48 protein-coding genes, 3 rRNA genes and 1 riboswitch (2 of these 52 cut by a window edge) are annotated in these 57,671 nt (G+C 52.4%); of the genes, 35 read left to right on the top strand and 16 right to left on the bottom strand.

Annotated features, from left to right (window positions below):
- The 3 genes from N24_RS00305 to N24_RS00315 all read left to right on the top strand — a co-directional run.
- Positions 1-1,515 carry the 3' portion of an MMPL family transporter gene (locus N24_RS00305; protein WP_096453318.1) on the top strand. It extends 579 nt beyond the left edge of the window, so the window shows 1,515 of its 2,094 coding nt (coding positions 580-2,094); its start codon lies beyond the left edge, outside the window; the stop codon is at positions 1,513-1,515.
- Positions 1,516-1,832: 317 nt separating this feature from the next.
- Positions 1,833-2,249: a riboflavin kinase gene (locus tag N24_RS00310; RefSeq protein ID WP_096453320.1), complete on the top strand. Its 417-nt coding sequence runs from the start codon at positions 1,833-1,835 to the stop codon at positions 2,247-2,249.
- 230 nt (positions 2,250-2,479) lie between these two features.
- The gene (locus tag N24_RS00315; protein ID WP_096453322.1) at positions 2,480-3,445 is read left to right on the top strand and encodes a zinc-dependent alcohol dehydrogenase family protein; all 966 of its coding nucleotides are present in this window, start codon (positions 2,480-2,482) and stop codon (positions 3,443-3,445) included.
- Between the two features lie 37 nt (positions 3,446-3,482).
- Here the strand turns inward: N24_RS00315 and N24_RS00320 are convergent, their stop codons facing one another.
- Positions 3,483-4,124: a GNAT family N-acetyltransferase gene (locus tag N24_RS00320; protein ID WP_096453324.1), complete on the bottom strand. Its 642-nt coding sequence runs from the start codon at positions 4,122-4,124 to the stop codon at positions 3,483-3,485.
- Between the two features lie 290 nt (positions 4,125-4,414).
- On the opposite strand from N24_RS00320, the gene N24_RS00325 reads away from it, so the two are divergent.
- The 3 genes from N24_RS00325 to N24_RS00335 are packed head-to-tail and all read left to right on the top strand — an operon-like array spanning position 4,415 to position 7,272.
- Positions 4,415-5,458, top strand: coding sequence for an amino acid ABC transporter permease (locus N24_RS00325; protein WP_096453326.1), 1,044 nt, complete (start codon positions 4,415-4,417; stop codon positions 5,456-5,458).
- Positions 5,455-6,237: an amino acid ABC transporter ATP-binding protein gene (locus N24_RS00330; protein WP_096453328.1), complete on the top strand. Its 783-nt coding sequence runs from the start codon at positions 5,455-5,457 to the stop codon at positions 6,235-6,237. Before N24_RS00325 ends, N24_RS00330 begins: the two co-directional genes overlap by 4 nt.
- 33 nt (positions 6,238-6,270) lie before the next feature.
- A complete protein-coding gene (locus N24_RS00335; RefSeq protein ID WP_096453330.1) occupies positions 6,271-7,272 on the top strand; it encodes an ABC transporter substrate-binding protein in 1,002 nt (333 codons plus the stop codon).
- Positions 7,273-7,632: 360 nt separating this feature from the next.
- On the opposite strand, the gene N24_RS00340 is transcribed toward N24_RS00335, so the two are convergent.
- Positions 7,633-8,409, bottom strand: coding sequence for a DUF1684 domain-containing protein (locus tag N24_RS00340; protein ID WP_096453332.1), 777 nt, complete (start codon positions 8,407-8,409; stop codon positions 7,633-7,635).
- A gap of 320 nt (positions 8,410-8,729) precedes the next feature.
- Here N24_RS00340 and N24_RS16495 point away from each other — a divergent pair, with 320 nt between their 5' ends.
- The 8 genes from N24_RS16495 (at position 8,730) to N24_RS00380 (ending at position 19,217) form a co-directional block, all read left to right on the top strand.
- Positions 8,730-9,767 carry an LLM class flavin-dependent oxidoreductase gene (locus N24_RS16495; protein WP_096453334.1) on the top strand — a complete coding sequence of 346 codons (1,038 nt, stop codon included), beginning with the start codon at positions 8,730-8,732 and terminating at the stop codon, positions 9,765-9,767.
- The gene (locus N24_RS00350) at positions 9,760-10,788 is read left to right on the top strand and encodes an ABC transporter permease (protein ID WP_231910767.1); all 1,029 of its coding nucleotides are present in this window, start codon (positions 9,760-9,762) and stop codon (positions 10,786-10,788) included. The genes N24_RS16495 and N24_RS00350 overlap by 8 nt, the downstream gene beginning before the upstream one ends.
- Complete coding sequence (locus N24_RS00355) at positions 10,763-11,659, top strand: ABC transporter permease (RefSeq protein ID WP_096453338.1); 897 nt, start codon at positions 10,763-10,765, stop codon at positions 11,657-11,659. The genes N24_RS00350 and N24_RS00355 overlap by 26 nt, the downstream gene beginning before the upstream one ends.
- On the top strand, positions 11,656-13,323 hold the full coding sequence (locus tag N24_RS00360; RefSeq protein ID WP_096453340.1) for a dipeptide ABC transporter ATP-binding protein: 1,668 nt from the start codon (positions 11,656-11,658) through the stop codon (positions 13,321-13,323). Before N24_RS00355 ends, N24_RS00360 begins: the two co-directional genes overlap by 4 nt.
- Before the next feature lie 15 nt (positions 13,324-13,338).
- Positions 13,339-14,946, top strand: coding sequence for an ABC transporter substrate-binding protein (locus N24_RS00365; RefSeq protein ID WP_096453342.1), 1,608 nt, complete (start codon positions 13,339-13,341; stop codon positions 14,944-14,946).
- Positions 14,947-15,066: 120 nt separating this feature from the next.
- Positions 15,067-16,407: an NtaA/DmoA family FMN-dependent monooxygenase gene (locus N24_RS00370; RefSeq protein ID WP_096453344.1), complete on the top strand. Its 1,341-nt coding sequence runs from the start codon at positions 15,067-15,069 to the stop codon at positions 16,405-16,407.
- Between the two features lie 3 nt (positions 16,408-16,410).
- Entirely contained in the window at positions 16,411-17,346 is a 936-nt protein-coding gene (locus tag N24_RS00375) for an LLM class flavin-dependent oxidoreductase (RefSeq protein ID WP_096453346.1), read from the top strand.
- On the top strand, positions 17,343-19,217 hold the full coding sequence (locus N24_RS00380; RefSeq protein WP_231910768.1) for an FAD/NAD(P)-binding protein: 1,875 nt from the start codon (positions 17,343-17,345) through the stop codon (positions 19,215-19,217). The genes N24_RS00375 and N24_RS00380 overlap by 4 nt, the downstream gene beginning before the upstream one ends.
- A 372-nt stretch (positions 19,218-19,589) precedes the next feature.
- On the opposite strand, the gene N24_RS00385 is transcribed toward N24_RS00380, so the two are convergent.
- The 4 genes from N24_RS00385 to N24_RS00400 form a co-directional block, all read right to left on the bottom strand.
- On the bottom strand, positions 19,590-20,717 hold the full coding sequence (locus tag N24_RS00385) for a hypothetical protein (protein ID WP_096453348.1): 1,128 nt from the start codon (positions 20,715-20,717) through the stop codon (positions 19,590-19,592).
- 16 nt (positions 20,718-20,733) lie between these two features.
- The gene (locus N24_RS00390; RefSeq protein ID WP_096453350.1) at positions 20,734-21,321 is read right to left on the bottom strand and encodes a PIN domain-containing protein; all 588 of its coding nucleotides are present in this window, start codon (positions 21,319-21,321) and stop codon (positions 20,734-20,736) included.
- A gap of 40 nt (positions 21,322-21,361) precedes the next feature.
- Positions 21,362-21,793: a helix-turn-helix domain-containing protein gene (locus N24_RS00395; protein ID WP_096453352.1), complete on the bottom strand. Its 432-nt coding sequence runs from the start codon at positions 21,791-21,793 to the stop codon at positions 21,362-21,364.
- 286 nt (positions 21,794-22,079) lie between these two features.
- Positions 22,080-23,552: an NAD-dependent succinate-semialdehyde dehydrogenase gene (locus N24_RS00400; RefSeq protein ID WP_096453354.1), complete on the bottom strand. Its 1,473-nt coding sequence runs from the start codon at positions 23,550-23,552 to the stop codon at positions 22,080-22,082.
- Positions 23,553-23,873: 321 nt separating this feature from the next.
- Between N24_RS00400 and N24_RS00405 the strand changes: the two genes are divergently transcribed.
- The 4 genes from N24_RS00405 (at position 23,874) to N24_RS00420 (ending at position 28,079) form a co-directional block, all read left to right on the top strand.
- Positions 23,874-24,740: a hypothetical protein gene (locus N24_RS00405; RefSeq protein ID WP_096453356.1), complete on the top strand. Its 867-nt coding sequence runs from the start codon at positions 23,874-23,876 to the stop codon at positions 24,738-24,740.
- A 158-nt stretch (positions 24,741-24,898) separates the two neighbouring features.
- Positions 24,899-25,729 (top strand): polyphosphate polymerase domain-containing protein, encoded by an 831-nt coding sequence (locus N24_RS00410; protein WP_231910770.1) that lies wholly within the window; start codon positions 24,899-24,901, stop codon positions 25,727-25,729.
- Positions 25,730-25,766: 37 nt separating this feature from the next.
- A complete protein-coding gene (locus tag N24_RS00415) occupies positions 25,767-26,480 on the top strand; it encodes a DUF4956 domain-containing protein (RefSeq protein WP_096453360.1) in 714 nt (237 codons plus the stop codon).
- Positions 26,481-26,513: 33 nt separating this feature from the next.
- A complete protein-coding gene (locus N24_RS00420; protein ID WP_167382154.1) occupies positions 26,514-28,079 on the top strand; it encodes a CotH kinase family protein in 1,566 nt (521 codons plus the stop codon).
- Between the two features lie 311 nt (positions 28,080-28,390).
- Here the strand turns inward: N24_RS00420 and N24_RS00425 are convergent, their stop codons facing one another.
- Both N24_RS00425 and N24_RS00430 read right to left on the bottom strand, forming a co-directional pair.
- Positions 28,391-29,512 carry a magnesium and cobalt transport protein CorA gene (locus tag N24_RS00425; protein ID WP_096453364.1) on the bottom strand — a complete coding sequence of 374 codons (1,122 nt, stop codon included), beginning with the start codon at positions 29,510-29,512 and terminating at the stop codon, positions 28,391-28,393.
- Between the two features lie 88 nt (positions 29,513-29,600).
- The gene (locus N24_RS00430) at positions 29,601-30,044 is read right to left on the bottom strand and encodes a tautomerase family protein (RefSeq protein WP_096453366.1); all 444 of its coding nucleotides are present in this window, start codon (positions 30,042-30,044) and stop codon (positions 29,601-29,603) included.
- A 247-nt stretch (positions 30,045-30,291) separates the two neighbouring features.
- Here N24_RS00430 and N24_RS00435 point away from each other — a divergent pair, with 247 nt between their 5' ends.
- Positions 30,292-31,590, top strand: a complete 1,299-nt coding sequence (locus N24_RS00435; RefSeq protein WP_096459511.1) for a chloride channel protein — start codon at positions 30,292-30,294, stop codon at positions 31,588-31,590.
- Here the strand turns inward: N24_RS00435 and pnuC are convergent.
- Positions 31,583-32,290: a nicotinamide riboside transporter PnuC gene (gene pnuC / locus N24_RS00440; RefSeq protein ID WP_096453368.1), complete on the bottom strand. Its 708-nt coding sequence runs from the start codon at positions 32,288-32,290 to the stop codon at positions 31,583-31,585. The two genes, N24_RS00435 and pnuC, sit on opposite strands and share 8 nt — an antisense overlap.
- Before the next feature lie 78 nt (positions 32,291-32,368).
- Positions 32,369-32,522, bottom strand: a riboswitch (FMN riboswitch).
- A gap of 166 nt (positions 32,523-32,688) precedes the next feature.
- On the opposite strand from pnuC, the gene N24_RS00445 reads away from it, so the two are divergent.
- Positions 32,689-34,065 (top strand): PhoH family protein, encoded by a 1,377-nt coding sequence (locus N24_RS00445; protein WP_096453370.1) that lies wholly within the window; start codon positions 32,689-32,691, stop codon positions 34,063-34,065.
- An 80-nt stretch (positions 34,066-34,145) separates the two neighbouring features.
- On the opposite strand, the gene N24_RS00450 is transcribed toward N24_RS00445, so the two are convergent.
- Together N24_RS00450 and N24_RS00455 are read right to left on the bottom strand one after the other, a co-directional pair.
- The gene (locus N24_RS00450) at positions 34,146-34,583 is read right to left on the bottom strand and encodes a transporter (protein ID WP_096453372.1); all 438 of its coding nucleotides are present in this window, start codon (positions 34,581-34,583) and stop codon (positions 34,146-34,148) included.
- A 77-nt stretch (positions 34,584-34,660) separates the two neighbouring features.
- Positions 34,661-36,268, bottom strand: a complete 1,608-nt coding sequence (locus tag N24_RS00455; protein WP_096453374.1) for a CitMHS family transporter — start codon at positions 36,266-36,268, stop codon at positions 34,661-34,663.
- A gap of 247 nt (positions 36,269-36,515) precedes the next feature.
- Here N24_RS00455 and N24_RS00460 point away from each other — a divergent pair, with 247 nt between their 5' ends.
- Together N24_RS00460 and N24_RS00465 are read left to right on the top strand one after the other, a co-directional pair.
- Entirely contained in the window at positions 36,516-38,132 is a 1,617-nt protein-coding gene (locus tag N24_RS00460; protein WP_167381976.1) for a sensor histidine kinase, read from the top strand.
- A 7-nt stretch (positions 38,133-38,139) separates the two neighbouring features.
- Entirely contained in the window at positions 38,140-38,796 is a 657-nt protein-coding gene (locus N24_RS00465; RefSeq protein ID WP_003855418.1) for a response regulator, read from the top strand.
- Here N24_RS00465 and N24_RS00470 read toward each other — a convergent pair.
- The gene (locus N24_RS00470) at positions 38,793-39,707 is read right to left on the bottom strand and encodes a D-isomer specific 2-hydroxyacid dehydrogenase family protein (RefSeq protein ID WP_096459514.1); all 915 of its coding nucleotides are present in this window, start codon (positions 39,705-39,707) and stop codon (positions 38,793-38,795) included. The genes N24_RS00465 and N24_RS00470 overlap by 4 nt on opposite strands.
- A gap of 115 nt (positions 39,708-39,822) precedes the next feature.
- On the opposite strand from N24_RS00470, the gene N24_RS00475 reads away from it, so the two are divergent.
- From N24_RS00475 to rrf, 7 genes are all read left to right on the top strand, one after another.
- Complete coding sequence (locus N24_RS00475; protein WP_096453378.1) at positions 39,823-40,254, top strand: hypothetical protein; 432 nt, start codon at positions 39,823-39,825, stop codon at positions 40,252-40,254.
- Between the two features lie 208 nt (positions 40,255-40,462).
- Entirely contained in the window at positions 40,463-41,467 is a 1,005-nt protein-coding gene (bioB, locus tag N24_RS00480) for a biotin synthase BioB (RefSeq protein ID WP_096453380.1), read from the top strand.
- A 10-nt stretch (positions 41,468-41,477) separates the two neighbouring features.
- Positions 41,478-41,717: a biotin synthase auxiliary protein BsaP gene (bsaP, locus tag N24_RS00485; RefSeq protein ID WP_096453382.1), complete on the top strand. Its 240-nt coding sequence runs from the start codon at positions 41,478-41,480 to the stop codon at positions 41,715-41,717.
- Positions 41,717-42,010 carry a CHY zinc finger protein gene (locus tag N24_RS00490; RefSeq protein WP_331713107.1) on the top strand — a complete coding sequence of 98 codons (294 nt, stop codon included), beginning with the start codon at positions 41,717-41,719 and terminating at the stop codon, positions 42,008-42,010. Before bsaP ends, N24_RS00490 begins: the two co-directional genes overlap by 1 nt.
- Before the next feature lie 574 nt (positions 42,011-42,584).
- Positions 42,585-44,109 (top strand): 16S ribosomal RNA (locus tag N24_RS00505).
- A 423-nt stretch (positions 44,110-44,532) separates the two neighbouring features.
- Positions 44,533-47,624, top strand: a 23S ribosomal RNA gene (locus tag N24_RS00510).
- A 124-nt stretch (positions 47,625-47,748) separates the two neighbouring features.
- A 5S ribosomal RNA gene (gene rrf, locus N24_RS00515) occupies positions 47,749-47,865 on the top strand.
- The 16S, 23S and 5S rRNA genes sit together here, the layout of an rRNA operon.
- 152 nt (positions 47,866-48,017) lie before the next feature.
- On the opposite strand, the gene N24_RS00520 is transcribed toward rrf, so the two are convergent.
- The 4 genes from N24_RS00520 to N24_RS00535 form a co-directional block, all read right to left on the bottom strand.
- The gene (locus N24_RS00520; RefSeq protein ID WP_096453388.1) at positions 48,018-49,454 is read right to left on the bottom strand and encodes an MFS transporter; all 1,437 of its coding nucleotides are present in this window, start codon (positions 49,452-49,454) and stop codon (positions 48,018-48,020) included.
- A 117-nt stretch (positions 49,455-49,571) separates the two neighbouring features.
- Positions 49,572-50,819, bottom strand: coding sequence for an amidohydrolase family protein (locus N24_RS00525; protein ID WP_096453390.1), 1,248 nt, complete (start codon positions 50,817-50,819; stop codon positions 49,572-49,574).
- A gap of 95 nt (positions 50,820-50,914) precedes the next feature.
- A complete protein-coding gene (locus N24_RS00530; RefSeq protein WP_096453392.1) occupies positions 50,915-51,472 on the bottom strand; it encodes a hypothetical protein in 558 nt (185 codons plus the stop codon).
- 92 nt (positions 51,473-51,564) lie between these two features.
- On the bottom strand, positions 51,565-52,122 hold the full coding sequence (locus N24_RS00535) for a hypothetical protein (protein ID WP_096453394.1): 558 nt from the start codon (positions 52,120-52,122) through the stop codon (positions 51,565-51,567).
- Between the two features lie 96 nt (positions 52,123-52,218).
- On the opposite strand from N24_RS00535, the gene N24_RS00540 reads away from it, so the two are divergent.
- The 6 genes from N24_RS00540 to N24_RS00565 form a co-directional block, all read left to right on the top strand.
- Positions 52,219-53,145, top strand: a complete 927-nt coding sequence (locus N24_RS00540) for a Sir2 family NAD-dependent protein deacetylase (protein WP_096453396.1) — start codon at positions 52,219-52,221, stop codon at positions 53,143-53,145.
- Positions 53,146-53,522: 377 nt separating this feature from the next.
- Positions 53,523-54,836 carry an MFS transporter gene (locus N24_RS00545; RefSeq protein ID WP_096453398.1) on the top strand — a complete coding sequence of 438 codons (1,314 nt, stop codon included), beginning with the start codon at positions 53,523-53,525 and terminating at the stop codon, positions 54,834-54,836.
- Positions 54,833-55,639 carry an SDR family NAD(P)-dependent oxidoreductase gene (locus tag N24_RS00550; RefSeq protein WP_096453400.1) on the top strand — a complete coding sequence of 269 codons (807 nt, stop codon included), beginning with the start codon at positions 54,833-54,835 and terminating at the stop codon, positions 55,637-55,639. Before N24_RS00545 ends, N24_RS00550 begins: the two co-directional genes overlap by 4 nt.
- Before the next feature lie 10 nt (positions 55,640-55,649).
- Entirely contained in the window at positions 55,650-56,045 is a 396-nt protein-coding gene (locus tag N24_RS00555) for a nuclear transport factor 2 family protein (protein ID WP_096453402.1), read from the top strand.
- Positions 56,046-56,089: 44 nt separating this feature from the next.
- A complete protein-coding gene (locus tag N24_RS00560; protein ID WP_096453404.1) occupies positions 56,090-56,905 on the top strand; it encodes an SDR family NAD(P)-dependent oxidoreductase in 816 nt (271 codons plus the stop codon).
- A protein-coding gene (locus tag N24_RS00565) for an FAD-dependent oxidoreductase (RefSeq protein ID WP_096453406.1) crosses the window boundary here: on the top strand, positions 56,898-57,671 show its 5' portion. 666 nt of this gene lie beyond the right edge of the window; only the first 774 of its 1,440 coding nucleotides appear in the window; the start codon lies at positions 56,898-56,900; its stop codon lies beyond the right edge, outside the window. The genes N24_RS00560 and N24_RS00565 overlap by 8 nt, the downstream gene beginning before the upstream one ends.

The raw sequence follows: 57,671 nt of genomic DNA on the forward strand, positions 1-57,671 counted from the left end.
ATTCTCATTGTTGTTTACAGATCTTTCCTACTTCCCATTGCCGTACTTTCAACTAGTCTGTTTGCTCTAACAGTTGCCTTGTTAACAGTGTGGTGGCTGGCTAAATGGGATATCTTGCTGCTCAGTGGCCAAACCCAAGGCATCTTATTCATCTTGGTCATTGGCGCAGCAACTGATTATTCCTTGCTTTATGTGGCCAGGTACCGGGAAGAATTGCGTGTGCACCGGGATAAGTGGGTGGCCACCCTCAATGCATTGAAAGCTTCTGTGGAACCAATTGTTGCATCGGGATCTACAGTGATTGCAGGTCTGCTGTGTTTGTTGTTTAGTGATCTGAAATCAAACAGCACTCTGGGTCCAGTTGCTGCGATCGGCATTGTTTTTGCCATGCTTGCTGCGCTGACATTGTTGCCTGCGATCTTGTTTGCATTTGGGCGAGTGGCTTTTTGGCCTAAACGACCCAAATATGAACCAGAGGTTGTCGCTCAAGAAGATGGCATGCCAAGCAGTGGTGTCTGGGCAAAAGTGGGCGCATTGGTGCAAAAATACCCACGCCGGATTTGGGTAGGAACACTGATTGTATTGATGCTAGGAGTGGTGGCTGTTCCACAGCTGAAAGCAGATGGAGTCGCACAATCAGAGTTGGTGTTGGGCACATCGGCAGCAAGGGATGGACAAGACGCACTGGGTGAACATTTCCCCGGAGGTTCCGGAAGCCCGGTATATGTTGTCGCAGATCAGGGCGATGTTTCCCAAGTGATGGAGGTGTTAGAAGGGAATGAATTCCTGGAGGGAGGGGAGGCGTCGACAAGCGTTGTTGATGGGCAGGTGCTTGTGCAGGCGACGCTGACCGTCGCACAGGACTCCGAGGCCGCGCAGGAAGCGGTGCGCGGGCTGCGCGCTGACCTTGCTGAGCAGGCAATTGATGCGCAGGTCGGTGGTGTAACCGCGACTGCGATTGATACCAATGATGCATCCACGCATGATCGAAATCTGATTATTCCAGTCGTGCTCATTGTGATTTTGTTGATTTTGATGGCGCTGCTGCGCTCCATTGTGGCGCCGGTGCTGCTGATTTTAAGCACCGTGGTGTCGTTTGGAACGGCGATGGGAGTGTCCGCGCTGGTGTTTAATCACCTCTTTGATTTCCCCGGTGCAGACCCTGCGGTGCCACTATTTGGATTCGTGTTTTTGGTGGCGTTGGGGATTGATTACAACATTTTCCTAGCCACCCGAATCAGGGAAGAATCCAAAGCTTACGGCACCCGCGAGGGCATTATTCGCGGGCTGGTTGCCACAGGTGGTGTGATTACTTCCGCCGGATTGGTGCTGGCAGCGACATTCGCGGCATTGTCTGTGATTCCGATTTTGTTCCTCGCGCAGCTGGCGTTCATCGTTGCGTTCGGCGTGCTGCTGGATACCTTCCTGGTGCGTGCATTCCTTGTGCCGGCGCTGTTCTATGACATTGGAAAGAAGATTTGGTGGCCATCCAAGCTTGGTTCGCAAGATAATTAAGGGATATTGAACAGCATGACACCTGGACAAACTGTTTGGGGTCGTGCTGTTTTGAACGAATAACCACCCCCAGGGGTGGTTATTTTTATGCGGTAGAAGCGTTTCCTATTGACGAAGTGTCGTGCATCACTTTAAATTCTATCCATACAGTAAACGCAGTGTTCATTTAATGAACTCAAGGAGGGTTTTGGTTGTGGAACTCATAACTTCAACTGCTTTTGAAGCTCTCCGCTGAGTATTTCGTCAAGCCACCCTCTGAGGTTTGAAAACAATCCAGATTTCTCAAATAAGACCCCGAACAAAACAAGGAGAAGAATATGCACACTTTGACTGGCTACGTCGAACACGGAGATGCCCGCGCACGGGAATTCGGTTTCCCAACGGCCAATATTGCCCTCGAGGGGGAAGACTCCCTGGATGGCGTGTGGGTCGGATTTGTGCGATGCCCTGAGGGATACACCTACCTTTCCACTGTTTCTGTTGGTCGTCGCGTGACGTTTTACGGTGAAGTGGGACGCCTCGTTTTGGAAGCTCACTTGCTGGATTTCACTGGTGATTTGTACGGAAAGCTTCTTGAAGTGGAACTTGTGCACTTCCTTAGGCCACAATTGAAATTTGATTCCGCTGAAGCACTAACCGCGCAGATTCACCAGGATGTCAGAGATACCGTCGCGTGGACTGCAGGGCATACACAATTTGCATCGCCCATGGTCGGAGCGGTTGGGGCGAAGTAGAACCCCGTTTCTTTAAGATCGTCATTAAAAGCGAGTGATCCTTTTAATGACGATCTTGCAGTCTTTTTGGCAAGCGATCATTCCAGCTTTTTAACCGATGAAATCGTCGTGCTAGACGGTGGTCGCATGGCCAAATTATCTGCACCTTGAATAACCGCATGCCTAAACAATGGTGAACAATAGCAAGGAGGTTTCTTCGTCTACACAACGCATTGAAAGGTATCCGCATTATGCCAAGCCAAAATAGGGGAGTGGTTGCGCATCAATTCGGTCAACCGTTGGATGTTTTGCAGATAGAAGATATCGCCACTGTGGATCTTGAACCGAACGCCGCCACAATTCGGATGATTGCTTCGCCGATTAATCCCTCTGATCTCATTCCTGTGACTGGTGCTTATCGGTCGAGGACGGCGCTACCTTTCGTTCCAGGATTTGAAGGCGTCGGTGTTATTGAGGCTGTTCATGCAGAAAGTGATCAATCGCTTCTAGGGAAGCGTGTGATTCCGATTGGTTCTGCCGGGGGATGGCAAAAATTGAAAACCACCTCACTTCGATGGTGCATTCCAGTGCCCGATGACATCAGTGATCTTAAAGCTACCACTGCGTATATCAATCCCTTAACTGCGGTGCGCATGGTTGAAGCACATACTGAAGATTCAAAGATACGTACTGCGGTGGTCAACGCTGCAGGTTCTGCGATTGCTCGCACTTTGGCGCAACTGCTGCGTAACAAGGGGATCCGAACTGTTGGTGTCTTTCGAAAGCCGAAGGCTGAACATGTAAACAGCCAGTGGGATGAGGTGGTGTACACCTCTGAAGGAACGTGGGTTGAACAGCTTAGGGGAGCTGACCTCGCCTTTGATTGTGTTGGAGGAACAGATGGCACCAAGCTAGCGGAATCGTTGAGATACGGTGGCCGGTTTATTCATTATGGTTTGTTGACCGGCCAACCTTTAACACCACAGCTGTGGGAAAATCGACCGGATCTGACAATCGATTTGTTCCGATTGCGAGATTGGGTTCATGTAGCCCACACCCATGAGCTACAAAGTGCCTTTGACCAGGTCTTTGATCTTATTCGCAGCGGCGTGGTGGATACGCACATTCAGGAAGAACTACCTCTTGAAGATGCATTGAGGGGAATTGAACTATCGGTAACTCACGCCTCTGAAGGAAAGATTATTTTAAGGCCTTAAGGTAAGGGAGTGGGAGGGGGCGTCGAAAAGCAATTTTTTAGGCGTGGTGTGGCACCTCCGATAAGGCATGCAATCGGACGGCGGGGGCGGGGTGCCAGCGGGCAGTTTTGGTCTTGGCGCGACGCTGCGCGAGACCGCGCAGTTGATTACGCAAACCAGTGATGTGGGGTCCTGGATTGTCGGGGGCAATGACTTTCTCAAACGGTAGGCTGCCGAGGATTTCAGGATCGGTATTGAGATCAAAAAGGGGTGTGTAACCAAGCTTCAAGTATAGATTTTTGGCTTCTGGCTGGCGGGGTCCGGTGGTGAGATAAATCTGCCGATAGCCACGCTCAGCTGCTGCTTCTTCGAGAGCGCCCATGATGCGCCGCGATAGTCCCTGGCGGCGATGCGCACTCGAGGTCCATACGCGTTTAATCTCGGCGGTTTGTCGGTCAAGATACATGAACGCGCCACCTGCAATAGTTTCCTCGCCGCGTTTGATCAGGAGGAACTCGCCGTAAGGGGCGGTGAAAACAAGCGGTGGGTAAAGATCAATCTCCTTGGGCGCGTCGGCGGGTTTGTTGAAACCCTCGTAGTCCTCATACCTGGTGGTGTACTCAAAATCGAGTTCTTCCAGCATGGGGCGAGCATCGTCGGAATCGATGCGGCTTCTGATGATTCGATCCGTTGGGGTCATGGGTGCTCCTGAAGATTTGTCATATGCTGAGGTGATTTTTGGTCTCAATTTATGGTGCACGAACACTTCTGACAAGCATTCTTTCCATCCAGAATGAAATGATCTGTCTACGTTTGCTAGACAGAGAAGTCTACATATAGTCATGTGGGTCGGTAGTGAAAGAAAACATCGTCCGACCAAAATCTGTAACGCCAAATCCCGCACTAAATGCGCTGGTGACATGCACGAAAACACCTGTAGGGAAACACAAAGAGAACCAAGTTAGATTCAAGAATCAAGGAGCAACCCCCATGACCGTCAAAGTGAAAAATGAGCACCGGGTGTCAGGAGAGGAGAGACAAGAATTAGATGCCAGAGTAAGCCTTCATGAAACTGCCACCATTTCTAAGGTTGTTCCTTTGCGCAACTGGGGACTCTACGTGGTTTCCGCTGTTGTTATCTTCATTTTGGCGCAGTTGGTGTGGTCAGTGATCACCGTAGAGAACTACCGCTGGGATGTTTTTGCCGAGTACTTCTTTAATGATGCGATCCTTCGTGGGCTTCGTTTGACGCTGACACTGACCGTCGTATCAATCGTTGGCGGTTTCGTTATTGGTGCGGTGCTCGCACTATTTAGATTGTCATCATCTGTCATTCTGAATTCCGCAGCTTATGGGTATGTGTGGTTCTTCCGTTCTGTGCCATTGTTGGTGCAGATTCTGGTGTGGTACAACCTGGGATATCTGTATCCAACTATTGGTTTGGGCACGCCTTTTACCACTAATCACTGGTTGTACGAGGTGGATACCACCTCGCTAATCTCTGCTTTCTTTGCAGCTACTTTGGGGTTGACTCTGCACCAGGCAGCGTATTCTTCAGAAATTATCCGTGGCGGAATCCTTGCTGTGGATAGCGGTCAAACTGAAGCTGCTGCAGCCTTGGGCATCCCTGCAACCAGGCGTTTTTTCAGAATTATCCTTCCGCAAGCTGCACGCTCCATTGTTCCCAACGCATTCAATGAGATCATCGGCCAGGTTAAGGGCACATCGGTGGTGTTTGTGGTTGCGCTACCGGAACTTTTCTACACAGTTCAGGTGATTTACAACCGCTCATCCACCCCAATTCCAATGCTCATTGTGGCCGTGGCTTGGTACGCGCTGATCACCACCGCATTGTCCATTGTTCAATACTACGTGGAGCGCCACTATTCCAAGGGCACAGAACGCCAACTTCCACCGACGCCGTTACAACGAGTGCGCACCTGGACAGTTAAAACTTGGCGGTCGCTGGATGATCAAAACTCAAGCGGCACCAGCGACCTGAGAACTTCTGACAAGAAAGTGCAACGACGATGAGCCAGTTAACCCAAACTCGCCAAGGTCTGGTGGAAATCACGAACGTCCATAAATTTTATGGTGAACACGAAGTCCTCAAAGATATCTCATTGACCATCAACCCCGGCGAAGTTGTTGCCCTGATCGGCCCTTCCGGCTCCGGAAAATCCACACTTTTAAGATCCATTAACCATCTTGAAACCATTGATTCCGGATCCATCACCGTGGACGGCGAATACATCGGATACCGCCGAAAAGACGATATCTTGTACGAGCTTCCACAGCGCGAAGTCCTTCGGCGCAGGACACGTGTGGGCATTGTATTCCAAAACTTCAACCTATTTCCGCACCTCACAGCCTTAGACAACATCACAGAAGCGCCAATTGCGCTCAAGCGTCTCAACAAATCGGAAGCCCGCGTCAAAGCCCAAGAGCTTCTGGAATCCGTTGGGCTTGGTGATAAAGGCGACCATTATCCCCGCCAACTCTCGGGCGGCCAGCAGCAGCGCGTCGCCATCGCCCGCGCTCTAGCGCTCGAGCCGGATGTTATGCTTTTCGACGAACCGACCAGCGCCCTTGATCCTGAACTTGTCGGCGAGGTTTTAAGTGTCATCCGTTCCCTGGCGGACAGTGGCAAAACACTGATCATTGTCACCCACGAAATTTCATTTGCCAGGGAAGTCGCCGATCGCATCATTTTCTTATCCGATGGCTCTCTCGTGGAGCAGGGATCTCCCGAAGAGGTTCTAGACCATCCACAACATGAGCGCACCCAAGCATTTATTAACAGCATCCTTTAACAAACCGTTCCAACAAAAAGAGGTAAAACAACCATGTCACTAAGCAAGAAACAAACCGGAGTCGCAATCGGAGCAGCTGCACTGGCAGTCGTTATAGCAGGTGGAATCACTGCAGCCATCGTGAGTGGTGGAGGTGAATCAAATGCGGTAGCGGCAGAAACAACAGCAGCCGATGGATTTGATCTCACCTCCCAAAATGCTGCAGAACGGCCTCGCTTAGACAAGGTAGATGAAGCAGTCCAAGCCCTGGAGGAGAGCGGTTTCCAACCCATTGAAGAAGGAAAGCTCACTGTCGCGACGACCGGTGGTGCCGCACCACTGAGTATTTTCGCATCGGATGACAACTCCACTTTGATCGGAAGCGAAGTTGATTTTGCCCAACTAATCGCAGATGGATTGGGCTTGGAGTTCAATCCGGTCGCCGTGAGCTGGGCAGATTGGCCTCTGGGTGTGTCTTCTGGAAAATATGACATCGTGGCTTCAAATGTCACGGTGACGGAAGAACGCCTCGATATTTTTGATATTGCCAGCTACCGGGTAGACCTGTTGGGATTCTATGTGGCTAAAGACAGTGACATTGAGAAAATCGAGTCCGCGGAAGACATTGAGGGACTAAAGATTGTTGTGGGATCTGGAACTAACCAAGAAGAAGTCCTGCTGCGTTGGAATGACGAACTAGAAGCGGAAGGTAAGCAACCTGCAGAATTGGCATACTACGATGACCAAGCCGCAGCACAGTTGGCACTGCAATCTGGCCGAGTGGATGCTACGTTCGGACCGAACGCGATGGGAGCTTTCGGTGCAGTGAACACCGGCGAAACCAAGCTTGCAGGCCTTGTTCCAGGTGGATGGCCACAGACAGCCAACATCGGTGCGACTACCAAGAAAGACAATGGGTTAATTGAACCTATCGCCATTGTTCTGGAACATGCACTTGAAAGCGGTGCTTATGATGAAGTGCTGCAACGTTGGGCGTTGGAGGATGAAGCGGTAGACACCATTGAAATTAACCCTCCGGGACTGCCTCGTCAGTAGATGCTTTAAGAGGTTCCCAATATGAACCGGGAAACTCTTAAAGGCCTGGAGGGACGATTTTAGCGAGGCCACTTCTTCAGCTCTTTACTTTATTTCACCTGGCGACCAAGAAGATCTCTGGAAAAGGCAAGCTTGGTCAGATATGGCGTTTTCCAGCCCGTCAAAATTGCGGTGGCGACCAAGAATCTTTGGTGTACTCATGGATTTGGTCGTATATGCCGGTCTTGGAAACTACCTCGTCCAGACCGATATTTTAAGGACTGACTTTTGGAGAAAAAGAAACTGGTCATCCTTAAACTTTTGAAAAAACCTTAAAGCCCCAACCTGCTCAGATTCAGATTGGGGCTTTAAGAAGTAGAGCTAGTTATGCTCCACCCATTTTTCGCCGGCTTCAATTGCAATGCCAAGAACATTGGCTTTGGTGGGAGTGGGGCAAAGGAAATGCTCGCTGAAGGCAAAGGGTGGAAGCCAGGTGCGGTTGAAGTCGATGAAGGTGTCGCCCTGCGCATCTGGGTAGCCCAAGCTGATGTTGCGGAATCTGTGCACGCCGTTGGCGGTTGATGCGTCGGTGAATACGGCACTAAATGAAGATCCGTTGTCGGTGACTTGAAGTTTGTATGTAGAGCCATTGATGGGGAAGTGAATCCATCCGGCGGTTGTGGTTGGGATGATGCGGCCGTCGGCGGAAAGAACATCGACAAGCTTGGTGTCGGCTTCAAATGTTGCTGGCACAATCCACTTTTGGGAAGGTTCAAATGTGGCGATGCCTTGGAAGGTTTGGCGGGATAGGGCGTTGCGGTTAAAAGCACGAATTGCGAGGTTGCCTTGGCGTTCAATGGCGGTGAGGAGGACTTCGCCGTCATCAATTTTGTCGCCTGGCTGCAGCTGAATAGTGCCGGTGGTGGAGTACGGCTGGGGTAGTCCCTCACCAGTTAGTCCGTTAGCGGAGTTGAACCATTTTCCGGGAATTCCAGGAAACTCCTCGGCACCATCGTGGGTGGAAGCAGTCACCCAGAATGTGCCAATTAGCGCTGTGGGGCCAGTTGCTTCAACAGCTTTTGCTTCGCGTTCTTTGTGCCAGAGTTCCCATGCTTGTGTGTTGAGTTCTGGAACTGTTTGGGTGAGTGGTTTGTTCATGTGGGGCTCCTTGAGATGGGTGTGCAGGCTGCGCTAAAAGTTGGCCAAAATTCACTGGACTATTATGTTCAAAAATTATAGACCAAGCGGTCTATATACTAACTAAAAATACCAATAACCACGCTCCTCTAAAAGTGAAAAATGACACCATGTCTTTTTGTGTCAATTCACAAAAACTCACTCTACCTGCATTTACTAAAAATAATTGACAGGATAAGTCTCTTATATCCACCATGAATATTAGTATTGATCTATTTAGACTGAGCGGTCTAGGGTCTTGTGGGTAAGGAACAATAGACTCACAAAATTAGAAGGCCATCATGACAACCATTGACCGCGCCGGGATTATTTCTCCGGGCAGTTTCTCCGCTGAAGATCCGCACAGTGGACTTGATCAAACACTTGAACTTTTTAACTATGCGGAAGAGCTTGGTTTCCAAACCGCGGGTATTAGGCAGCGCCATTTAGAGCGTGGATCTTCGTCGGCTTTGACGTTTTTAGCGGCTGCTACGCAAAGAACTAATCGCATTACGTTGGAAACCAATGTGGTTCCGTTGGGCTATGAGGTGCCTTTCCGTTTAGCTGAGGATTTCTCCACGGTGGCGGCGTTGTCCAATGGTCGTCTTGCGGTGGGTATTAGTACTTCGGCTCCTCATAATGAGCTGTTGAGTTCGCTTAATCGCACGGACGCATCAGAATCTACTGATGCTTATGAACTTATTGAACGTTTCCTTGAGGCACTTCGTGGCCAGGAACTTTCAGAGGAAATACTGCCCACTCCTTATGGGGCATTGCATAAGCCTTCGTTGCATCCGCATCTTCCAGAGTTGATCGATAACGTGTGGTTGGGTGCAGGTTCGGATCGTTCTGCGGTGTGGGCTGCTCAGCATGGTTTGGCTATTTCTTTAGGAAATCTCACCAATGCTGTTGGCGATAAGGGCTTTGAGGAGTCGCAGCGGGCGAGGATCGATCAGTACCTCGACAATTTCAACGGAAAAAACGGACCCCGCGTCGCCGTAGAGCGCGTCATTCTTCCACTTGATTCAGCAACTTCAGAGCAAGTGGCACATTATCGCGCTTTCGCAGAATCTCGTTTAGAGCGGACTCGTGCACCGCAGGGTGAGCGCCGGACTGTGATTCAGCCGGATTTGATTGGTTCTGCAGAAGAGATCATTGATCTGCTGGCTAATGATCCATCATTTGATGGCCACACTGAGCTGCGCGTCTCCTTGCCATATGCGTTTGACCAGCAAGAATACCGCCAGATTATTGGTGATATCGCAGAGCTGGTCCTGCCAAAGCTCGCATGGAACCCAAGCAAGAACCCTTCTAAAACAGTCGAGTACGCCCGTGGCTAGGTTCGTTGCACTACGCATCGGGCAGGCAGTCCTGGTGACGTGGGTGGCGTATACCGCAGCATTCTTCCTGCTCTACGCGTTGCCCAGTGATCCGATTTCTTTGCTGCTTGGTCCGGATGCTGTTGATGTTTCCCCAGAAGAACGTGCTGCGTTGGCTGCGCAATATGGTTTTGATCAGCCACTGATCCAGCAGTACTTCCACGCACTTTTCAATCTGTTTAGAGGCGATCTTGGGTACTCCGTGCAGATGGGTGGGGCAGTGTCTGCGATTTTGGGCGAGGCTTTAGGTTCCACCATCCAGCTCGCAGCGTTGGGGTTGGTGTTCGCGGTGGTCTTCGGTTTGGGCATTGCGGTGGCGGCGACGTATTTCCAGAATCCGTGGCTGCGTCAAACTTTGCTGTCGCTGCCGTCTTTGTCGGTGTCTATCCCAGCGTTTTGGTTCGGTTTGCTGCTGATTCAGGTGTTTTCTTTCCGCCTGCAGTGGTTCCCGGCGTTTTCTGCTACTGGGTTTGAATCAATGATTCTGCCGGCCATTACTCTCGCGTTGCCGACGAGTGCGATGATCGCGCAGGTGTTTGCGCGCAGCTTGAACACGGCGCTGCATGAGCCATATTCGGCAACTGCTTTTGCCAAAGGCGCACCCAGAATTCGTGTGGTTCTACACCACGCCAGCAGAAATGCGCTGCTCCCGATGCTGACCATCACTGGTTTGGTGGTCGGCCAGCTGCTCAGCGGAACCGTGGTCACAGAGACTGTGTTCTCCCGACCTGGACTTGGCCGCGTTATTGCCACGGCGGTTTCTGGCCAAGATATCCCTGTTGTGTTGGGCGCGGTGTTGGTGGGTGCGGTGCTGTATTCGGGCACCAACCTCATTGTTGATCTGTTGTATCCAGTTTTCGATCCGCGCCAGCGCGCACGCTTGGGCGAGCGCGGTGGAGGGAAGCGTCGACAAGCAATTCCTGCTCCGGTGTTTAAGCGCAGAAAGGACAAGGCGCATGACTTCAGTGATTACTCGGTCTAAGCCTGCTGTGAAGCAGGAGGAAAAGCCGCAATTTACCAGCTCAAGCAGATGGGATCGGATCAGTTCTTCTAGTTTTGCCAAGCCCACGGTGATACTGGCGCTGCTGTGGCTGGCGATTATTGCGGTGTGGGCGCTTGCGCCGGTCCTGGTGACTTCGGGCGATCCGATTAGCGGAAATGTTGCCGAAAAGCTGCTGCCGCCAAGCGGTGAGCATTGGTTTGGCACCGATCAGCTGGGCCGCGATATTTTCACCCGCGTGGTGTACGGAACTGGCCTGACCGTAAAGGCAGTGCTGGTCGCGGTGGGTCTCGGATTCGCTGTCGGCGGCGTGCTGGGTGCGGTCGCTGGGTTTGTGGGCGGCTGGGTGGATGCGCTGTTCATGCGTATCGCGGATGTCCTACTGTCCATTCCAAGCCTGCTGCTATCGCTTGCGGTGATTGTTGCGCTGGGTTTCGGCACGGTGAACGTGGCGATCGCGGTGGGTATTGGCGCGGTGGCCTCAATTGCCCGCGTCATGCGCGCTGAAGTGCTGAAAGTGCGTAACAACCTCTACGTGGAGGCGGCTTATGCGGCGGGCGCGACGAAGTGGCGGGTGCTGTGGCGCCATGTGCTGCCGAACTCGCTGGGGCCGGTGATTGTGCTGGTCGTGCTCGAATTCGGCTCTGCGGTGCTGGCTATTTCCTCACTCAGCTTCCTGGGCTACGGCGCCCCGCCACCACAACCCGAATGGGGCGCGCTGGTCGCCCAAGGCCGCGACTACCTTGCAGCTCAAGGCTGGATTTCCACTATCCCCGGCCTCGTCATCACCCTCACCGTCCTATCCGTCAACCGACTATCCAACGCCCTAAACAAGAATGGAGGAGCGCGATGAGCGAGCCACTGCTGAGCGTCAAAGATCTAAGCCTCAGCTACCGCACCAGGCATGGGCTTATCGACGCCGTCCGCCACGTTTCCTTCACCCTTTCGCGCGGCGAACGCCTAGCCCTAGTCGGCGAAAGCGGTTCCGGTAAATCCACTATCGCCTCCACGATCGTCGGGTTGCAGTCGAATAATTTGGTGATCAACGGTGGTAGCATTCGCTTCGGCGAGACTGAGCTGTTGGGGGCAAAACCCAGGCTGCTCAACAACTTCCGCGGACGCCACATCGGCTTTGTTCCCCAAGATCCCAGTGTGTCCTTAAACCCAGTGCACCGCATCGGTGATCAGGTTGCTGAGGTGCTGAAACTCCACGGCTTGGCCGGAAAACACGATGCCGCGCAAGCTGCCGTGGAAGCCCTCGCCGCTGCTGGCATTGACCGACCTGAATACCGCGCCCGCCAATACCCACATGAACTTTCCGGCGGAATGCGCCAACGAGTCCTCATCGCGATCGGTGTGGTGGCGGAACCTTCACTACTGATTGCCGATGAACCCACCAGCGCCCTCGACGTGACGGTGCAACACAAAATCCTCAACAACATTGATCAACTCACATCAGAGAAGAACCTGGCCACACTACTGATCACCCATGATTTGGGAGTTGCTGCAGAACGTTCAGATCGCATCATCGTGTTGTCTAAAGGCCACATTGTTGAAGATGGAACACCAGCCCAGATCCTGGAAGCACCTGAACATCCTTATACCCGACAGTTGATCAGCGATGCTCCGAGTCTGCATGCGGCAAGGAGAGTGGAGGTGGCGCCACGCTCTGAGAAGCCTGGCTTTGAGCGACCTGGCTTTGAGGCGGCGCATCCTCAGGCAGCTCTGGAACTCGTCGGAATTTCCAAACAGTTCTCCCTTCCTCGCGGCACAGGCCAATCCGGTGAGGTCATCAACGCACTCACGGATGTGTCTGTCACCATCAACAAATCCACCACCTATGGCCTGGTGGGGGAGAGCGGTTCCGGAAAAACCACCCTCGGCAGAATCGCGTTGCGGCTTGAGGATCCCACCGCAGGTCATGTCATTTTGGGTGGCGAGGACATTACCGAAGCGCGCGGAAAAACACTTCGGGAACTGCGCCGACGAATCCAAGTGGTGCAACAGAACCCTTATGCATCCCTTAATCCGCGCATGACCATTGCACAAAATATTTATGAGCCACTGTCCGCATTCGGTGAAGGCAACCGAAAAACTAAGCATGCGCGAGCACTGGAATTACTTGACCAGGTGATGCTCCCCAGCAACGTCGCCGAACGAACCCCCGAGGGGTTAAGTGGAGGTCAACGCCAGCGCGTAGCCATTGCTAGAGCCTTGGCGTTGAGCCCAGAGGTGTTGATTCTGGATGAGCCGGTCTCTGCACTAGATGTCACCGTCCAGGCTCAAATCTTGGATCTGCTCGTTGACTTACAAAAAGAACACGATCTGGCATACCTCTTTATCTCCCATGACCTTGCTGTGGTGCGCGATATCGCCCATGAAGTGGGCGTGATCCGGTTTGGCGAACTAGTTGAAGAAGCGGATGCCATCTCAGTTTTTGAACGACCGCAGCATGAATACACCCAGGAATTACTCGGTGCGATCCCGATGCTTCCTCACCCATCAACCGTTATTTAAAGGACAACTTTTAACATGAAACTCTTTTCTCCCCGTACTGCATTAGCCGCAACAGCTTTGGTTTCAGCTCTTGCGTTAAGCGCGTGCTCCAATTCTTCGGCGCAATCTGGCGAACCATTAGAAGGTGGCACGCTGACCTTCGCCTTGGGTAATGATCCGTTATCGTTTAGTCCTGCATCAGGTGGAAACGGCAACGATACCTGGTATGTAAACAGACAAATTTATGATTCCCTGGTGTATCTCAATCCCGATACCACTGAGGTAGAACCGTGGCTTGCTACCTCCTGGGAGGTCAACGATGATGCCACTGAGTTCACCTTCCATCTGCGCGATGATGTGACATTTTCTGATGGTTCCGCACTGACTGCCCAAACAGTGGTGGCTAACTTGGATGACCTCAAAGCAGCAGGGGCCAACAGCAATGCCGTTGCAGATCTACGCACCTATGCAGGCGCCGAAGCAACCGACGAGCACACCGTTGTTGTTCGTTTCGATGAACCCAACGCAGCCTTTCTCACCACCGCTTCTTCGGTGACCTTCGGAATTGTCTCTGAAGCGACCTTGGATATCCCGTTCACCGAACGTAACTCAGGTGAAAATGTCTCCGGTTCCGGCCCATTCACGTTGGCTAGCTACACCAAGGATTCCCAGGTCACATTAGATAAACGCGAGGGCTATTCCTGGGCTCCGGAAAGCTTTGACAACCGCGGCGAAGCTCACCTAGACAGCATTGAATTTAAGATCGTCCCAGAGTCCGGCAACCGCACCGGTGGTTTGAGCAGCGGCCAGATCGATGTTGCTGGCGGTATTTCCCCCAATGACATCGCCACTGTTGAAGCCACTAATTCCATTGTGTCCCGCGCCAACCCCGGTGACGTGTTTGGACTGTACTTCAATTTCCAGCAACCAGAATTTGAAGATCAGCGCGTCCGCGAAGCTGTTGCCTTAGCGGTTGATGCGCAGGAAATCCGCGATGGTGCGCTCAGCGAGCAGTTCAACGTGGCCACCAGCCCGCTGTCGTCCACCACCAAGGATTACATCGACGTCTCCGCCGACATCCCAGCGCATGACGTCGACAAGGCAAAATCGCTTCTCGACGACGCCGGCTGGATCGAAGGGCCCGACGGCACCAGGGAGAAAGATGGCGAGAAACTCGAGTTCCGAATCACCTACATCAACAACTTTGGCCCCAACGCCGACAGCATCGCGTTACTCCAGGAACAACTCCGCGCGGTAGGTATCGCCAGTACGCAGCTGACCGGTACCGTCCCAGAATTCCAATCGAGTATCGCCACCCGTGAATATGAAATCGCATGGCGCAACCTTTCCCGTGTGGATGGCGATGTCCTCCGCGCCGACTTCGGCGATGTGGGATCAGAAACCAACTACCCACTCAACGATCCCGATCTGCTGTCCCGCCTGGATGCCCAGGTGAAAATCGGCAACGAAGCCGAACGCACCGCAGCGCTACACAGCATTCAACGTGACTTGGTGGCCGGTTCCTACTTCGTCCCAGTCCATGAACTCACCACAGTGCTGGGTGTTTCCGACGACATCAACGGCGTTACCTTAGGTGCAGATTCCCGCCTTGACCTGCTCGTTGATGCACAGAAAACGGAGTAACGCCATGAATGCAACAGACACTAAAGCGTTCCGATTCTTAGGCAGTATCTGCGGATTAAGCGCTACAAGTTATGTCCAAGCAGTCGAGAACAACACCAACAATGATCAGGAGAAGCACCAATGAGCACTAATCAACCACGTCAGGTTCACCTTGCCGCCCACTTCCCAGGGGTAAATAGCACCACCATCTGGTCTCATCCAGATTCCAAGAGCCACATTGAATTCTCCTCTTTTGAACACCTTGCGCGCACCTCTGAGCGTGGACTGTTTGATTTCTTCTTCCTCGCCGAAGGTCTGCGTCTTCGTGAGCACAAGGGCAAGATCTTTGATCTCGATGTTGCTGGCCGACCCAACACGTTGGCAGTGCTGGCAGCATTAGCTGGTGTTACCTCCCATATCGGACTGGCCGGCACGTTGAGCACCACCTACAACGAGCCTTTTGACCTGGCAAAACAACTAGCCACCCTGGATCACCTTTCACGTGGACGTGCCGCCTGGAATGTGGTGACCTCCCCGGATGCCTTCACCGGTGAAAACTTCCGACGCGGCGGCTACCTAGACTATGAAGATCGCTATCATCGTTCCCGCGATTTCATCAATGTGGCGCGCACCCTGTGGGATGCGGACCCAGCAGAAGCAGTGCGGTACGCATCCAAATTCTTTGACATTGATGCCACATTCCCAACCCCACCAAGTCCGCAGGGACACCCCGTGGTGTTCCAAGCTGGCGATTCTGATGCGGGACGTGAATTCGCTGCCGATTCCGCTGATGTGGTGTTCACCCGCCACGCCGCATTAGAAGATGGCAAGGCGTTTTACAAAGATGTAAAGAGCCGCCTGGCCACCTATGGCCGTAAAGAAGACGATCTGAAGATTTTCCCAGGCGTGACCGTTGTGTTGGGTGATTCTGAAGCCGATGCCATTGAACGTTCCCGCCACAGCCACCGCCAACAAATCACCGGTGCCGGTGCGATTGCATTCCTGGAGCAGGTGTGGGGCCGTGACCTCACCGACTACGACCCGGAAGGTCCACTGCCCACGGTCGAACCAGATGTAGAAAATATTTCCATCACCCGTGGCCGTGTGCGTCACGCCAAGGATCCGTTGGCTGTAGCTGCAGCATGGCGTGCCCGCGCAGAACAAGACAACCTCTCCATCCGCGAGCTTGTCATTGAGGTCGCTGCACGCACCAGTTTCGTGGGTACCTACAAATCAGTGGCTGAGCAGATCAACGAGTTCATCCAGCAGCGCGCCGCCGATGGATTCATCCTCGTTCCTTCCATCACCCCAAGTGGCCTGGATGAATTTGTAGATCTCGTGGTGCCAGAACTACAAGATCGTGGGGTGTACCGCACCGAGTATCCAGGCACCACCCTGCGTGAAAACCTGGGCATCTCCTCATCCCGCCTGGCTTCCGAATGGGCACAGTACCGCGACAACGCACTGAAAGTGAGCGTCTAGAAAATGAGTAACAATAAACAGTTCATTGTTGGTGTCGCACTTGATGCCACCGCTGATATCACTGCAGAAAACATCCTAAACACCCAACTTGCAACCGCACGTCTGCTGGATGAGCACAGCTTTGATTTCCTCACCCTCAACGATTCCTTTGAGACGGGTTTCGATGCCCTCCTCACCGCATCGTTTATTAGCACCCAAACCCACCAAATCGGCCTGATTCCCACCGTGACCACCACGCACACTGAGCCCTTCCACATCGCTACGGCCACAGCCACATTGGATTACACCGGCCGTGCTCGAGGTGGTTGGCAGGCTGTTCCTTCACTTACGCAAGCTGATGCCAAAGCGATCGGCCGCCGCGATGTGGCGGAACCTGGCCCTGCGTGGAACGAAACCGAGCAAGTTATCGACGTTGTTCGCAAGCTTTGGGACTCGTGGGAACCCGATGCCGAAATCCGAGATGCCCGCACCGGACGTTTCCTAGACCGCAACAAACTCCACTACATTGACGCCACTTTAACCGACAGCGTGGGCGAACCCTACACCGTGAAGGGGCCATCAATCGTGCCGCACCCACCACAGGGCAACCCGCCAGTATTTGTGGTCGCTGCTGATGAACAATCTCGCGCCGTCGCATTACACACCGCCGATGTCATCCTCGTTCCCGCCGACGATGCCGACTCCGCAGTGGCGTTGGTTACAGAATTAGAATCCCACACCAACCGCGATGTGCTGGTGATTCCGAGTATCCCGCTGGAGGTAGAACAACTGCGCAGCAGCGTCGAAAAGCTTCTCGACGCCGGCCTCCGCGGCCTGCATCTACGCCCGCAGCGGCTGGCGGAAGACGTCGACAAGCTTGTTTCTCATGCGCGCGAATTTGGCGAATACCGCCAAGGAACCAGCCTGCGCAACCGACTAGGCTTGCCGGCCGTGCCATGAGCACGCTTGTTTTCATCGGCGGAGGACCCCGCACCACCGGAATATTATTGCGCCTAGCTGCAAACATTCCCGCCGAAGGCGCGCACATTACCGATATCCACGTGATCGATCCCTATCCGGCAGGCAGCGGTCGGATCTGGCGGACCAAACAATCCGGTCTGCTGTGGATGAACTCGATGGCGCAGGACGTAACCATCTTTGCCGACGATTCCGTAGAGATGAAAGGCCCTGTTATTCCTGGTCCAAGCCTTGCCGAGTGGGTGCTTGGCATTGGCCGCGAACAGGTAAAAGCCGCGGGACTGGGCGAAGAATTGGAACATTTTAGTGGCCGTTCGTTCGCATCCAGGAGGCTTCAATCGCTTTATTTGGATTGGGCTTTTCAGGAAGCTGTGGCCAGATTAGGCCAGGTCACCGTGCATGAAGCGCTGGCCATTGGGCTCGATGATTCCCAAACCGTCCATCTGGACAACGGCTTAAAAATCCAAGCCGACACCGTGGTGCTCACCCAAGGGCATTTAGATATGGTGAAATCCCCAGAGTCCGCAGCGCTGGCCTCCATCGCTGCGACCGAAGGACTAGTGTACGTACCGCCCGGATTCACCGCTGACCAGGACTTATCTGTCCTCCCCTCCGGCAAACCGGTGCTGGTTCGTGGCTTTGGTCTGGCATTTATCGATGCCATGGTGCTGCTCATGGAAGGCCGCGGCGGTACCTTTGTCACCGTCGATGACCAACTCGAATACATTGCCAGCGGCGCGGAACCTGAACTGTGGGTCGGCTCGCGCCGGGGCGTGCCCTACCTGCCGAAACTCGGATACTCGGTGTCTCTCCACACCGACGCGCCACTATATTTCGACGATGACTCCCTATCCGCATTCGGATTTACCCTTGACTACCGCGAACACATTTTTCCCCTGCTGACTTGGAATTTGCAGTACGCCCACTATGGTCAACTGCTTGCCACCGACCCATCGCGGGCCACCGTGTCTTGGGAGGAATTATCTGCGGAACTACATCGCACGTTGCCACCGGAACTGGGTGGTTCTGACCACGACATTTCAGCATTCCTTGAAGAGGCTATTCCCGATCCCGCCGACCGCTTCGATTTCCTTAAACTAGACAAACCCCTTTCTGAACTGCACTTTAGTAACCATTTCGGCCTCTCAGAGCATATTGCCAACTACATCTCCGACCGCATCAACCGTGCCAGCGACCCCCGCTACTCCATGGACCAAGCAGTATTTTTCACCCTGCTCAAAATCTACTTCCGCGTCCACGAACTCGCCGAAGCAGGCCGCTTCACCCTGAACGATCTCCGCGAAAACATCGACCGCTCCCTCCACAACCTCTTCTCCTACATTGCCAGCGGCCCACCACCCATCCGACTTGAACAACTCTTAGCCCTCAACCGCGCGGGCCTTGTCCACTTCCTCGGACCTGACATCCGCATCGGCATCGACGACACCCACTTCACCGCCAGCTCCGCAGCCACAGAAGGGGAAATAAAAGCAACAGCGCTTATCGACGCCTACCTCGCTTCCGATTCCGCCTCCGCCGTAGACGACACCCTCCTCCAAAACCTCCTCCAAGCAGGCGAAGTAACCGTAGAATCAATCGACGGTTCCATCTGGGGAAAATTCCTCGTCGACGGCATCGGCCGCCCCATCCGCCACGACGGCACCACCCACCCCTCCCGTTTCCTCCTGGGGCCCCTTGTCTCTGGTGGGGGAAGCGAAGCCCCATTTTCCAGACCAGGCACCAACGCTCGAGGATTCCAACGTGCCGACCGCCTTGCCCGAAAACTCCTCGACCTCGACGAAGACCTCGACAGTGACACCCAATTAGCGACCGCGAGCAGACATCCGGACTAAAAACGGGGCCTTGATCGCCACTTTATGGACGCACACCAAACCACACTGCCCACGAAACCCGGAAATGAGTTTCGTGGGCAGCCTGGTTTGGTTTATCGATGTTTGGTTTATCGACCTCGAAACCGGTCACACATGCCCACCGATCGCGATTTCGGAGGACATAGGCACGCCTGTCTGGTTTCCTCTGGGTTGGTTAAAATCCGACACCCGACCTCAAAAACCATGAGCCCTCAGAATCGCTTCTAAGGGCCTTTAGTAGCCAGATACGAGAGCTCATTCCAAAAAACTCGAGGTCTTAAATCGGCGCTGAGTGAATCTACACATTAGTTTTTCAAAAAGGAAAAAGAAAGCAGACACTGAAATTGGAGATAGCTACCTCCAGCGTTTTCGGTTTGGTTGCTTTTTAGTGGACCCCTCATCTAAGTATGAGCGAAAACGTGAGGTGGTTTCGTCTGGGTCAAACTCAATCCATTCTGGTGGAGTATACCCAAATGAAAATAGCAACCAGCCAGTACTTTTTCGAAATACGAAAGTTAATAGTTCAACTTTGATGGGTACTCCATCATCTTCAGACATTTTCTCAGGAAGAGTGCTGGGGTCAATTAAACGAACGTATGCGACTCGAGGAGTTCTGTACCAAACGTGAGCAGGTACAGAGTACTCACGCAACGAAACTACGAGTTCCCGTAACCTTTCATCTGATACGTTGTTCCATCCAGACGCATTTGGGTCAAGCAATTTCTTAAAGGTTCCGATATCTGGGGAAGTTGATCCAGCGACACTGAGCAGCAGTAATGTCACACTCATTGGATTAATGAACGAAGAAACTCCTATCTGTTCCGGCATTTCTTTTGAGAAAGCCTGCGATGTGTCGACAAGTTTTCCGGAATCTTGAGAAAGAACGCCAGAGTAGTTGCGATGCCATCGGATCCCGCGAGGATCCGTGAAACTTATTCGTGCTTGAGGTTCATTTAGATGGATATTTTTCCCATCATTGCCTGAATCGTGCGCGAGAAGGCCTGATGAAATATCAAATTTGCGTTCTCTACGTGGAGGGAGGGTTGGAACTGGAACTGGAACTGAAAGTGGCCCAATTTGTCTAAAAGGGTTTTCCAGCGCAACGTCCACAGATACATCGAAAACAGGTTCGTCGCTTTCATTAGAGATAAAGAGGTGTGAAATTTTGTCATACCTTTTGCCACTTGGTGCAGGTTCGTATGTAGTTTCCACCCAGGCGGAGACAAGGCCGGCCGTTTTATTTTTTGCTTCTGCCTCCAGCGCTCTTCGTTCCCTAGTATTTTGAAAGAAGTCAACTACTGCAATACCTAGTGCTACGGCAACTGCTCCCACAGTGCCAAGGGCTTGAAATGTGTCTGTCCAAGGTACACCGAAGATTTGCATGATCAATCCGTAACAATCGAGAACAAAGTTGATGAGAATTAAAAAGCCATCTTTGATGGGCTGTCTTATGGTTTCCAGAGCAGTTGCATTCAACGGCATCCAAACTGAATTAGGATTAAGCAATTTCTTGAAGGCGGACTCTGATATATTCTGCGAATTCAAAACAGCCCGCATCGTGAAGTGATTTCACCAGATTGAAAGGCTTTTGCTGTTTTAGCCTGTATGAATATTGTTGCATGAGAACTTGATCTATGGCGTGGGGTGCGGATTCAGCCGCTAGCATTAGCCATTCGTCTGCGGTGAGAAGATCGTATGGACAATCATCAGGATCGTTGTAAATGCCTTCAAAGTCTTTAATATTGTCTGTCACGATAATCGCTATGTTGGCGTGCACTGCAGCGGAATGGACATGAGAATCTATTTCGTCCTTGTACGTCACGGTGTCATCATGGGGAAAATTCGAGATTCGATTGTCGGGAAAGTGTTTTACGATTCGGTCCCGCAGACTTTCCATTTGAGTACTCGAAGATCGAGGAAATCGCTTTCTTCTAGCTTTTACAGCTTCAGCCATAATATCTTCCGTCCAAAAAATGGACCAAGAGCCCATTGTTTCTACCGCAATGAGTGCAAACCAACTATGCAGGGTAGAAGAAGCCCAGATGTTTGCGTCGGGGAGGACGGAAGACTGACGTAAAGATGCCACCTGGCTAGCCTATCAATAGAATGGCGCCAGTTCTGATTAGTTATTGATCAGATTCTTCTAGCTGCTGTTCAAAATCAAGGAGTTCAAAAACAGCGTCTCGTTTCTGCTGCTTCAACTCCTCTCGGAACTCAAGCACTTCATTCGAGAACAGTCTGTGGTGGCTTCCAACTTTGTGGGCATTAATTCGACCTTCACGAACATGCTTCATGAGAGTTGGACGAGTAATCCCAAGGAGCGATGCGGCGGTCGTTGTAGTGACCTCTTTGGGCATGGTCGAAATTGAAATGGGAAGGTCCGATTCAATGGCGTGAAGCACTTTTTGGAATATCTCGTTGAGTTTGTTTGGCAGCGTTGACCCGCTTGTAGTTTGAAAATCGACTGAGCTACCACCCAGGGAAGAAATGTACTTGGCAACGGACTCTTGTTCGGAGGGGGTTAGCAGTACGGTTTGATCTACAGGCGTATTTCCCATGGCAGTAGCTCCCTTCAAGCTTGATCGACCAGTTTTTGTACGGAACTCCACCTTATATATTTTCACTTACAACTGCAAGGGCCTATGATGTTATGATCACAATTTCAATTCATCACCTTTGAGTGCGCTGGTTGATAACCGACATCGCCGTCGGGTTTTCCACTGAAAAGTTGAGTACGGGAAGTCGCACTTTAAACGGTCTTAACCCACAACCGCAGGGCCTAGAAATACAAAAATCCACCACAAAACATTCCAGTGCTTGTGGTGGATCGTTTAGAACAGCTACTTAGTCTGCGTAAGGATCCCGGATGCCGATGTATTGCACAGAGGTGTACTCTTCAATTCCTTCGAGGCCACCTTCACGGCCCATTCCAGATTGTTTAACGCCACCGAAAGGTGCAGCTGCGTTAGAGATGACACCAGAGTTGACGCCGACTAGGCCGAACTCGAGACCATCGGAGACGCGGAAAATACGTGAGGTGTCCTGGGTGAACACATAGGATGCCAGTCCATATTCGGTGGAGTTGGCTAGGCGCAGTGCTTCTTCCTCGGTTTGGAAGGTGACGATGGGTGCGACAGGGCCGAAGATCTCTTCGCTGAGGATGGCCGCGTCTGTTGAAACTCCCGTCAGTACCGTTGGTTCATAGAAGTAACCTGGTCCTGTGCCGGATTTGCCTCCGGTGAGGGCGGTGGCGCCTTCGGAGATGGCGGCGTCGACAAGCGAAGCAACGCTATCTCGTGCCTTTGCCTCAACCAAGGGGCCGACGGTAACACCTTCATCGAGGCCGTTTCCTAAGACTTGCTCCTCAAGGCGGGCAGCGAAGCGGCGGCCGAATTCCTCGGCAACGGATTCGTGGACGAGGAAACGGTTAGCGGCGGTGCAGGCTTCGCCGATATTGCGCATTTTTGCACCCATGGCACCTTCAATCGCGAGGTCCAGGTCGGCGTCCTCGAAGACGATGAAAGGTGCGTTGCCGCCGAGTTCCATGGAGGTGCGCAGCACTTTGTCGGCGGCTTTTTTCAGGAGCTGCTGGCCAACTGGGGTGGAGCCGGTGAAGGAGACTTTGCGGAGGCGATCGTCTTCCATAATCGGGTTGGAAATTGCAGAGGCGGAAGTACCGGAGACCACATTGAGTACACCTGCTGGAAGACCGGCATCAAGCATGGTTTGGGCAAAGTACTGGGAGGTCAGGGGGGTGAGACGAGCTGGCTTAAGCACCATGACACAACCTGCGGCGATTGCGGGTGCGACCTTGCGGGTAGCCATGGCCAAGGGGAAATTCCATGGGGTGATCAGAAGACACGGGCCAACTGGCTTGCGGGTGGTTAGCATGCGCAAGTTGCCTTCTGGGGTGGCACCGTAACGGCCATACAGACGAACCGCTTCCTCAGAGAACCAGCGAAGGAACTCATTGCCGTAGGTGACTTCGCCACGAGCTTCAGCCAAAGGCTTGCCCATTTCCAAGGTCATCAGGGTTGCGAATTCTTCTGAACGTTCTGCTACGAGTTCAAAACCGCGTCGCAAAATATTGGAACGCTCACGCGCAGGCGTCCTGGCCCACTCGGCCTGAACAGCGCAGGCAGCATCAAGAGCAGCCAGCGCATCCTCGGAAGTAGCAGATGCTAGCGTTGCGATGATTTCACCCGTCGCAGGGTTTTCTACATCGAAAGTACCGCCGTCGGAGGCTTCCACCCAGGAATCACCAATCAGTAAACCCGTGGGGACTTTAGCGAGTAGCTCGGAGACATTAATAGTCATGGTTATTCTGTTCCTTATATTTAAGGGAGTTGAGTGTCTAAGTAGTTGAACCGCTTGAAAGTAGTCCAATTACCGTAGTTTTCTTTGATACCCACCGGTTTACCAGCACTAGGTAGCAACCTTCCACCACCTGAGACCATATTGCGTGGTCAGGGCATAAACGATGGATGGTTTGTGTGGATAAAGATAAGTGCCTAGTGCTGGAAAGCTGTCTTGGTCTTGGAAGACGCTGTTGAAGGGTCGGACTGTTGGTAATCGCCAGAACCAAAACCAGGAACCCCCGAGTTAACCCCCGCAAACTGCACTGATACCTTTGCACTAATGAGAACGGTTTTTCAATTGGTGCAGGATTTCCACAAGGAAGCTCGGGGAGAGGGATTTCCAATCAAGTGGGGTCCTGCGCGTGGGGATTATGGTGTTTTGGAGTTTCCGGCCGATGTGGATCCTGAAGGCATTAAACATATAGCGCAGACCAAGATCCAGGCAGAGGATACTTCGGTGGATGATATTCGTCGGGCGATCACTTTGCTGCGTGATCAGGCGGAACGAGCGGGGGATTCTTTCAATCCTGGTTTCATTCTCGCGCAGGTTGGGCCAACCATTGTGGAAACCTATGGTGGAATACCTGCGCAGTGGATGGATGCAGTGGAGCTGTTGATTAGTCCTGATGTGGAGTGGATTGGGGTTCACGGCTCTAGGAAGCTGGATATCAATGTGCACGGTAACTTGTCTGGGGTAATTTCTGCTGGCGATAAGTTGGGTGAGCTGCTTGGTGAAGACTGGACAATCAACATTGTTCAAGGTGAGCACAAGATTCAGTTGGAAGACGTTCGCCCGAGTGTTGCTTTCTTTGCGGAGGCAGCTGAACTGATTACTCAGGCAAATGCTGCGATCGCTCCTTTTCATGTGCGGATGCTCAGTAACTCAAAGATCGTGATGTCTGGCTTTAGTGATTACTCACTGGCGGGTGATTCGATTTCTTCGGCGGGAAAACTGGCTGAGTTGGCGAGGCCGTTTGCGCACTGGAAAGAAAACGTCATTCCTACGATAGAAATAGCCATGGACTATGAACCCGCGCCGATGGCAGATCTTTGGCAGGCGGATTCTTCGGATTCTTCCGAAACGCCTGAACCATTCGATGATTTTGAACGCTTATTGCGGGAAGAAGTGCTCGTTCCTGAGTTTTAGCTGGTTATAGGCCTGCTGTTTTACTGGAAACGTGAACGGCAGGTAAACAGGCATTTAAATTAATGCGATGAAAGTGTGTGTTTGTTGGGGTGATCATTCCTATTTTTTCACAGGAAACGCTCTGAATTCTTTCAAAGAAATGTTTCATGCTTATTGGCGTGAACAATCAAACACTTAAACAAGCAGTGCCGTCAGGGGTGAAAGTATCCCCGCACAGGTTCAACCGTTTTGAAATCAAATACCTGATTCCAGAGCAAGACGTACCTGCACTCCGCGAGCAGCTGGAAACGAGGATGAGCACGGATCCGCTCTCACCACCCGGTGGTTACCGCGTCGAATCCCTCTACTTCGATTCACCCGATCTGCGGTGCTACACCGAGAAGATTGAGGGTTTAAAGTTTCGCCGCAAGTTGCGGATCCGAACCTACGGTGAAGGGGAATTAACCCCAGATTCCATCGTGTCGGTGGAAATTAAGCAGCGGGTAAACAAAGTCACCCAAAAACGTCGTTTAGATTTGCCCTTTATATATGCGCTCGCCCTGGGCGATAGCACGGGCGCTGCGGTAGGTGAGCAGGTGGACGTCGAAAAGCTTATGGAAATTTCTCCGGAAAATCAGCACGCCCTGATCCATGAGATGGCTTCATTTGCCAAAAATTATCGACTGCGCCCGATTGCCACCACAAAATACAACCGTGAAGCATTCGTCGGCACTGATGCAGAGGCCAGCTCACGAGTCACCATCGACCACGGTGTATCCGGCCGCGACCGCGATTTCTTACTTGGCCAAAACCTTGACGATCGCCCCACTGTGGCCCAAGGCCTGGCAGTTGTGGAAATCAAATGCGATGAACGCGTGCCCTTTTGGCTCACCGACATGACCGCATCGCTGGAAATGTCCGTGATCCGAATGTCCAAATACTGCCAAACCATCGAAGCGTTTAACAACCGACCAGCATCTGCTCTCGGCGCTGTAGACCCCATCTTCTAAAACCCCGCAAACCCGCGAAAACCCGAAAGGCCCACCAATGTTGAGCGATCTAAGCTCCATCTTTGATTTCCAAGACCTCTCCGGCACCTTCTCCGTTGTCGATGTCCTAATCACCCTCGTCTTATCCTTCGTGCTGACCTCCGTGGTAGGCGTGGTGTATCAAAAGACACATCGACACATCTCCTACAGCCAGTCCTTCGTGCAAACGTTGGTGCTGGTGGGAATGGTCATTGCAATCATCATGCTGGTGGTCGGCTCCAACATTGCACGTGCATTCGCCCTGGTTGGCGCGCTTTCGGTGATTCGATTCCGCAATGCAGTGAAAGAAACCCGAGACGTGGGCTTCCTCTTCCTTGCCATGGCAATCGGCATGACTTGCGGTACCCGCTTCTACGTTCTGGCGATCGCGGCCACCATCGTTGTCTGCGCTGTCCTATTTATCATGTACCGCTTCGACTGGTTCAAGGCAGATATTCAACGCCAGGTGATCAAGGTTCAGGTCCCAGCCGATGGCCAAGCTGACTCCGGAAAATCATATGCAGAAGAAGTTGAATTGATCCTTGCGCAATACTGCACCTCATTTGAAATGATGTCTGCTGAATCCGTCCGTGGTGGGGCGCTTACCGAATTCTCCTACACCGCCCAAATGCGCAAAACCGTCCAACCACACGAACTGGTAGCCAAGCTGCGTGATGTAAACTTCGGCCAAAAAGCTACCGTCCTCACCGGCCACGACCAGACGGATGTTTAAACAATGCCTAGCTTCAAATCCGCACGATGGAGGATGAACCGCCGCCTCTTCCTAGGAACCTCCGCAGCAATCATCGCAGTGGGTGGCGTCCTAGGCGGAGTGCAAGTTGTTCCCTATATTTCCTCCCAAGAAGTCCAAACCTCAGCATCATCAATTGCGACCATCGACGTGGGATCAGGCAACGCAGACATCTTTGACACCTCCGTTTCCCACGAAGTAACCCTGCAGGTTTCCCAAGAAAATCTCGATGAGATGCTCGCCGACTACCAAGAAGACGGCTCCAAAACATGGGTTAAAGCAAACATCACGATTGATGGCGTGACCATTGAAAACGTAGGAATCCGACTGAAAGGAAACTCCACACTATCCGGTCTTGGAGGCAATTCCGAAAATGGCATGCCTCAAGGTCCGGGTGGAGCCGGAGGAGATTTCCCAGAATTAAGTGAAGAGGAAATGGCGCAGTTCCAGGAGCAGTTTGCTGAGCAGACCGGGGAAGCTCGCGGCCCTGGCGGAATGGGAGGCATGGGTGGAGGTGGCATGACCTCGGTCGATGCTGACGATGTCAGTACCTGGCCACTCCTGATCAGCTTCGACAAATATGAAGAAGGCCGTGTCTACCAAGGCATGAGCCAAATCGCACTCCGCCCCGGCACCACCGTCATCAACGAAGCCATGGCGCTGGCTCTGACCGCAGAAACCGGCCAGGTCTCGCAGCAATCCAGCTTCACAACGTTTACGCTTAACGACGAACCCTCCACCACCCGACTCCTTTTGGAACACCCCGATGAATATTATGCCAATGAGCTCGGAAACGGGGTCCTCTTCAAGGCAGATTCCAGCAGTTCTTTCACCTACCAAGGCGAGGACCAAACGGAGTACGACGGCCAATTCAAACAAATCAATGGCGACGGAAACGGTGACATCCAACCCATCATCAACCTGCTGAAATGGTTAGATACCGCAAGCGATGAAGAATTCGCCGAACACCTTTCTGACTACGTCGATGTCGAAAGCTTTGCCCGCTATGTGGCAACCCAAAATCTCCTGGTGAACTCCGACGATATGGCCGGCCCAGGTAGCAATTACTACCTGTGGTACGACTACGACACCGGTCTTATCAGCGTGATTTCTTGGGACCTGAACTTGGCTATGTCCGGTTCCACTGATGCCGGCCCTGATGATGAAATCTCCATGGGCGGAGGAGGTGGCGGTGGTGGCATGCGTCCTGGTGAGAACGCTGAAACCACTGAAGCTGTTGAGGGCATGCCTGATATGGCTGAGATGGGTGAGAGGCCTGACATGGGTGACATGCAGCAACGCGAACGTCCCGAAGGCGAAGGTATGGGCGGCGGCATGGGTGGAAACCAGCTTAAAGAACGTTTCCTCGCCTCTGACGCATTCACTGAAATTTATGAGCAGGTCTATTGGGAGCTGTATGAAGAAATGTATGGTTCCGGAAAGGCACTTGAGGTGTTGGATGAGATCGCTGCATCAATTCCAGAGACTGATGCTGTAACCGCAGACGAGATTAATACTGAAGTGATATCAATGCGGGAATGGATCGCTGCTCGTACCGAGGCGTTGGCTTCACAACAGTAAGGCAAGCGTTAATTTAAGGGGTCGAATTTCCCATATGACTCTTTGTATGGGTGGAACCGTTTCGGCCCCTTAAAAGCGCTTCTAGAGGGTGTTGATTTTGAGACCAATGGGGCAGATGTGAATCCTGAAAGTTCACTGATCAAGAATCGGATCAACTAGCATAAGTGCAGCTTTAAATCGAACGAATTTTTGCATGGATGAAGCATTCTAGTGCAAAAATTCGACCAAAATGCACGTTTCGCCACTGAAGTTGAACGAATTTTCGCATATTTGTTCACTTAGGCATTGCGGACGCATTAAGCGGCCAAAGCTCACATCCACTTACTGCGCTTGAAGATCCAGTAGAGCAAGATGGTGAAGCTGATCATCGCTAAGAGCGCCAATGGGTAGCCGAATGCCCAATGCAGTTCGGGCATGATGTCAAAGTTCATGCCATAAATCGAGGACACCAGGGTTGGCGCGAAGATGATAGCCGCCCAACCGGAGATTTTCTTCATGTCTTCGTTTTGGCGCTGTGCCACAAGGGTGGCGTTGACGTTCAAAATTTGGGACAGGGATTCGCGGTATTCGGCAACACGGGTGTTGTCGCGGGTGAGGTGGTCGGCGACGTCATCAAGGTAGGCGCGTAATTCTTCCGACATGCCACTTCGGATGAAATCTTTGTTCAGGCGTTGCACCACTTCGGTAACTGAGCTGGTGGTGTGCTGCATGTCGATGATTTCTTGGGACAGGTTATAGATACGTTCGGCAACGGCGGCGTCACCGGAAAACACCTGGCGTTCAATTTGTTCCTGGTCGATGGCGATGCCTCGAAGGACGGGGGCGAAACCGTCGACGATGGCGTCGACAAGCCTATATGCCACGGCGCGGGGGCCGGAAGAGAGTAACTCGGCGTCGGCAAGCAATCTTTTTATGCGCACGTCAACCTGTGCTGGGTCGCTGAAGCTGGAGGCGCTGGTGCCGTCAATCCATTGATGGTCCTGGCATAAAATAGCGATGGCCTGCGGTTTCATGAGGATGTGAAACTCGGAGAAATCTACTTCTTCGCGGGAGTCAATGTAGCGTGCGGAACGGATCGCGATGAAAATGATGTCCTCATAGCGGTCCAACTTGGGGCGCTGTTGGCCGTGCAGCAAATCTTCCACGATGGTGGGGTGCAGATCCCAGGCCTCTGCAAGTTCCTCAATCGCGGGTTTGGACGGCGCAGGGTAGAGCGACATGACCATACGATTGGATGCGCCTTCGGCGAATTTCAAACCATCAGCAACAGTGGCGCCCAGGGGCGGACGCTGAGGAATGCCGTCAGTGACATAGCGAGTCAGCGGGGAAACTTCTTGGGGAGTTGGTGCCATACCTGCTGAATCAGGAAGATACCGACGTCTGAGCATATCCCGTCTGCGGATCGCCCCGTTGGTCTCATAATTTTTTGGCATTTTTCAACTCCTTCAGCAGTACTGGACAGCATTTTCTCTTAAGACAGTATTGCCGAAGAACTGGTAAATGACCTACTTGAGAGGCATTCTAGCCCTCTTCCAGCTCACTTAACCTTTCACGCAGACCTTCGGGGAGCGAGTTAAACCACTCTTCCTCCTGGCCAGGTTCCATAAGCAGGCGACCATATTCAGTCATATTTGAACCAGGAATCTCCGTTATATAAACCCACACCTCTTCATTGGGGATTCCCAAAATCAACGCAATCTCCGAAGTAATCCGCAGCAATAGCTCCTCTTTTTGCTTTTCACTGCGGCCGGATCGAATGGTTGCCTGGATCCAAATATGGTTTTCCGAAGTCGGCTGCGCACCAATGAAATAAGAATCAGGCTCCACCTCATTGAAAATCACCTGCACCAAGTACTTAGGCGCAAGCGCTATTTCATGGTGGGCATCAGTGATTGCTTCCGCGATGCGTTGCTTAGCTTCCCTAGAAATGCGAATTCTTTGCGACCAACAAGTATAGGTAGGCATGGGCGTGAACCTCTTTCATTTTTTGGCGAACCTGCTAGAGATCTACTAGAGCACCTCTAGGGAACCAGGGAACCTTTTAGTGAACCTGCAAATTTAGAAGCTTTCCCTCATCATAGTTTTAATTGAGGCGCGGTGGCCGAAATTATTTGAACCGGACAATTTGAGCCGGACTATTCGAGCCAGATAATTTGAGCCGGATATTTAGTCAGGAATTAAATATCCGGTGGTGTCGCTTTTACTAGCTATAGTGTTTCGCGTGCCAAATCGAGTTCCTGTAACAACCATTCCGCTTAATCGACTAGCCGTTATCGCCGCCATCATCGGGGTGGGTACTGGTCTTTTTGTTGCTGCGCTGAACTGGTCGGCCATTGGGGTGGAACGGTTGGTTTATGGTGCGGATCATTTGCATAACCAGAATCCAGTGGCCAATGTGTCGCCGCTTCGGTTGTCAATCACGGTTGTTGTGCTCAGCGTGGTGGCGTCGTGGGCGTGGTTTTTTGTGCACCGGACTGGGTGTAAAGAGGTGTCTATTGTTGGTGCTGTTCGTGGTGAGAAGATGCCGATTATAGAAACCATAGCTTCCGCATTTTTGCAGGTCACTACAGTTGCGGCGGGTGCTCCGGTGGGTGCAGAAAACGCGCCTCGGATTGCGGGTGCTTTGGTAGGTGAGCGTTTTACTAGGTGGCTGCAGTTAGATATTGATGCAAAGCGTATTTTGGTGGCGTCGGCTGCGGGTGCTGGTTTGGGTGCTAGCTTCCACCTCCCATTGGCGGGTGTGTTGTTTGCTCTTGAGGTGTTGTTGGTGGAGGCCTCCACGCGCACTGTTGTCATCGCAATTATCACCACGACCGCCGCGGTTGCTACCACTGGTTTTTTTGTGCAAACCCCGGATGTTTTCAGCACTGTTCCGTTGACGGAAAGCCCGTGGATGCTGTTCGCTGCGATGGTTACCGGGGTGGTTGCTGGGATTTGCGGGCACTGGTTCTCGGCGGCGGCACATAAAATGGCGCAGGCTTCACCAAAGGGTGTGAAGATTTTGTGGCAGATGCCGTTGGGATTCCTTGCGATCGCCGTGGTGATTTATTTCTTCCCGGAGACCTTGGCTAATCCAAGGTGGCTTGCTGATTCCATGCTTGGCGACGGCCTTATCTTGGGCACCATTTTGTTGGTGTTGGTCCTGCGTACCGCCATGTTCTTGCTGGCCTTCCGGGTAGGCATGGTTGGTGGAAACCTGATTCCTGCCTTCGCGTTGGGTGCGATGGTTGGTGGGGTAGTGGGGGCTATTTTGGAGCCCATGACCAACGTCCCGATCGCCGCTTTTGCGCTCCTTGGTGCCGCTGCGTTTTTATCTACCACCATGGCCGCGCCACTGTTCGGGCTGATCGCCGCGGTGGAATTCACCGACATGGAAGCCCAAGGCTACCTGCCGATTTTCTTAGCGGTAGCGTCGGCGGTGCTTGCGGTCCGCGTTTGGTCTGTGGTGTCCAGGCGCGAGCTCCGCGCCATCCCAATCACCTACGCAAGCTGGACGGGCGAGCTCAAATAGCCTGTTCGGCAATACGCTTTTCGACGCCTCCCTCCACCACTTCCTTCTTTTCCTTCTGCTGCACCCGCATCCACACCACAAAACCCCAGCTGACAAACACGCCGTACACCAGGTACAGCACCGCGGATGGGTAGTAACCAGCGGTAAATAGTAGTGGCACACCAACCAGGTCGACTCCGATCCAGATCAGCCAGAATTCAGTCCAGCCGCGTGCCATTCCGTATGTGGCCAGGATTGATCCAACAAAAATCCACGCATCCGCCCATGGTCCCCAGGAACCTAATGCTTGGAAAATCCAGGCGCAGCTTAAAGTTCCAACAATCGCGGCGATCACTAGTCCGGTGCGTTCTTTGGTGGTTGCCCATCGAGGAATAACGGCTACAGCATTTTCAGGGGACAGCGCACGACGTTTCGCAGCTGACCATTGGTACCAGCCATAACTACTGACGATGATGAACATGATCTGTCGGCCTGCTTGACCATAGAGATCGAGGTTTTGCGGAGTGTGGAAAAGGCCACCCATAAAAACTGTAAAAAGTAGTGCGTTACCTAAAATTCCGATTGGCCATGCCCACACGATGCGGCGCATTCCAGCCCATGCACTAAATAATCCAAAAACATTACCGATGATTTCGCGCCACAGGATGGGTACTCCACCGATCCACAGTGTTGCGTCTAATAATTCGGTTATAGGATTCATGATCTTGTCCCCTTTTTAGGATCTAAAACATGTAATCCTCGGGGCCTTAATTCCGGGTACACCAAAAATCGGTGAAACCGCGGTTCTCTTGCATCCGGACTGTAACCGTCGGCTCCGGAATTTAACCGGATCTGCTGACCCACTTGTTAGTGGCGCTCGCGGGCTTGACGTTTCATATCTGATGATTCGTCTTACCGCCGGTGGGGAATTTCGCCCCGCCCTGAGAACAAACCTCACTATAGCGCTTGATGCGGAAAGTGTGAAGTAAATGAACCGCGCTGGTTAAAACTTGTACTAACTGAACACCGGGTAACGGGCTCATGAAAACTTGTCGAGACCCCGGTATTCGCCCGCGGTGCCTACTACCGTGGCTGGCAAGCCCACTTAGAGGAGGACTTGTGACCACTACCTATCCAGATTTCCTTGAAAATTCTTCGCTTCAGCCAGATATGGAGCATTGGGAAACGGAAGGGGGTGCGCAGGAAACCGCTATCACTTATGTGTTGGATACGTCCGTATTGTTGTCGGATCCGGTGTCGTTGACCAGGTTCGCCGAACACGATGTTGTTCTGCCAATTGTTGTCATTACGGAGCTAGAAGCTAAGCGTTCCCACCCGGACCTTGGCTTTTTTGCTCGCCAGGCGCTTCGTATGTTGGATGAGCTGCGTGAAGTGCATGGGGATTTGTCCAAGCCGCTGCCCATCGGTGATGAAGGCGGACACATCCATGTGGAGTTAAACCATCAAAATGTAGAGTCCTTGCCGGTGGGTTTCCGCCTTGGTGGCAATGACACCCGCATTCTTGCTGTGGCAAAGAACCTGCAGGAAGAGGGCCACAATGTGGTGTTGGTGTCGAAGGATTTACCGATGCGGATTAAAGCGTCGGCAAGCGGAATTGCCGCACAGGAATACCGCGCTGCCCTGGCCCGCGACCGTGGTTACACCGGCATGACCCACGCCACCATCACCGATGACCAGCTCAGTGAACTTTATGACACCGGCGAGGTGCGCATTGCAGAGCTAGAGCATCTGCCCGTCAACCATGGCTTCGCCCTGAAATCCAACAGCGGATCGGCGCTTGGCCGCATCAATGCTGAGAAAATCATTGAGCTTGTCCCCGGCGACCAGCAGGTATTTGGCATCAGCGGGCGCAGCGCCGAGCAGCGGGTTGCTATTGATTTGCTTAACGACGACTCCGTCGGCATCGTCTCCATCGGAGGGCCCGCCGGAACCGGAAAAAGTGCACTCGCGCTGTGCGCTGGTCTGGAGGCGGTGATGGAACGCCGCATCCAGCGCAAAATCATTGTGTTTCGCCCGCTGTTTGCCGTCGGTGGTCAAGAGCTGGGTTATCTCCCGGGTGATCAAGAAGAGAAAATGGGGCCATGGGCGCAGGCAGTTTTTGACACCCTAAGTTCCATGGTCAGCCAAAACATCATCGACGAAGCCCTCTCCCGCGGCCTCATTGAAGTCCTTCCGCTAACCCACATCCGCGGACGTTCGCTTCACGACGCCTTCGTCATCGTCGACGAAGCCCAATCCTTAGAACGAAATGTCCTACTCACCATGCTGTCGCGCATTGGCCAAAACTCCCGCGTGGTTCTCACTCACGATGTAGCTCAACGCGATAACCTGCGCGTTGGTCGCTATGACGGCATCGTTTCCGTTGTGGAATCCCTCAAAAACCATGAACTATTTGGCCACATCACCTTGCAGCGTTCGGAACGCTCCCGCATCGCCGAGTTGGTCACCCAAGTTTTGGACGCACCATCTTTGTAGTTTCGCGGTGAGGATTCAACATTTTTTGAGGGTCACTGCTGATGACTGGTGAATCCTAACGCTTTTAGACCTCAAAAGCGTTAGGATTCACCATTTTCCGACGGTGGGTTCAAATTTGTGGTGGATCGAAACATTCGGGGGAGGTTGATGATCGCCAAGGTTACTGCGCTAACTAGCCAGGCACCCGCAAATGATCCAACACAGATGTAGACGAGCCCGACTCCCCACAGCCCTGTGTCATCGTAAGGTGCTGAGACAGCCGCGAATACGATACCGATGGCAATGGTCAGGCCAACCGCGATCCGGTTGATGATCCTTTTCCAAGGTAAACGCTTTCGATAACCCCAGTAGGAAAGTGCGACGCACACTAAGGCGAAGTTGACGCAAGCTCCGAAAACCTGCGGGTGGGTGAATTCATATTGTCCATCAAAAACCATGATGAAAAGGACCCACGCTGCAGCGCAGATGAGGCCAGCAAGGAAACTGAAAAATCCCAGGCCGTACGCACGGTTGTTCATACTGGGTGAGAATACAAGAAAAATCCCTCCCCCGTGCACAGAACAACACGGGGGAGGGATTCGTCGAAAAGCTATTTTTAAGCGCTGAGTGGCACAACGCCGATGAATAGCGCTACGGCGAGCATCGCAATGGATACGATGCAGGCACGCCACAGAACCTTCTTGTGGTGATCGCCAAGGTTGACATTGGCGAGGGACACTAGCAGGAGGATCGCTGGAACCAGCGGGCTTTGCATGTGAACCGGCTGGCCGGTGATGGATGCGCGGGCCATTTCCACAGGCTCGATTCCGAAGTGGGAAGCGCTTTCTGCAAGAACCGGAAGGATACCGAAGTAGAAGGCGTCGTTGGACATGAAAAATGTCATTGGGATGGACAGCAAACCGGTGATCACAGCCAGGTGAGGGCCCATGGCGTTCGGAATAACGGTGGTGATCCAGGTGGCCATCGCATCGACCATGCCGGTGCCGTTGAGCACGCCGACCAAAACACCTGCTGCCAAAACCATGGAGACAACGCCGACGATGCTGGAAGAGTGCGCCAGCATTTCGTTTGCCTGATCCTTGACCTTAGGGAAGTTCACCGCGAGGGCAAGTCCAGCGCCAGCCATGAAGACGAAGGCGAGTGGGAAGATATCGGCAACCAACAAAACCATGACCACTGCCGTCAGAGCTGCGTTGAACCAGAACAGCTTCGGGCGTAGCGTTGCGCGATGTGGATCGAGCAGGGAGTCAGTCATGTTTTCTGCGAGTGTGGATTCGTTGAGGTTGATGTGCTGCTCAGTTTCAACTTCGCGGTCTTCAACAATTACGCCACCGCCGTTAGGGCCAGGCTTAGGGGTGTTCTGATCTTTACCCGAGCCTTTACCAGAGCCTTTACCCAGTCCGCCCAGCCCTGGGTAGCCCTTCTTGCTGGAGCTGGAGCCGGATCCGGAATCTGATTCAGGCGCATCCAGACCTGGTCCACCAAAGCGTGAAGAGTCGATCTTGCCCAGGCGCTTGCGCTCGGACAGTCCGAGGAACCATGCAAAGAGCAGGCAGATGACCACGCCGGCGATAAGCGATGGGACCATTGGTACGAAAACGTCGGCTGGTTCAAGGCCAAGTGCTGCTGCGGCGCGAACGGTTGGGCCACCCCAAGGGAGGATGTTCATGGTGCCGTTGATCAGGCCAGCGGTGCAGGTGAGAACCACGGGGCTCATTCCTAGGCGCAGGTAGATGGGCAGCATTGCGGAGGTGGTGATGATGAAGGTGGTGGAGCCGTCGCCGTCGAGGGAGACTACACCGGCCAGGATTGCGGTGCCGAGGACAACTTTTGCGGGGTCGTCGTGGAGGACCCTGGTGATGCCGCGGATTAGGGGGTCGAAAAGTCCGACGTCAATCATGATTCCGAAGAACATGATTGCAAACATGAGGAGTGCTGCGGTGGGGGCCATGTCTTTGATGGCGTCAAGTGCCATGTCGCCTAGGCCGAGTCCTGCGCCTGCGATGAGACCGAAGATGGTGGGGACCAACAGCATGGCCACCATGGGGGTCATGCGTCCCAGCATGATCAGTGTCATGAAGGTGAGGATCATGGCGAATCCGAGGACTACCAGTATTCCGTCTGAAGGGGTGTGGCTTAGCGTGTAGTCAGCGGCTAGGGCCGTGACTTGTCCCGAAGCCAGGAGAAGTGTTGAGCTGCTCATTGCTGCCCTTTCTGTGTTTCTCGAAACTTTGAGATCCCGAGTGTTCTGTGTTGCTTGTGGGAGTATAAGGTGGCGTGTGTCACGCACAGAAGTGTTTGGTGCATTGCCTGAGGTAGTGCGCAAAAGAAGACTTTTGTGCATTATGCTCAGATTCGTTGGCCTGGGACTTCGCCTCACGCTCTGTCGATAATTACCCCCCGGGGGTGGGCGTGCCTGTTGGTGGATCCAAACGAAAAACTTCAAGGAGGTGGACATCATTCGCTTTGCTACCCGAATACTGGTGATTCAAGTGGCTACCGTCGCTTTGGTGGTAGCTATCTGCACCGGAATCTTCGCAGTTTTGATGATGGATCAGATGAAAACTGAGGCCGAGCACACAGCGTTGTCCATCGGACGTTCAGTGGCATCCAATCCGCAGATCCGCGAGGAAGTAGCGCTTGATACTCAAACAGGCGCAAGCCCGTCAGCCGAAGAATTAGCCAACGGAGATATCCAAGCCATTGCCCAGGCGGCCAATGAACGCACCGGAGCCTTGTTCGTTGTGGTCACCGACGGTTTAGGTATCCGCCTGTCCCACCCAGATGAGGAACGTCTAGGTGAGCAGGTGAGCACTAGCTTCGAGGCAGCCATGCGAGGTGAAGAAACCATGGCGTGGGAGACCGGAACCCTTGGTGCATCCGCACGAGCAAAAGTACCCATCTTCGCGCCGGATTCTAATATCCCAGTTGGTGAGGTCAGTGTTGGGTTTGAACGCGACAGTGTTTATTCTCGCCTGCCCATGTTCCTCGCAGCCCTCGCGCTTATTTCTGTGTTGGGAATCCTCATCGGCGTGGGTGTAGCCATGGGCATGCGTCGGCGTTGGGAGCGCGTGACCTTAGGTCTGCAGCCAGAAGAGCTGGTCACCCTTGTGCAAAATCAGACCGCTGTCATTGATGGCATCGATGAGGGGGTGCTGGCGCTGAGCCCAAATGGAACAATTGGGGTGCATAATGAGCAAGCACAATCCATGATTGATGCAGGTCCTATGAGCGGCAGAACGTTGAAAGAACTAGGCCTTGACCTGGGGCTTGATGGCGTTGTGCTGCATGGTCAGCATCCAGAAACCGTTGCGCATAACGGCAGGATCCTCTATCTGGATTTCCACCCCGTGCGCCGAGGGGATCAAGATTTAGGCTACGTGGTAACCATCCGCGATCGCACCGACATCATTGAACTCAGTGAACGCCTCGACTCTGTGCGCACCATGACCCACGCACTGCGCGCCCAGCGCCACGAGTTTGCCAACCGCATCCACACCGCAACAGGGCTTATCGACGCCGGCCGCGTCCACGACGCGGCAGAGTTTCTAGGCGATATATCCCGCAACGGGGGACAGTCACATCCATTAATCGGATCAGCGCACCTCAATGAAGCATTTTTGAGCTCATTTTTAAGTACTGCTTCTATTTCGGCATCTGAAAAGGGCGTTAGTCTGCGCATCAACTCTGACACGCTCATCCTTGGCACCGTCAAGGAGCCAGAAGATGTAGCAACCATTTTGGGTAATTTAATCAACAATGCCATCGATGCTGCGGTGTCAGGTGAGGCACCACGGTGGATTGATCTTACGCTGATGGATGATGCCGATACGCTGGTCATTTCTGTTGCAGATTCTGGCCCTGGCATTCCAGAGGGCGTGGATGTATTTGCCACAGCCTCCCAGATAGGAGACTCTGAAGATAATGAACGCACCCACGGGCATGGCATTGGACTGAAACTGTGCCGGGCTTTGGCTAGATCACATGGTGGCGATGTCTGGGTGATTGATCAAGGAACCGAAGATGGCGCTGTATTTGGAGTGAAACTACCGGGAGTAATGGAGTAATGGAGTAATGGATCAAACACTTAAAGTTTTAGTAATTGATGATGATTTCCGCGTCGCCGGCATTCACGCCTCCATTGTTGATGCGTCCCCTGGATTTTCGGTGGTCGGTACCGCGCGCACCCTCGCAGAGGCAAAAACGCTGATCGCCACATTTTCCCCAGACCTTTTGCTTGTTGATGTCTACCTTCCCGACGGCGACGGCATTGACCTCGTGGGCACTTCCAACATTGATGCGTTTGTGCTCAGCGCAGCCGATGACATCAAAACAGTTCGACGCGCCATGCGCGCCGGGGCACTCGGATATCTGCTCAAACCATTTCCCCAAAAACGTCTCGTGGAACGCCTTGACCGTTACGTCCGCTACCGCCATGTCTTATCCGGCACCCAAGGACTTTCCCAAGACAAAATTGACCAGGCAACCGCAATCCTCAACGGCACCCAAGCGCCAGTCACCGTCTCTAGATCCGCCACAGAGCAATTGCTTCTCGACGCCCTGGAAGGCCAAGAACTCTCTGCAACAGAAGCTTCCGAAGCCGCCGGAGTTTCACGTGCCACAGCACAGCGCAGGCTGGCAGCGATGGCTAGCCAAGGTGTGATCCAGGTTCGCCTTCGGTACGGACAGTCCGGGCGACCAGAGCATCTATATTCAAAGCCACTGCTCTAGTAACCTTTGTGGATGTCCACCTCGGTCAGCATCTTTTCTCCAGCAAGAAACCGTCGATAGTTTTCTGCCACCACTGGGGCAAGCATGCGATCCATCGAGGTCAACGTGTTGGCTACGTGCGGGGTAATGATCACGTTGCTGCGACCCCACAGTGGATGACCGTCGGGCAATGGTTCAGGGTCGGTGACATCCAGCCCTGCTCCGGATATTTCTTGGGCATCTAAGGCATTAACTAAAGCTTTTGTATCTACTACTTCTCCGCGAGCAACGTTGATCAAGGTTGCAGTCGGCTTCATTGCTTTAAGCTCTGCCTGTCCGATCAAATGGTGGGTATCCGCGGTAAGAGGTACGCACAGCACCACATGGTCGGCGTCGGCAAGCGCCTGGTGCAGGTTGGATATAGGTGCCGTGGCATCAAAATCTTGGGTTGGGTTACCGGTCCTGCTTACTGCTAAAGACTTTGCGCCAAAAGGTTTCACCATGGCTGCTAGATGTTTACCGATTCCACCAGCTCCCACAATGGCGACCGTTGCGCCATCAAGCCATCTGGTCTGCTGATCCACCTGGCTGCGTGGTGCCCAACTATCGGCGCGCACCATGGTGGGGTGCATATGAATCAGTCCCAGCAAAAGGCCCATTGCTGCTTCGGCAACCTGTTGGCCATACACCCCTGATGCATTTGACCACCGACGTTTGTCATCAATCTGCCCAGCTGTGAAATATGCGTTAAGCCCTGCATTGGGAAATTGCACCCACCGCACTTGGTCGGGAAGTGGGGGAAATTCTGTGCCTGGTGTTTGAGTAAACACAAACCCTTCGGCCTTCTCAAGGGAGTCGACTATTTCTGCGCCTGCTTCCTTTAAAGCCTTGGTGGTGAGTGGATAATCGCCAAAACCAACAAAGATTTTCATGGGCTCCAGGATAGGTTGTTGGTGTGAGGTTGGGTTTTGTACTCCTGAATGCTTCATTTCCACACTCGTGGGTAAAGTTGGTGCCGAATCAACAATCTCTTTTGGAGGAACTTTAATGAGCATTTCCAACGCAATCCTGCGTGGTGTGTCTGGCGCTTATATTCTGCAGTCCGGCTACGGAAAACTTGGATTGCCTAATGAGGCCGCTGCTGGCATTCAGGGTCTAGCTGCAACTGGTGTTCCAGCGGTGGCTGATATGGATGCAGAGACTTTCGGTAAGTTTGTTGCCTACTCGGAGTTGGGTATCGGTGGAGCTTTGCTTGCTCCATTTATTCCTAGCCGTCTTGCAGGTTTGGGTCTTGGTGCTTTCTCTGCAGGTTTGTTGGCCATTTACTTCCGTAACCCAGCGATGACTCAAGATGATGGAATCCGCCCTTCCCAGGATGGAACCGGATTGTCTAAGGATCTTTTCCTTGCTGCTATTGCGGGTGCTTTGGTGTTCGCACCTGCTAAGAAGCGTAAGAAGGCGAAGAAGAAGTCTAAGTAAGCTTGTTTGAACGGCGCTGGTTAGCAAGGCCGTTCAATCGCACTGTTAAACACTGATTTTGAACAGTGTTCAAAAATTCCTTGAACACTGTTCAAGTCATGGGTTAAGGTTGTCGCTTAAGGCACGCGTCTTTTTGCATGCGCGCGCCCAATTTTTCTTCAGCGTGCTTTGAGTGCGCCGTTTTTGACAACCAGCCTTTAGGAGACCCATGACCATCCCCGGCACCATCCTTGACACCGCCCGCACCCAAGTTCTGGAACAAGGAATTGGACTTAATCAGCAACAGTTGATGGAGATCCTCACGTTGCCTGAGGAACAGATACCGGATCTGATGGATTTAGCCCACCAAGTTCGACTCAAGTGGTGCGGGGAAGAAATCGAGGTCGAGGGCATTATTTCTCTCAAAACTGGTGGTTGTCCTGAAGATTGTCATTTCTGTTCACAGTCTGGGTTGTTTGAATCGCCGGTGCGTTCGGTGTGGCTGGATATTCCGAATCTGGTGGAAGCCGCAAAGCAAACAGCGAAAACAGGAGCTACTGAGTTCTGTATTGTCGCTGCAGTTAAAGGTCCTGATGAAAAACTCATGACTCAGCTGGAAGAGGCAGTTCTTGCCATTCACTCTGAGGTGGACATTGATGTTGCGGCATCCATTGGAACACTGAACGAGGAACAGGTTGAGCGTCTTGCTGCTGCTGGCGTGCATCGCTATAACCACAACCTGGAAACAGCACGTTCCTACTTTCCCCAGGTTGTAACCACACATACGTGGGAAGAGCGCCGTGAAACTTTGCAGTTGGTTGCCGATGCGGGATTGGAAGTGTGTTCCGGTGGCATCTTAGGTATGGGTGAATCTTTGGAGCAGCGTGCAGAATTCGCTGTGCAGCTAGCGGAGCTTGATCCGCATGAAGTTCCCATGAATTTCCTTGACCCTCGCCCGGGCACGCCGTTTGCTGATCGTGAACTCATGGACAGCCGTGATGCTTTGCGTTCTATCGGTGCCTTCCGCCTTGCCATGCCTCACACGATGCTTCGTTTTGCTGGTGGCCGCGAACTTACCTTGGGTGATAAAGGTTCCGAACAGGGCCTTTTGGGTGGAATTAACGCAATGATCGTTGGAAACTACCTGACCACGCTTGGTCGCCCGATGGAAGAAGACTTGGACATGATGGATCGCCTCCAACTTCCAATCAAGGTTCTTAATAAGGTCATCTAAAACAACTGCCATGAACAACGATCTCCAAATGGCCATGATTTTGGCCGATGACCCGCTTTTCCACCCCAACACCGGCAAGCCTTTTAATAGTGAACACAAACTGTCACCTTCTGCGCGAGCTGGTTTTGAAGCACCCCGTTATTGCCAACTCTGCGGCCGACGCATGAAAGTCCAAGTCCGCCCCGATGGCTGGGATGCGGAATGCTCACGCCACGGATCCGTCGATTCCTCCTATTTAGGCCGCCGATAATGCGCGGCCACCTCATTGACGGCGACGGCCGCTGCATCCACTATCACGGCCCGCTCGACATCGTCGGCAACAAATGCGCCACATGCAATCAGTGGTGGGCGTGTCATCGCTGCCACGAGGAGATCGCGGGACACCCGTTCGGGAAAATGCTTATCGACGCCCCCTCCTCCCTTCAATGCGGTCACTGTGGGGGACTTACGGCCTATGGCGCGCAAAAATGCCCGCGGTGCGGGCATGGTTTCAATCCAGGCTGTTCGCTCCACACTCCGTTGTACTACAAAATACCCTCTTGACCTGTGTGTTTGCGGGTTGATTAAAGGGTGTGTAACTTAATTGAAGTCAGCGCGACCAACAACGCCCCACCACAGTGTGGATTGTGTGGCGGATCTAGGAAAACAAACGCTGGCAAAACATCAACAAACCTTCCATTTTTGAAGAACATCACCGATTTGGTGAACATCATCAAGATGAAGTAACGTTGAACAAGCTGCCAACAAGACATCAACCAACAAAAAACGTTGTGTGTTTTGGGGTGTGCGTGTGTTGTTTGAGAACTCAATAGTGTGCCATTTATTTTATTTTTGTCACTACCATTTCACATATTTTTGTGAGGTGGTGGGTCATGCCGGGTGGTGGATCGCCAAAATTATCCATCACTGTAAACAATAAAACTATTGTTGGCATGATTGTCGTGTGGGTGGTCTTGTTCCCCGTCAAGGGAAGAAACCCACACACATCATTATTTATTTTGATAATGCCAATAACACCCTCTTTTTTCTGACCGCTCCTTGTGTGTGGTTGGTGGGGGTGTTGTTGTTTTTGTCAGGTGTTGGGCTTTTCACAAGCCTTAAGCATTTTTCATGTTTTTTTGTGGAGAGTTTGATCCTGGCTCAGGACGAACGCTGGCGGCGTGCTTAACACATGCAAGTCGAACGCTGAAGCCCTAGCTTGCTGGGGTGGATGAGTGGCGAACGGGTGAGTAACACGTGGGTGATCTGCCCTGCACTTTGGGATAAGCCTGGGAAACTGGGTCTAATACCGAATACTCACATCACTGTAGGGGTGGTGTGGAAAGCTTTTGCGGTGTGGGATGAGCCTGCGGCCTATCAGCTTGTTGGTGGGGTAATGGCCTACCAAGGCGTCGACGGGTAGCCGGCCTGAGAGGGTGTACGGCCACATTGGGACTGAGACACGGCCCAGACTCCTACGGGAGGCAGCAGTGGGGAATATTGCACAATGGGCGCAAGCCTGATGCAGCGACGCCGCGTGGGGGATGAAGGCCTTCGGGTTGTAAACTCCTTTCGCTTGGGACGAAGCCTTTTTAGGGTGACGGTACCTTGAGAAGAAGCACCGGCTAACTACGTGCCAGCAGCCGCGGTAATACGTAGGGTGCGAGCGTTGTCCGGAATTACTGGGCGTAAAGAGCTCGTAGGTGGTTTGTCGCGTCGTCTGTGAAATCCCGGGGCTTAACTTCGGGCGTGCAGGCGATACGGGCATAACTTGAGTGCTGTAGGGGAGACTGGAATTCCTGGTGTAGCGGTGAAATGCGCAGATATCAGGAGGAACACCGATGGCGAAGGCAGGTCTCTGGGCAGTAACTGACGCTGAGGAGCGAAAGCATGGGTAGCGAACAGGATTAGATACCCTGGTAGTCCATGCCGTAAACGGTGGGCGCTAGGTGTAGGGGTCTTCCACGACTTCTGTGCCGCAGCTAACGCATTAAGCGCCCCGCCTGGGGAGTACGGCCGCAAGGCTAAAACTCAAAGGAATTGACGGGGGCCCGCACAAGCGGCGGAGCATGTGGATTAATTCGATGCAACGCGAAGAACCTTACCTGGGCTTGACATGGACCGGATCGGCGTAGAGATACGTTTTCCCTTGTGGTCGGTTCACAGGTGGTGCATGGTTGTCGTCAGCTCGTGTCGTGAGATGTTGGGTTAAGTCCCGCAACGAGCGCAACCCTTGTCTTATGTTGCCAGCACATTTGGTGGGTACTCATGAGAGACTGCCGGGGTTAACTCGGAGGAAGGTGGGGATGACGTCAAATCATCATGCCCCTTATGTCCAGGGCTTCACACATGCTACAATGGTCGGTACAGCGAGTTGCCACACCGTGAGGTGGAGCTAATCTCTTAAAGCCGGCCTCAGTTCGGATTGGGGTCTGCAACTCGACCCCATGAAGTCGGAGTCGCTAGTAATCGCAGATCAGCAACGCTGCGGTGAATACGTTCCCGGGCCTTGTACACACCGCCCGTCACGTCATGAAAGTTGGTAACACCCGAAGCCAGTGGCCCAACCTTTTTGGGGGGAGCTGTCGAAGGTGGGATCGGCGATTGGGACGAAGTCGTAACAAGGTAGCCGTACCGGAAGGTGCGGCTGGATCACCTCCTTTCTAAGGAGCTTTATATAAACCACCACTAGAGCAGTTGTTTGGGTGTGTGGTTGTTGGTGTTGGAACCCGGATGTGGTTGCCACCAACACTTATTTAATCGGGTGGAGATGACCCCCTGGGGTGACAAAAACCAGAAACAATACTTCTGGCTGAATTAGATGGCATGCTGTTGGGTGTCTGGAATGACATCGCAAGCGCCACACTGTGTGTGGTGTGTGTGGGTTGTTTCTAACATCGAGCATTCACAGCTTAATCAATTGCCTTTGTGGTGTTGGTTGTGGTGTGGGTGGTGTGTTGTGTGAGAACTGTATAGTGGACGCGAGCATCTTTATTTTTTTGTTTATTTTGTTGTGTGACCGAACGCGCCAAACGCCATGAGATGAGCACGTTGTTGTTTATTGTGGTGGTGGTTGGTTTTTTGTGTTTGTTGTTTTTTAGGGCACACGGTGGATGCCTTGGCATATCAAGCCGATGAAGGACGTGAGAGGCTGCGTTATGCCTCGGGGAGTTGCCAACTAAGCGTTGATCCGAGGATGTCCGAATGGGGAAACCCAGCTGCAGTAATGTGTGGTTACCTACCGGTGAATATATAGCTGGTGTGGGGGTTGACACGGGGAAGTGAAACATCTCAGTACCCGTAGGAGAAGAAAACAATTGTGATTCCGTTAGTAGTGGCGAGCGAACGTGGATGATGGCTAAAACTTATGTGTGTGATACCCGGCAGGGGTTGCATGTAGGTGGTTGTGGGGCAACAACATTCTGCATTCTGCCGGATGTGGGCATATGTCGCGTGGTTAGTGGAAGTGGTGTGGGAACGCCTACCGTAGAAGGTGAGAGTCCTGTACATGAAGGCCATGGTGGTGTGTGTGGTTGTTGATACCCCGAGTAGCAGCGGGCTCGTGGAATCTGCTGTGAATTAGCCGGGACCACCCGGTAAGCCTGAATACTTGATATGACCGATAGCGGATTAGTACCGTGAGGGAATGGTGAAAAGTACCCCGGGAGGGGAGTGAAATAGTACCTGAAACCGTGTGCTGACAATCCGTCAGAGCGCACCTTTGGTGTGTGATGGCGTGCCTTTTGAAGAATGAGCCTGCGAGTCAGCGGCATGTCGCGAGGTTAACCCGTGTGGGGTAGCCGTAGGGAAACCGAATCCTAACGAGGGTGATTTTTAGTGGCATGTCTTGGACCCGAAGCGGAGTGATCTACCCATGGCCAGTGTGAAGCAGCTGTAAGAGGTTGTGGAGGCGCGAACCCACTTAGGTTGAAAACTGAGGGGATGAGTTGTGGGTAGGGGTGAAAGGCCAATCAAACTCCGTGATAGCTGGTTCTCCCCGAAATGCATTTAGGTGCAGCGTTGTGTGTTTCTTGCCGGAGGTAGAGCTACTGGATGGTTTAGCGGGACTATCATCTTAGCGACATCAGCCAAACTCCGAATGCCGGTAAGTGAGAGTGCAGCAGTGAGACTGCGGGGGATAAGCTTCGTAGTCGAGAGGGAAACAGCCCAGATCGCCGGCTAAGGCCCCTAAGGGTGTGCTAAGTGGAAAAGGAGGTGGGGTCGCGAAGACAGCCAGGAGGTTGGCTTAGAAGCAGCCATCCTTGAAAGAGTGCGTAATAGCTCACTGGTCGAGTGATTCCGCGCCGACAATGTAGTGGGGCTTAAGTACACCGCCGAAGCCGCGGCAATGATCCCTTGTGGATTGTTGGGTAGGGGAGCGTCGTGCACTACGGTGAAGCTTGAGGGTGACCTTGGGTGGAGTGTGTGCGAGTGAGAATGCAGGCATGAGTAACGATTGATGCGTGAGAAACGTATCCGCCGGATGACTAAGGGTTCCTGGGTCAAGTTAATCTTCCCAGGGTGAGTCGGGGCCTAAGGCGAGGCCGACAGGCGTAGTCGATGGATAACGGGTTGATATTCCCGTACCCGAGTATCAGCGACCATGGTGAATCAGTGATACTAACCACCCATAAGCACCTGTCACTTTCTTTGATTGTGGTGGTGTGTGGTTGCGTGGGACCTGATCTGGTAGTAGCTAAGTGATGGGGTGACGCAGGGAGGTAGCCTAGCCACTTATTGGATTGTGGTGTAAGCGTGTGGCACGCAGTGTAGGTCAAATCCGCACTGTTTTTGTGTGAGGCGTGATGCGGAGCCCTTTTTGGGTGAAGTGGGTGATCCTGTGCTGTCGAGAAAAGCCTCTAGCGATGGTGGTATTCGGCCCGTACCCTAAACCGACACAGGTAGTCAGGTAGAGAATACTAAGGCGTTCGGGTGAACTGTGGTTAAGGAACTCGGCAAAATGCCCCCGTAACTTCGGGAGAAGGGGGGCCACTACTGGTGGGAAGATCATGCATCTTTTTTGCTGGTGGTGGTCGCAGAGAATAGAGGGAAGCGACTGTTTACTAAAAACACAGGTCCGTGCGAAGACGTTGAAGTTGATGTATACGGACTGACGCCTGCCCGGTGCTGGAAGGTTAAGAGGACCGGTTAGTGAAGTTTACTTTGCGAAGCTGAGAATTTAAGCCCCAGTAAACGGCGGTGGTAACTATAACCATCCTAAGGTAGCGAAATTCCTTGTCGGGTAAGTTCCGACCTGCACGAATGGCGTAACGACTTCCCTGCTGTCTCAACCACAGGCCCGGTGAAATTGCAGTACGAGTAAAGATGCTCGTTACGCGCGGCAGGACGAAAAGACCCCGGGACCTTCACTATAGCTTGGTATTGGTGTTTGATTCGGTTTGTGTAGGATAGGTGGGAGACTGTGATCATGTGACGCTAGTTGTGTGTGAGTCGTTGGTGAAATACCACTCTGATCGGATTGGATGTCTAACCTTGGCCCATGATCTGGGTTGGGGACAGTGCCTGGTGGGTAGTTTAACTGGGGCGGTTGCCTCCCAAAATGTAACGGAGGCGCCCAAAGGTTTCCTCAGCTTGGTTGGTAATCAGGTGGTGAGTGTAAGTGCACAAGGGAGCTTGACTGTGACACTGACAGGTGGAGCAGGGACGAAAGTCGGGACTAGTGATCCGGCACCTACTTGTGGTTGTGGTGTCGCTCAACGGATAAAAGGTACCCCGGGGATAACAGGCTGATCTTCCCCAAGAGTCCATATCGACGGGATGGTTTGGCACCTCGATGTCGGCTCGTCGCATCCTGGGGCTGGAGTAGGTCCCAAGGGTTGGGCTGTTCGCCCATTAAAGCGGCACGCGAGCTGGGTTTAGAACGTCGTGAGACAGTTCGGTCTCTATCCGCCGCGCGCGTTGAAACTTGAAGGAAGGCTGTCCCTAGTACGAGAGGACCGGGACGGACGTACCTCTGGTGTGCCAGTTGTTCCGCCAGGAGCAGGGCTGGTTGGCTACGTACGGGAGGGATAACCGCTGAAAGCATCTAAGCGGGAAGCCTGTTTCGAGATGAGGTTTCGTTTGAGGTTCCCTGTAGATTATGGGGTTGATAGGCCAGATCTGGAAGCACTGTGAGGTGTGGAGGTGACTGGTACTAATGTACCGATAACAACAAACACCCCTTTTGGGGGTTGTTCTAACGCAACGTAACAAATGAGCATATAAAAATGTGTGTTCGCGTCCATTATGCAGTGTCTGACACAACACAACCAGCCTGTGTGGTTGGTTTGGTGTGTGGTTGTGTCGGTGGTGATAGTAGCAGGGAAACGCCCGGTCCCTTTCCGAACCCGGAAGCTAAGCCTGGTTACGCTGATGGTACTGCACTCGGGAGGGTGTGGGAGAGTAGGTTACCGCCGACCAAAAACTTAACAAAAATAGTAGAGGTGTGGTACGCAACGATGATGTTGCGTACCACACCTCTTTTTGTGTTTTCTGGGGTGCTTGGGTTGCTTGCTTGTGGTGCCGGCTGGTGGGGGCCGGCGTCGACAAGCAAAAAAGCTTGCTATCGAGATCAGGCTTTAGATGCGACAGCAGGTTTCGGTGCCGTTATCTTGGGTTGCGTAGCCAGCTGTGTGGCTTTTGGAATGAGGATTGCTGCGATGATGGTGGCGGCAATCGCGAATACAACGTTAATGCCGAGTGAAACACTGCCGGCGAGGGAGATGCTGGAGTCGCGAAGCGCTAAGAACACTGAGGTGGAGATAGCGATGCCGAGCGCTGCTCCGAGAGAGGAAGACATTTTAAATACGCCAGCACCAGCGCCTGTGCGGTCTGTGGGAAGTGTTCCAAGAGCGGTGTCGGTGACTGGGGTGGCGAAAAGACCAAGGCCAAGCCCGTAAAGGGAGAAACCCGCGAGGGAAATAAGGATGTAGGTTGAGGCGCTGACTGCAGTGATCATCAAGAGAGCAGTGCCAGCTGCTACCAAAATGCCTGCGGTGATGATGACTACGCGGGCACCGACTTGCTGCATTGCTTTTTCACCGATTCGGATGAAGAGAATGACAAACACTGCGAATCCAATACTGGTGAGGCCTGAAACCGTCGCGGAAATGCCCCAACCCATTTGCTGAACCCACATGACTACCGCCACAACTCCGCCCGTGGCACTCATGATGAAGTTGGTGATGGTTGCGCCGCTGAATGCCCGATTCTTGAAGAGATTGAAATCGAGCACTGGCCAGCTGGCGAGGCGTTCAACAAAGAGAAACACAGCCAAGAAAGTTATAGAGACCGCAAGTAGTGTCCACGTTATCCAGTGCGTCCAGCCAAGTGATTCACCTTGGGTAATGAACAATTCGAGTGACAATACACTGAGGGCTAAAACGATGATGCCATTCCAGTCCAAACGCATCCCAACGGATTGAGCTGGGCGGGATTCTGGGATGTGGCGAGTCAATGCAATGGCAGTGACGGAGACAATTGCGCAAAGGGCAAATATTCCTCTCCAGCCAAAGGGGCTTGCTACAACAAGACCGGCGAAAAGTGCACAGAATCCAGTGCCACCCCATGAGCCGATAGACCAAATAGAGACTGCTCGTTGGCGGTCAGCGCCCAACCAATATGTTTTCACCAAGGCTAGAGATGAAGACATGATGGCTGCTGCTGCCAATCCTTGGAGAACTCGGCCAGTGATGACCATCTGAGTGGCTAAAGAGGTGGTGGCGGATGCTATGAGGAGGGATCCTACGATATTGAGAATGTTGCCGATCATCATGATGCGCACTCGACCAAAAACATCGGCAATGCCTCCGGCTGCGACGATGAATGTTCCGCAAAACAGCGCGGCCGCCACCACAGCAATGTTCATCGTGCTGTCACTCATCCCAAGATCGGTTGCCATGTCGGGTCCGATGTTTAGCGTTGATTGGGCAAATAGCCAAAATGTGAGAACCGATAAAACAATGCCGATGAGGGCTTTGTCATCGCCTTTGAATGCTGTAGAGGACATCCGAACTCCCTTTTCTATCAATCTATAGAAACTTGCAGAATCGACTCTAATTCATGATTTCAATAGGTTGATAGAAATATGGGAAGCGTCACATGGTTTTTACGCTTAAAAGGATGGTTAGACGTTCCAGTTCACCTGTTCAGGTTTCCTGGAAAGTACCTTCTTACCTCGGTGAATGCTCAATAAAACACTTGCTTTGCGTTGTATGGCTTCTTTGGTGCTGTGGGCATCGAGAACTAGTAAGTTGGCTGGGGCATTCTCGGTGATTTCATGGTTATCAATCCCTAAGTTTCCAGCTGGATTCGTGGTGATGAAGGACAGGGCGTTTTTCAAATGGTCGGCCGTTAACATGTGGGAGACATGTAGTCCGGAATCGAGAATACGGAGTAGGTCTCCATCGCCCATGGGGTAGAAGGGATCATTCATGGAGTCTTGGCAGAAGCTGACTGGAATGCCCCACTCGGTGAGCTGTTTTACTGGTGCTACACCTCGGGGTACTGGATTTTGGAAACCAAGCCCCTGGAGATGAAGGTTCTCGTTGGGGCACACGGCAAAACGAACCTTGGAAGCTGCCAACTTAGGTAAAAGTCGAGCCATATATCCGGGTGAGTAGTAGCCCATTGCTACAGAGTGGGAGACTACTGTTTGTTCACCCATGTCACGTTTTGCAGCTTCCGCGGCAAGGACTTCAACGAATCGGGAGTGGGGATCATCGATTTCATCGGTGTGGATATCGATGGGGGCTGAGTGCTTTTCCGCAAGATCAAAAAGCCACTTTACTGACTCAACGCCATCATCACGTGTTGGTTCAAGGTGTGGGATGCCACCAACAACGTCAGCACCCGCAGACATAGCATCGGAGATTAACTTCTGTCCACCTTCATAAGCGAAGATGCCATTTTGAGGAAATGCGACAATTTGAATGTCGCACCACTCGCGGACTTCATCGCGAAGTTCTGCAAGTGCCTCAAATCCTGCAAAGGTGGGGTCGGTGACATCGACATGTGTGCGGATGAAACCAGCGCCATGTTCTGCTGCGCGACGAGCCGCCTGGAGGGCTTTTGCTTTGATGTCTTCCTTGACGTGGAAGCCTTGAGTTTTGCGGTCGGCCCAGATGTCGATTGCTTCAAAAAGTGTGCCGGAGGCATTCTCGCGGGGAACCCCGGCAGTGTTCGCATAATCTAGGTGGATGTGCGCTTCAACGAACTGAGGGGTAACCAGCCTTCCGTCGGCATCGTAATCATCAGCGCGACTGTCTTCTTCTGATCGAAGTGCAGAGGGGGTAATTGTTGAAATTCTTCCACCCTCGATGGTGATATCAACAAGCTCTGCATTGTTCTTGACTTGAGCATTAATAATGCGCATGAGAACTCCGTTCCTACATGTCAAAGGCATATTTTTAAGTGCTGGAAAATCCAGACACTTTCTATTCTATTGCTTGACAGATATTTGGTGTGGAGTTAAACGATGATCGTCAGTTGCCGCAGGTAGTTCTTGAGTATTCCTTCTGCATCGGGTACTTCCACTTGGCCTTGTCCGAGAACCTCAATAGTTTTTGTCGGTGCGCTTTGGGTAGGGCTGAAAACTGCAGCGGGGTCTGTGAGCGGTGTATCAGGAGAACTTGGAGAGCTCGGCACATTCGGGGTACTGGAAGCAGCAGGAGACTCGGTGGCTTCAGTATTTGGCGTGCCAACTGCACCCTCTTCAGAAGGTACTGCTCCATTCCCTACAGTTCCTTTAAGTCCACAGTTCTCGGCAGCGGCATCTACTTGGGCTAGCGCAGCAAGAATTTGATTTCCGCGCTCATCAAATGCTGCGAGTGCTTGCGCCTGGGCTACTTTTGCTTGGTAGTCTGCATCATTTGTCCAATAGGCCTCTGCGGTGGCGCAAGAAATTTCACCTTGGGGGACTTGGTTTAATAGGGCTCCAACAGCGGCATGGCTGGTGGGTGAAGCTGAAATTGCGATAATTGTAGAGCAAGCTAGGACGCTGAAAGCCCGGGCAGAAAACTTAAGCATGGGAAAAGTATGCCACCTTAATTAATGTGATTGCTTGTAACATGCAAAAAGCTCCCACGGCCGAAACCATGAGAGCTTAAAAGGATGCAGACTTAAGCCGCAAACTGTGCCAGGAATTGCTGGAAAGCTTTTTGTAGATCTGGAAGCTGAACGTTGCCAACACCTGGAACTTCAACGGTGAAGGATGGCAGACCTGCAGGGGTTAGGTTCAATACAGGAGCTGCAGGTGCCGCAGGAGTTTCTGGGTTGCTCGGTGCGGGAGATGAAGGTGCAGGCGCTGGAGCTGCAGAATTATCCTGGTTTTGAGCTGGTGCGGTTGAAGCTTCGCCCTGGTTAGCGGCGGTGGTGCCACCCTTGAGGCCACAACGGTTTGCTGCTTCATCAACTCGGGCAAGTGCTGCCTTGATTTGTGGTCCGCGGGAATCAAACATAGCCAAAGCGTTGGCCTGGGCAACCTTGCTGTTGTAATCAGCTTCGGTGGTCCAGTACTTTTCTGCCTGGGAGCAGCTGATTTCTCCGGATGGGAGGGCGGAGAGGGCGTCGTCGATGATGTCGGCGGATGCGATTGCTGGGCTGGCGAGGGTTGCTGCACCCACGAAGGTTGCGGTGAGGGCTACGGCCTTGGACTTTGCGGAGTTGAGAAAGCTCATAGCCATCAACCTTACGGAAGGAACTGAAATACACCAGTGTTACGGGTGGGAATTCATTAACAATTTGATAAACCAACAAGTGACTAGGATGGGTATGTGTTTGATGAACTCACTGCTCGTGCCCATAATTCTGCGTTGAGGTCTATTGCTCGTGTTGTTGCTGAGACAGTGGAGCCAATGGGGGAGGATGAGGCGAGGGAAGGCGTCGTAAAGCAATTAAAAGCTGGTGGCGTGCTGGCGGTGACTGGGGCAGGGGTGTCGACTGACTCGGGCATCCCCGATTATCGCGGCCCGCAGGGCAGCTTGAGCAGGCATCGGCCGATGACGTACCAGGAGTTTCGGCACGATCCGGCGGCGTCGCATCGGTATTGGGCGCGGTCATTTGTGGGCTGGCGGGTGATGGATCAGGCGCGGCCGAATCGCACACATTTCGCCATGGTGGAGCTGGAGCGACATGGGTTTTTAAGCGGTGTGGTCACGCAAAATGTGGATGGTTTGCATGCGGAAGCCGGCACGAAAAATCTTGTCGCGCTGCACGGCGACCTCGCGCATGTCATGTGTTTGAACTGCGGTTTTAGTGAGGATCGGCACCTTTTCGATGAACGCCTCGAAGCCGCCAACCCTGGCTATGTCGCCTCAATTCGCCTGGAACCTGGCGCCGTCAACCCGGACGGTGACGTCTTCCTCGACGACGCCCAAGTGCGCCGCTTCACCATGGTCGGCTGCCTACGCTGCGGCTCGCTCATGCTCAAACCGGACGTGGTTTACTTCGGCGAACCCGTGCCTACGGCCCGGAAAAAAGATTTAAAAACGCTTCTCGACGCCTCCTCCAGCCTTCTCATCGCCGGCTCCTCCCTAGCCGTCATGAGTGGTTACCGGATCGTCATCGAAGCACAACGCCAAGGAAAACAAGTAGCTGTCATCAATGGTGGGCCGGGTCGAGCCGATGGTCGCGTTGATATTTTGTGGCGCACCCGTGTTGCACCGGCATTTGATGACATTTTAGACGCGCTGGATATTTAAGTTTGGGGGTTCGGAGGTTGGTGATTCCAGCAACTGCCATATTTGACCAAAACCTAAAGCTCCGCAGTCTCCCTTGGTCTTTAGATGAACTGAGGTTAGAAATTTCTTTCACGGGCTAAGAAAGTATGACGCCACAGAATCGCGTCTAACTTGAGTTGGTCCAACTATCGGAGCCGTCTATTGGCTCAGAATCACCCTTAAAGGGGGCATTCAAAGAAACAGGCCTTTTGTGACGCCTGCCATACGCAGGGAAAATAAAGTTCATGCATGAATTTCCTTGTGTATGTGACTTGGATCATGTAGCTTTTCTTTTATTCGCATATGCTTTGCGAATATAGAAATATTCTCAAGGCTTAAGGAGAAGGAGAGCAGGGGTTATGACTTTGACAAACGAACACAACCCGCCAGTCGCCGAGGCGACCGCGGGCACAACCCCCATGGCGAAAGTCATCAGGGGTGCAATTCTGGGAACTGTCGTGGAGTACTACGACTTCGGAATCTATGGATATATGGCGACGATTCTCGCCGTGCATTTCTTCCAAGGAAATGAAACAACTGCCCTACTAGGAACTTTTGCAACGTTTGCCGTGGCATTCTTCATGCGCATTCCTGGCGGAATCTACTTTGGCCACATCGGTGATAAATACGGACGCAAAAAGGCACTGACCTGGACCATCCTGCTGATGGCTGCAGCAACAGCCCTGATGGGTATGCTTCCCACCTACGTCACCTTAGGAATCTGGGCAACCGTATTGCTGGTTCTTGCTAGGTGCTTGCAAGGCTTTGCCGCAGGAGGTGAACTTGGTGGCGCAAATGCTTTTGTTTCTGAATACGCACCAACTAAAAAACGTGCCTCTTTAACCTCAATGGTGAATAGTGGAACTTATATCGGATCACTCCTTGCATCGTTGATGGCTCTGGGTCTGACTACCTTCGTGTCCATCGAAACCATCGATGCCTGGGCATGGCGCATCCCATTCCTGCTCTCCGTGGTCATCGGCCTGATCGGTTTGTATATCCGAAACAGCCTTGAGGATTCTCCTGAGTTTGCGAAAATGGAAAACTCTGAGGAAAAAGAAACACTGCCAATCAAAGTGCTTCTGACAGAATCCGGCAGCAAAGTTCTTGTCATTATTGCCCTAGGTGCCATGATCACCGGTGGTTACTACATTGCCTCTGTTTATGCAGCAACATATCTGCAGATAGTGGGTGGACACACCTCAACAATGGCTTATACCTCAACATGTATTGCCATGATCTGTGGTGTTATCACCCTTCCGCTAGCAGGACGGTTGGCAGACAAAATTGGACGAAAACCACTCTTTTTAATCGGCTCAATCCTCGGAGTGATTCTTGGCTACCCAGCCTTCCTGCTCATGTCTTTGGATAATCCTTATCTCGCAGCAGCAAGCCAATCCATTCTCTTCATTTTGGTCTCGCTAGTAAATGGAGCTTCATTTGCCGCATACGCAGAAATGCTGCCAACCAGAACGCGGTATTCAGGCATTGCCTTGGCAAATAACACCTCAAACACCCTGCTTGGAGGAACAGCACCATTTATTGCAACACTGCTGATTTCACAAACCGGCCAAAATATTTCACCGGCGTACTACTTCATCGCTTGTTGTGCAGTCACCGTCATCGCGGCGCTCATATATAAGGAGACAAAAGGCCAGGAGCTTCCACTATGAGCCATCCGCTGGACGGAAAGATCATTCTAGTCACCGGAGCAGCGAGTGGAATGGGGTTCGAAGAGTCCTTCCTGCTTGCTTCTCAAGGCGCGACAGTATGGATGACTGATATTGCTGAAGACAAGCTCACGCACGCACACCAAAAAATCACCGAAGCTCTACCGGAACAGGTCGGGGATATCCACAGTGCGGTGTTAGATGTAGCGGATCCAGAATCGTGGCAGAGTCTCGCTGAGCAGATCAACAAGACTTCCTCCCGTTTAGATGGATTAGTAAACAATGCAGGTCGTACTTTGCGCGCATCTCTTGTAGAAACCAGTGATGAGGACTGGCTCAGCGTCATGAACATCAACCTCAACAGTGTGTTTTATGGCATGAAGTACTGTTATCCGCTGCTTTCACAATCTGAAAACGGTGCGGTGGTCAATGTATCTTCCACTGCTGGTCTCATGGCACACTCAGGGCCGGCTTATGGAACTTCAAAATGGGGTGTTCGTGGACTTAGCCAATCGGCTGCTCTGGAATTTGGCGGTAAAGGAATCAGAGTTAACTCCATCCACCCAGGTTTGGTATCGAGTCCTTTGCTTAACTCTGGATCTACCGAGTTTGTTGAAGAATCACTCAAAGCAATTCCCATGAATCGGATTGCTGAACCGCAAGAAATCGCCGAGGTAGTCAGCTTCCTCTTAAGTCCCCAATCTTCCTACATCACAGGAACCGAGATTGTTATTGATGGTGGATTGAATTCAGGCGGTACCTACAAACAAATTGTTGATCGAATCAACGCACAACTTCCACTCTAAGGAGTACTCCATGCTTAAAATCACCGAGCTTATGCCTCAATTACAAAACCTTTATGGGCGCCAAAGCCGAGCGATTGATACCGGTAACGGAGTCGGGTGGGCTGACACCTATACAGCGGATGGATCATATTCATCGCCCAGCTATGAAAAGGCTTTTGTAGGAACTGAAGAACTGATCGAATTTGGCAATAGTTTCCCAGTGCGCAGCCCTGGCGCAAAGCATTTGGCGCTTAATTTTCATGTCGTTGAGCAGACAGAAGAAGGGGCTGAAGTTATCTTGAACTTCGTTGTGGTCCAAGGAGAACCAGGAAAAGAATGCACAATCCTGAGAACTGTCACCGCTTTTGATTCCATCCGAATTATTGATGGCGAGCCACGACTATCTTCGCGACGAATTGAATTCTAGACAGTAAACAGTACCGACCAACTTTTAAAGAAAGACATTACAACATGGAAAACTACGTAAACCACAGCCCAATTGAAGCTCAGTACCCAGATCTACCTGGAAAAACCATGGTGGTCACTGGAGCCGCACAAGGTATGGGACGGCTTTTTGCAACACAGCTGGCATCACGTGGAGTCAATGTTGTAATCACAGACCTCAACGACACAGTACTTGAAGCAGCAGAGGAGATTAATCAAGAATTGGCCGAAGCCAACTTGGCACAAGAGTCCGGCAAAGTAGTAGGTGTTGTTGCCGATGTGACGAAAAAGCAAGATCATGAAAAGACGCTGTCGGCGGCAGTTGAAAACTTCGGCGGACTCCACGGATGGATCAACAATGCTGGAGTGTTCCCAGAGGCTGAGTCACTGGACATTCCAGAATCACAGTTTGATCTAGCATTTGATGTCAACACTAAGGGCACATTGTTTGGCTCGCAGGTTGCTGCCGGTTACATGAAGGATCATGGTGGCGGAAGCATCGTTAATATGGCATCTGTTGCGGCCTTGCGTATCCGCAGAGGCAGGGGAGCTTACAACACCGCAAAAGCTGGAACCCTGCAGCTTTCTTATAGCCTCGCAGTGGAATTAGGGGATTTCAATGTGCGGGTAAATGCGGTTGCACCTGGTTTTATTGATACTGCGATGACGCAATGGGTGCATGAACGAGAAGGCGCACTAGAACATGCTTTGGGCAATGTTCCACTGCATAGAATTGGTGCTCCAGTTGAAGTATTTGCGGCTGTGCTTTTCTTGCTATCTGATTCAGCAAGATACATCACCGGAAGCTGCATCTCTGTGGACGGAGGTTCACGCCATGTCTAAAGATTTTGATGTCATAGTGATTGGATCGGGTGGTGCAGGACTATCCGCTGCTATTTCTGCTTCTGAACATGGAGCTGATGTGGTCATCCTGGAGGCTGAACCAAGCATTGGGGGTTCAACAATCCGATCAGCTGGTGTATTAGTTGCAGCTGGAACAAGTGTTCAACACAGTCTGGGCGTGGCAGATTCACCTCGAGAAATGTATCAGCACTATATGGACCTAAACCAGTGGAAAGTCTTGCCTGGTCCGGTATGGAATTTTTGCCACGAGTCAGGGCCCATGTTTGAGTGGATGTTGGAGATGGGCCTTGAAGTTCCTGCTCAGCATTCCACTAATGCCCATATGCCAGGGCTAACTCGGGGTGGGGTGGAAAACAACAAACGATGCCACGTACCGAAAGGGCAAGGCAAAGGACTTGTAGAAGTACTAGATAAACGCCGACAAGAACTAGGCATCCCTGTTCGTCTAAACAGCAGAGTTACCGATTTAATTATTGAAGACAATCGAGTGCACGGAGTAAAACTGGGAAAGGAAAGCATCCGTGCCGGTGCTGTGATTGTGGCATCTGGTGGATTCGCCCGCAACCAGGATCTTATTAGGAAGTATTTTCCAGATGCACTCGATGCTGGAACAAGTTTCTTTGCTGTTGCCGCAGATGGATCTAGAGGTGATCACCTGAAATTTGCAGAAAAGCATGACCTGAAAGTCTTTGGCGAGAATTGGGGGCTATTGCTGCTTACCGCCAGGTTCCAACGTTTTCACCAT

The sequence above is a fragment of the Corynebacterium suranareeae genome (assembly GCF_002355155.1).
Classification (GTDB): domain Bacteria; phylum Actinomycetota; class Actinomycetes; order Mycobacteriales; family Mycobacteriaceae; genus Corynebacterium; species Corynebacterium suranareeae.

What these genes read in the sequence shown, in the direction of transcription:
- N24_RS00310 (WP_096453320.1), top strand. Translation starts at nt 1,833, where the DNA reads ATGCACACTTTGACTGGCTACGTCGAACACGGAGATGCCCGCGCACGG.
- N24_RS00315 (WP_096453322.1), top strand. Translation starts at nt 2,480, where the DNA reads ATGCCAAGCCAAAATAGGGGAGTGGTTGCGCATCAATTCGGTCAACCG.
- N24_RS00320 (WP_096453324.1), bottom strand. Translation starts at nt 4,124, where the DNA reads ATGACCCCAACGGATCGAATCATCAGAAGCCGCATCGATTCCGACGAT.
- N24_RS00325 (WP_096453326.1), top strand. Translation starts at nt 4,415, where the DNA reads ATGACCGTCAAAGTGAAAAATGAGCACCGGGTGTCAGGAGAGGAGAGA.
- N24_RS00330 (WP_096453328.1), top strand. Translation starts at nt 5,455, where the DNA reads ATGAGCCAGTTAACCCAAACTCGCCAAGGTCTGGTGGAAATCACGAAC.
- N24_RS00335 (WP_096453330.1), top strand. Translation starts at nt 6,271, where the DNA reads ATGTCACTAAGCAAGAAACAAACCGGAGTCGCAATCGGAGCAGCTGCA.
- N24_RS00340 (WP_096453332.1), bottom strand. Translation starts at nt 8,409, where the DNA reads ATGAACAAACCACTCACCCAAACAGTTCCAGAACTCAACACACAAGCA.
- N24_RS16495 (WP_096453334.1), top strand. Translation starts at nt 8,730, where the DNA reads ATGACAACCATTGACCGCGCCGGGATTATTTCTCCGGGCAGTTTCTCC.
- N24_RS00355 (WP_096453338.1), top strand. Translation starts at nt 10,763, where the DNA reads ATGACTTCAGTGATTACTCGGTCTAAGCCTGCTGTGAAGCAGGAGGAA.
- N24_RS00360 (WP_096453340.1), top strand. Translation starts at nt 11,656, where the DNA reads ATGAGCGAGCCACTGCTGAGCGTCAAAGATCTAAGCCTCAGCTACCGC.
- N24_RS00365 (WP_096453342.1), top strand. Translation starts at nt 13,339, where the DNA reads ATGAAACTCTTTTCTCCCCGTACTGCATTAGCCGCAACAGCTTTGGTT.
- N24_RS00370 (WP_096453344.1), top strand. Translation starts at nt 15,067, where the DNA reads ATGAGCACTAATCAACCACGTCAGGTTCACCTTGCCGCCCACTTCCCA.
- N24_RS00375 (WP_096453346.1), top strand. Translation starts at nt 16,411, where the DNA reads ATGAGTAACAATAAACAGTTCATTGTTGGTGTCGCACTTGATGCCACC.
- N24_RS00380 (WP_231910768.1), top strand. Translation starts at nt 17,343, where the DNA reads ATGAGCACGCTTGTTTTCATCGGCGGAGGACCCCGCACCACCGGAATA.
- N24_RS00385 (WP_096453348.1), bottom strand. Translation starts at nt 20,717, where the DNA reads ATGCCGTTGAATGCAACTGCTCTGGAAACCATAAGACAGCCCATCAAA.
- N24_RS00395 (WP_096453352.1), bottom strand. Translation starts at nt 21,793, where the DNA reads ATGGGAAATACGCCTGTAGATCAAACCGTACTGCTAACCCCCTCCGAA.
- N24_RS00400 (WP_096453354.1), bottom strand. Translation starts at nt 23,552, where the DNA reads ATGACTATTAATGTCTCCGAGCTACTCGCTAAAGTCCCCACGGGTTTA.
- N24_RS00405 (WP_096453356.1), top strand. Translation starts at nt 23,874, where the DNA reads ATGAGAACGGTTTTTCAATTGGTGCAGGATTTCCACAAGGAAGCTCGG.
- N24_RS00415 (WP_096453360.1), top strand. Translation starts at nt 25,767, where the DNA reads ATGTTGAGCGATCTAAGCTCCATCTTTGATTTCCAAGACCTCTCCGGC.
- N24_RS00420 (WP_167382154.1), top strand. Translation starts at nt 26,514, where the DNA reads ATGAACCGCCGCCTCTTCCTAGGAACCTCCGCAGCAATCATCGCAGTG.
- N24_RS00425 (WP_096453364.1), bottom strand. Translation starts at nt 29,512, where the DNA reads ATGCCAAAAAATTATGAGACCAACGGGGCGATCCGCAGACGGGATATG.
- N24_RS00430 (WP_096453366.1), bottom strand. Translation starts at nt 30,044, where the DNA reads ATGCCTACCTATACTTGTTGGTCGCAAAGAATTCGCATTTCTAGGGAA.
- pnuC (WP_096453368.1), bottom strand. Translation starts at nt 32,290, where the DNA reads ATGAATCCTATAACCGAATTATTAGACGCAACACTGTGGATCGGTGGA.
- N24_RS00450 (WP_096453372.1), bottom strand. Translation starts at nt 34,583, where the DNA reads ATGAACAACCGTGCGTACGGCCTGGGATTTTTCAGTTTCCTTGCTGGC.
- N24_RS00455 (WP_096453374.1), bottom strand. Translation starts at nt 36,268, where the DNA reads ATGAGCAGCTCAACACTTCTCCTGGCTTCGGGACAAGTCACGGCCCTA.
- N24_RS00465 (WP_003855418.1), top strand. Translation starts at nt 38,140, where the DNA reads ATGGATCAAACACTTAAAGTTTTAGTAATTGATGATGATTTCCGCGTC.
- N24_RS00470 (WP_096459514.1), bottom strand. Translation starts at nt 39,707, where the DNA reads ATGAAAATCTTTGTTGGTTTTGGCGATTATCCACTCACCACCAAGGCT.
- N24_RS00475 (WP_096453378.1), top strand. Translation starts at nt 39,823, where the DNA reads ATGAGCATTTCCAACGCAATCCTGCGTGGTGTGTCTGGCGCTTATATT.
- bioB (WP_096453380.1), top strand. Translation starts at nt 40,463, where the DNA reads ATGACCATCCCCGGCACCATCCTTGACACCGCCCGCACCCAAGTTCTG.
- bsaP (WP_096453382.1), top strand. Translation starts at nt 41,478, where the DNA reads ATGAACAACGATCTCCAAATGGCCATGATTTTGGCCGATGACCCGCTT.
- N24_RS00490 (WP_331713107.1), top strand. Translation starts at nt 41,717, where the DNA reads ATGCGCGGCCACCTCATTGACGGCGACGGCCGCTGCATCCACTATCAC.
- N24_RS00520 (WP_096453388.1), bottom strand. Translation starts at nt 49,454, where the DNA reads ATGTCCTCTACAGCATTCAAAGGCGATGACAAAGCCCTCATCGGCATT.
- N24_RS00525 (WP_096453390.1), bottom strand. Translation starts at nt 50,819, where the DNA reads ATGCGCATTATTAATGCTCAAGTCAAGAACAATGCAGAGCTTGTTGAT.
- N24_RS00530 (WP_096453392.1), bottom strand. Translation starts at nt 51,472, where the DNA reads ATGCTTAAGTTTTCTGCCCGGGCTTTCAGCGTCCTAGCTTGCTCTACA.
- N24_RS00535 (WP_096453394.1), bottom strand. Translation starts at nt 52,122, where the DNA reads ATGAGCTTTCTCAACTCCGCAAAGTCCAAGGCCGTAGCCCTCACCGCA.
- N24_RS00545 (WP_096453398.1), top strand. Translation starts at nt 53,523, where the DNA reads ATGACTTTGACAAACGAACACAACCCGCCAGTCGCCGAGGCGACCGCG.
- N24_RS00550 (WP_096453400.1), top strand. Translation starts at nt 54,833, where the DNA reads ATGAGCCATCCGCTGGACGGAAAGATCATTCTAGTCACCGGAGCAGCG.
- N24_RS00555 (WP_096453402.1), top strand. Translation starts at nt 55,650, where the DNA reads ATGCTTAAAATCACCGAGCTTATGCCTCAATTACAAAACCTTTATGGG.
- N24_RS00560 (WP_096453404.1), top strand. Translation starts at nt 56,090, where the DNA reads ATGGAAAACTACGTAAACCACAGCCCAATTGAAGCTCAGTACCCAGAT.